At 73.3% G+C, this 46,906-nt stretch carries 31 protein-coding genes (1 of these 31 cut by a window edge); 14 read left to right on the top strand and 17 right to left on the bottom strand.

Features of this window, described 5'->3' with window-relative positions; all coding sequences use genetic code 11:
• Positions 1–91 precede the first annotated feature (91 nt).
• Complete coding sequence (locus tag ACIQVI_RS01115; protein WP_403589721.1) at positions 92–6,517, bottom strand: RHS repeat-associated core domain-containing protein; 6,426 nt, start codon at positions 6,515–6,517, stop codon at positions 92–94.
• A 176-nt stretch (positions 6,518–6,693) separates the two neighbouring features.
• Complete coding sequence (locus ACIQVI_RS01110; protein ID WP_403589719.1) at positions 6,694–11,001, bottom strand: LamG domain-containing protein; 4,308 nt, start codon at positions 10,999–11,001, stop codon at positions 6,694–6,696.
• Between the two features lie 506 nt (positions 11,002–11,507).
• Between ACIQVI_RS01110 and ACIQVI_RS01105 the strand changes: the two genes are divergently transcribed.
• The 3 genes from ACIQVI_RS01105 to ACIQVI_RS01095 all read left to right on the top strand — a co-directional run bounded on the left by ACIQVI_RS01105 (position 11,508) and on the right by ACIQVI_RS01095 (position 14,096).
• Positions 11,508–12,824, top strand: a complete 1,317-nt coding sequence (locus tag ACIQVI_RS01105) for an ROK family protein (RefSeq protein ID WP_403589717.1) — start codon at positions 11,508–11,510, stop codon at positions 12,822–12,824.
• Between the two features lie 103 nt (positions 12,825–12,927).
• Positions 12,928–13,716: a hypothetical protein gene (locus tag ACIQVI_RS01100; protein ID WP_403589715.1), complete on the top strand. Its 789-nt coding sequence runs from the start codon at positions 12,928–12,930 to the stop codon at positions 13,714–13,716.
• Positions 13,713–14,096 (top strand): GntR family transcriptional regulator, encoded by a 384-nt coding sequence (locus tag ACIQVI_RS01095; RefSeq protein WP_351972991.1) that lies wholly within the window; start codon positions 13,713–13,715, stop codon positions 14,094–14,096. Before ACIQVI_RS01100 ends, ACIQVI_RS01095 begins: the two co-directional genes overlap by 4 nt.
• A gap of 36 nt (positions 14,097–14,132) precedes the next feature.
• On the opposite strand, the gene ACIQVI_RS01090 is transcribed toward ACIQVI_RS01095, so the two are convergent.
• Positions 14,133–15,380, bottom strand: coding sequence for an MFS transporter (locus ACIQVI_RS01090; RefSeq protein WP_403589713.1), 1,248 nt, complete (start codon positions 15,378–15,380; stop codon positions 14,133–14,135).
• 83 nt (positions 15,381–15,463) lie between these two features.
• Here ACIQVI_RS01090 and ACIQVI_RS01085 point away from each other — a divergent pair, with 83 nt between their 5' ends.
• A complete protein-coding gene (locus ACIQVI_RS01085) occupies positions 15,464–15,844 on the top strand; it encodes a MerR family transcriptional regulator (protein ID WP_351972989.1) in 381 nt (126 codons plus the stop codon).
• Positions 15,845–15,919: 75 nt separating this feature from the next.
• Here ACIQVI_RS01085 and ACIQVI_RS01080 read toward each other — a convergent pair whose 3' ends face one another.
• Positions 15,920–16,654, bottom strand: coding sequence for a translation initiation factor IF-2 (locus ACIQVI_RS01080; RefSeq protein ID WP_403589711.1), 735 nt, complete (start codon positions 16,652–16,654; stop codon positions 15,920–15,922).
• Positions 16,655–16,889: 235 nt separating this feature from the next.
• Positions 16,890–17,279, bottom strand: coding sequence for a hypothetical protein (locus ACIQVI_RS01075; RefSeq protein ID WP_351972987.1), 390 nt, complete (start codon positions 17,277–17,279; stop codon positions 16,890–16,892).
• Positions 17,280–17,432: 153 nt separating this feature from the next.
• On the opposite strand from ACIQVI_RS01075, the gene ACIQVI_RS01070 reads away from it, so the two are divergent.
• The gene (locus ACIQVI_RS01070) at positions 17,433–17,606 is read left to right on the top strand and encodes a CsbD family protein (protein WP_403589709.1); all 174 of its coding nucleotides are present in this window, start codon (positions 17,433–17,435) and stop codon (positions 17,604–17,606) included.
• A 141-nt stretch (positions 17,607–17,747) separates the two neighbouring features.
• The gene (locus ACIQVI_RS01065; RefSeq protein WP_403589707.1) at positions 17,748–18,482 is read left to right on the top strand and encodes a restriction endonuclease; all 735 of its coding nucleotides are present in this window, start codon (positions 17,748–17,750) and stop codon (positions 18,480–18,482) included.
• 10 nt (positions 18,483–18,492) lie between these two features.
• Here the strand turns inward: ACIQVI_RS01065 and ACIQVI_RS01060 are convergent, their stop codons facing one another.
• The 5 genes from ACIQVI_RS01060 to ACIQVI_RS01040 form a co-directional block, all read right to left on the bottom strand.
• A complete protein-coding gene (locus ACIQVI_RS01060) occupies positions 18,493–19,629 on the bottom strand; it encodes an XdhC family protein (protein ID WP_403589705.1) in 1,137 nt (378 codons plus the stop codon).
• 40 nt (positions 19,630–19,669) lie between these two features.
• The gene (locus ACIQVI_RS01055) at positions 19,670–21,136 is read right to left on the bottom strand and encodes an NCS2 family permease (RefSeq protein WP_403589703.1); all 1,467 of its coding nucleotides are present in this window, start codon (positions 21,134–21,136) and stop codon (positions 19,670–19,672) included.
• Positions 21,137–21,341: 205 nt separating this feature from the next.
• Entirely contained in the window at positions 21,342–23,747 is a 2,406-nt protein-coding gene (pucD, locus tag ACIQVI_RS01050) for a xanthine dehydrogenase subunit D (protein WP_351973286.1), read from the bottom strand.
• A gap of 2 nt (positions 23,748–23,749) precedes the next feature.
• Positions 23,750–24,337, bottom strand: a complete 588-nt coding sequence (locus tag ACIQVI_RS01045) for a (2Fe-2S)-binding protein (RefSeq protein WP_403589701.1) — start codon at positions 24,335–24,337, stop codon at positions 23,750–23,752.
• A 1-nt stretch (position 24,338) separates the two neighbouring features.
• Positions 24,339–25,229: a xanthine dehydrogenase family protein subunit M gene (locus tag ACIQVI_RS01040; RefSeq protein WP_351973284.1), complete on the bottom strand. Its 891-nt coding sequence runs from the start codon at positions 25,227–25,229 to the stop codon at positions 24,339–24,341.
• A 310-nt stretch (positions 25,230–25,539) separates the two neighbouring features.
• Here ACIQVI_RS01040 and ACIQVI_RS01035 point away from each other — a divergent pair, with 310 nt between their 5' ends.
• Complete coding sequence (locus tag ACIQVI_RS01035; protein WP_403592175.1) at positions 25,540–27,237, top strand: PucR family transcriptional regulator; 1,698 nt, start codon at positions 25,540–25,542, stop codon at positions 27,235–27,237.
• 323 nt (positions 27,238–27,560) lie between these two features.
• Positions 27,561–28,349: a hypothetical protein gene (locus ACIQVI_RS01030; RefSeq protein WP_403589699.1), complete on the top strand. Its 789-nt coding sequence runs from the start codon at positions 27,561–27,563 to the stop codon at positions 28,347–28,349.
• A 33-nt stretch (positions 28,350–28,382) separates the two neighbouring features.
• Here ACIQVI_RS01030 and ACIQVI_RS01025 read toward each other — a convergent pair whose 3' ends face one another.
• Together ACIQVI_RS01025 and ACIQVI_RS01020 are read right to left on the bottom strand one after the other, a co-directional pair.
• Positions 28,383–30,050: a hypothetical protein gene (locus ACIQVI_RS01025; RefSeq protein ID WP_403589697.1), complete on the bottom strand. Its 1,668-nt coding sequence runs from the start codon at positions 30,048–30,050 to the stop codon at positions 28,383–28,385.
• Between the two features lie 65 nt (positions 30,051–30,115).
• Positions 30,116–31,150, bottom strand: a complete 1,035-nt coding sequence (locus tag ACIQVI_RS01020) for a GntR family transcriptional regulator (protein ID WP_403589695.1) — start codon at positions 31,148–31,150, stop codon at positions 30,116–30,118.
• 193 nt (positions 31,151–31,343) lie between these two features.
• Between ACIQVI_RS01020 and ACIQVI_RS01015 the strand changes: the two genes are divergently transcribed.
• On the top strand, positions 31,344–32,201 hold the full coding sequence (locus ACIQVI_RS01015; protein WP_351974003.1) for a (2Fe-2S)-binding protein: 858 nt from the start codon (positions 31,344–31,346) through the stop codon (positions 32,199–32,201).
• Positions 32,202–32,416: 215 nt separating this feature from the next.
• Positions 32,417–33,529 carry a DUF2637 domain-containing protein gene (locus tag ACIQVI_RS01010; RefSeq protein ID WP_403589692.1) on the top strand — a complete coding sequence of 371 codons (1,113 nt, stop codon included), beginning with the start codon at positions 32,417–32,419 and terminating at the stop codon, positions 33,527–33,529.
• 34 nt (positions 33,530–33,563) lie between these two features.
• On the opposite strand, the gene ACIQVI_RS01005 is transcribed toward ACIQVI_RS01010, so the two are convergent.
• From ACIQVI_RS01005 to ACIQVI_RS00990, 4 genes are all read right to left on the bottom strand, one after another.
• Entirely contained in the window at positions 33,564–33,968 is a 405-nt protein-coding gene (locus ACIQVI_RS01005; RefSeq protein WP_121833654.1) for an ATP-binding protein, read from the bottom strand.
• An 85-nt stretch (positions 33,969–34,053) separates the two neighbouring features.
• Entirely contained in the window at positions 34,054–35,796 is a 1,743-nt protein-coding gene (locus tag ACIQVI_RS01000; RefSeq protein WP_351972239.1) for a pyruvate dehydrogenase, read from the bottom strand.
• A 27-nt stretch (positions 35,797–35,823) separates the two neighbouring features.
• Positions 35,824–37,500, bottom strand: a complete 1,677-nt coding sequence (locus ACIQVI_RS00995) for a protein phosphatase 2C domain-containing protein (protein ID WP_403589690.1) — start codon at positions 37,498–37,500, stop codon at positions 35,824–35,826.
• A 123-nt stretch (positions 37,501–37,623) separates the two neighbouring features.
• On the bottom strand, positions 37,624–41,385 hold the full coding sequence (locus ACIQVI_RS00990; protein WP_403589688.1) for a S8 family peptidase: 3,762 nt from the start codon (positions 41,383–41,385) through the stop codon (positions 37,624–37,626).
• Between the two features lie 232 nt (positions 41,386–41,617).
• On the opposite strand from ACIQVI_RS00990, the gene ACIQVI_RS00985 reads away from it, so the two are divergent.
• Positions 41,618–42,601 carry a helix-turn-helix domain-containing protein gene (locus ACIQVI_RS00985; RefSeq protein ID WP_351972242.1) on the top strand — a complete coding sequence of 328 codons (984 nt, stop codon included), beginning with the start codon at positions 41,618–41,620 and terminating at the stop codon, positions 42,599–42,601.
• Positions 42,602–42,881: 280 nt separating this feature from the next.
• Positions 42,882–43,364 (top strand): DUF456 domain-containing protein, encoded by a 483-nt coding sequence (locus tag ACIQVI_RS00980; protein WP_351972243.1) that lies wholly within the window; start codon positions 42,882–42,884, stop codon positions 43,362–43,364.
• 167 nt (positions 43,365–43,531) lie between these two features.
• Here ACIQVI_RS00980 and ACIQVI_RS00975 read toward each other — a convergent pair whose 3' ends face one another.
• A complete protein-coding gene (locus ACIQVI_RS00975; protein WP_403589686.1) occupies positions 43,532–44,224 on the bottom strand; it encodes a hypothetical protein in 693 nt (230 codons plus the stop codon).
• 228 nt (positions 44,225–44,452) lie between these two features.
• Here ACIQVI_RS00975 and ACIQVI_RS00970 point away from each other — a divergent pair, with 228 nt between their 5' ends.
• Together ACIQVI_RS00970 and ACIQVI_RS00965 are read left to right on the top strand one after the other, a co-directional pair.
• Positions 44,453–46,120, top strand: a complete 1,668-nt coding sequence (locus ACIQVI_RS00970; RefSeq protein ID WP_403589684.1) for a phospholipase A2 — start codon at positions 44,453–44,455, stop codon at positions 46,118–46,120.
• A gap of 210 nt (positions 46,121–46,330) precedes the next feature.
• Positions 46,331–46,906, top strand: partial view of a S8 family peptidase gene (locus ACIQVI_RS00965; protein WP_403589682.1) — the start only. Its footprint extends 2,202 nt past the window's final position; the window shows 576 of its 2,778 coding nt (coding positions 1–576); its start codon is at positions 46,331–46,333; the stop codon falls past the right edge of the window.

Genomic DNA, 46,906 nt, shown 5'->3' with positions numbered 1-46,906 from the left:
CGGGGGGGTGCGCGTGGGGGTCGGGGGCGGGGGGGGGGGGGGGGGGGGGGCGCGGCGGGGGGGGGGCCCCCCCCCCCCCCCCGGCCCTGGGTCACGCTACCTCTACGACGACGTAGCACTCGCCGAAGAAGACGCAGTCGGCTCCTTGTCCGGGCGGGGTCATGTCGAGCGGGTCGGTGAGGGTTTCGGCCGCTCGTTTGCCCGCTTCCTTGAGTCCGTGGTTGTAGACGTCCACGGGGAACTGCGCCAGACCGGCGGCGCCGCCCACGACGCCGAAGCCCTTCGCGAAGCCCCGGCCCTTGACGGCCTCACCGCTGGGGGCCGCGCGCTGCGGGGCCTTGGGGTGCAGGTTGGGCGGGACGGCGAACTTCTGGCCGGTGACCTCGCTCATCGACTCCGCCGCGATGACGGTCTTGACGAGGTTGGTCATGGTCTTCTCGATGACGGGGTTGTCCTTGACCCGTTTGGTGACGGCGCCGGCCACGTCGTCCGAGTTCAGCGCGGTCCACAGTTCCTTGGCGTTGTCGACGGCCACCTTGCGGTCCGCGTCGGAGAGGATGCCCTTGCCGTCCTTGACCTTGGCCTTCCGGTCGTCCTCCAGCAGGTCGCGCAGACCGCCCAGCTTGGCGATGGCCTTCTCGATGTGCCACTTCTCGCCCTTGCCGCCGAACGGCTTGCCCTCGTTCAGCTCCTCGATGAGGGCGGTCGCCGTCTTGCCGTCGCCCTTGACGTCCTTGTCGGCGACGGCTTCGCGGATGTAGAGCTCCTCGACGATGTCCTTGAGGCGCTTGTTCTCGACCTTCGGCATGTGGGCGCGGGGCTTGTCCATGCCGGGGTTCGGGTTCTTCTTGGGCTTGGACGGGGTGGTCGGGGTCGGCTTCGGCTTGTAGCGGCCGTTCTGGCAGGTGGAGGGGTTCTTGTTGCACCAATCGCGTTCGTCCGGGTCGTAGGTCCCGGTGGGGTCGCTCCGGCGCAGCGGGTTGTTGTGACCGTAGGCGTACCCGTTGAGCTGCTGCGGATCCTTGGGGTCCATGATCGGGTCGCCGCTGACGAACCGGCCGAGCGCGGGATCGTACTCGCGGGCCCCGAGGTGGGTGAGGCCGGTGGCGTCCTGGGTGCCGCCGACGAATCCGCGGTCGGTGGGCCAGTTCGCGGGCGTGGTCCCCCTGGTGCCGCCGAAGGGCAGCGACCTGCGCTGGGTGAGAGCCTGGGTGTCGGCCGCGACGGACAGTTCACCGGTCCCGTGGTGGTCGGCGACGACGAAGGCGACCGAGCCGTTGTCCTGGCGGACGGCGGTGGCGCCGCCGAGGTCGTAGCTGCGGCGGGCGGTGGTCTTGCCGGTGGCCTTGGTCCAGGTGACCTCCTGGGATCCGAGGTAGAGGGTGGTGGTGCCGGCCTGTCGGCGCAGCAGCCGCATCCCGTCGGCGTCGTAGAGGTACTCGTCGGTGCCGCCGGAGCCCGTGACGGAGGCGAGGTTGCCCTCCGTGTCCCACGTCAGGGTCTGGGCGGGCCGCCCGGCGAGGGCGCGGGTGCCGGTGTTGCCGGCGGTGTCGTAGGTGTAGGTGTCGGTTCCCGTGACGGCGCCGGTGGAGACGACCGAGGTCAGCGTGTTGGGCTGGTTCTTGCCGTTCTCGTCGTAGCGGTGGGTGCGGACGGTGTCGGCGCCGGGGCCGCCGCCGGCGGGGTCGTGGATCGTCTCCTTGTCGCGGTTGCCGCCGACCGTGTAGCTGTACGAGTGCCAGTAGCGGGCGGGCCCGCCCAGTGCGGCGGTTCCGGGGTCCGCGGAGCAGTCGCCCTGGGGCGTCCACGCCTCCACCAGGCGCTGGAGGTAGTCGTGCCGGAAGCACTGCCGGTCGGTGCCGGCACGGGAGGTGTCGGTGACGGAGGTGACGTTCCCGGAGGGGTCGTAGGCGTACCGGGCGTCGCGGTCGGTACCGGGGACGCCCTCACGGTCCGTGCGGCTGGAGGCGAGGCGCTGGGTGCCCGGCTCGTAGCTGTTGCTGATCCAGGTCTTCTTGCCTCCGGTGGACAGTTCCAGTCGCAGCGGCTTGCCCGTGTGCGTGTACGTGGCGCCGGTGAGGTAGGAGGAGAGGCCCTCGACACCGATCAGGCGCTGAAGCGCGTCGTAGGTGGGGGTGACCACCTCCGCGGGCAGCGAGCCCGCCGCGGGCAGGCTCGACGACTTCAGGGTGCCGTCGAGGTTGTAGGTGGTGTTGATCTGGTGGGTGGTGCCGCCCAGGCCCGGTTCGGCGGCCGGGATGCTCAGGGTGGAGCGCAGCGGCCGGTACAGGTTGTCGTAGGCGTTGACGGTCCGCGTGTACTGGGCGCCGGTCGCGCCTCCCACGTAGCGCGTCGAGGAGGTCAGGTAGCCCTTGCGGACCGAGTCGAAGGTCCAGGAGGCCAGGAGCGTGCCCTTGCTGGAGCCCTCGCGGGTCTCGGTGTGCCGGCCGAGACCGTCGTAGACGAACGCGATCGTCTTCTTCCGGCCGAGGTCCGTGGTGGTGGTGACCTTGTCCCGGTCGTCGTAGGTGAGCTCGATGCCGCCCGAGTCGGGATCGGTGGAGGAGGTCTGGCGGCCGAGGAGGTCGTACCCGTAGGTACGGACGGCCTTGTCCGGGGTGGTGACCTTGGTGATGTGGCCGGCGCGGTCGTACTCGTAGGTGGTGCTGTCGTAGGCGCCGGAGGGCCCGGAGCCCTTGAACTCGCGGAGTTCCGTGGTGTTCCCGGAGGCGTCGAGCAGCGTCTGGGTCGGCGTGGATCCCGCCGGGGGGTCCACGGTGATCACGTCGGCGGCGTACGAGGTGGTGGTGCGGCTGAGCTCGGTGCCCTCGCCGTTGCCCTGCAGGTTGCGGCTGATCACGGTGCGGCCCAGGCCGTCGTACTGGTGCACGGTCTGGGTGTCGACGTCGCCACGGGCGGTGACCCCGAAGAGGGTCGCCTCCGGAGCCTTGGTGGCGTAGTACGGGGCGAAGACGCGCTCGACCAGGCCGCGTTCGTCGTAGAAGGTGTCGTCGATCAGCCGGCCGCCGTCGGGCCCGGCGGACTGGGACTGGCGCGGTCGCAGCCAGCCGTCGTAGAGGATGTAGGAGAGGATCTGGCTGCCGTCGTTGGCGAGCTTCTTGGCTCCGACGGCCGCGATCTTCCCCTCTTCCATCCGGTAGGTGTACTCGAGGCTCGGCGTGGGGCTCGACCCCTTGGGCCGGTTGGCCAGCCAGGCCTTGGAGAGCCGGCCGAGCGCGTCGTACTCCACTTCGCTGCGCTTGCCGTTGGCGTCGACGGTGGCCGTGGTCAGCGAGCGGACCGGATCGTACTCGGTGGTCACGGTCTGCGCGGTGGCGGCGTTGCCCGCGACGGCGGCCGGACTGGTGATCTTGACGGATCCGGGTGAGGTGGTGGTCGCGGGGGTGTGGACGGTCGTCGTCGTGCCGCCGCCCGGAGCGGTGCTGGAGGTGACGCGGCCGAAGGCGTCGTGGCCGCTGTCGGCGGCGCGGTAGCGGGGGGTCGACCCGTTCCAGCCGGTCAGCTCCTCCTGCCGGGTGAGCAGGCCCTTGGTCGGGGCCGCGCCGAAGGCGAGTTTGTCGTAGGTGTTGCGCTTGCGGGACAGGACGTTCGCCGGGGTCACGGCGGTTCCGCAGGCCACGTCGAGGACCTCGACCTGCTTGGGCAGCGCGAGGATCCAGGCCGTCGTGTTGTCCGCGTACTGGGTGGCGGTGCACGTCTCGTCGCCGGAGGCGGGCTCTCCGAGGTCGGTGACGGCGGTGGCCCGGCCCTGCGCGTCGAACTCGGTGGTGGACGAGGTCTGCCGGTAGGTGCCGTCCTGCTTGCGCTCCCATGCGCGGGTGGACCCGGTGCCGGTCAGGTTGGCCGTGACGGTCCCCCAGTCGCGGACCCGCTTGGCGGTCTCCTTGCGCCAGGGCGTGTTCACGGTACGGGACTCGATCGCGCCGTCGGGCCCGTTGTGGACGGCGGTCCGGTACTCGAAGCCCTGGTGGGCCTCGTGGTCGGTGAGCGTGCCGCCCGCGCCGTCGGAGACCTCGACCTTCTTGGTGCCGCCGGCCGGTCCCTTGCGGTCCCCGTCCATGCCCCGCAGGAACCAGTGCTCGGACTTGGCGCGCATACCGTCCCAGCCGCCGGCCTCGACGACGACGTGGCCGTAGCCGTTCCACTGGGACCAGGTCTTGTACTTCTCCTTGGTGAGGCCGTCGTCGTCGGCCCAGTGCCAGGCCGCCCCGTCGAGGTAGGAGTACCTGGTCACCATGTCGTCGGCGCCGCCGGTGCGGTCGGTCGCGGCGACCTGCGTGACGACGTACTTGTTGAACCATTCGCGGACGGGGTCCGCGGCGCCCGGGGGCTGCCAGTACTGGGGGAAGCAGCGGGTGGTGTTGGTCTCGGGCGTGGGCAGCGCGTCGAAGGAGCAGTCGGGGGCGGAGTAGGCCACGTCCAGTGCGCCGCCCGCCTCGTCCGAGACCTTGGAGAGGCGGTACTTGATGAACGGGGCGATGCCGTCGCCCAGCCGGTCGAGCCGGTTGGGGTCCTGCCGGTAGGTGAAGGTGACCGGGGGCAGGGTGATGGACGTGGTGGCGGACAGTCCCGTGTGGCGCAGGGAGGTCAGCAGCAGGGAGCGGTCGATGTCCGCGTCGCCCCAGGCGTGGGAGAGTGCCCAGGCGTCGGCGCCGGCGTAGCTCCCGGAGGGCTGGAGGATCTGCGTGGTGATCTTCGTGAGGCGCTTGCGGGTCCAGAAGGTGGGGGTGAAGCGCCCCTTGTCACAGGTGGTGCCGCCGGCGCAGTTCAGGTACCAGGGGGTGTCCTCCCACCGGGTGGGGTTCTTCTCGATCTCGGCGGGCGCGCAGGCCCCGGCGGCGGTGTCGAGGCACCGTTCCGCACTGGTGAGGTCGATCCGGCCGGTGGCCTTGGCGGTCAGCAGGGTGTCGGAGCGCTGTCCGTACTCGATGTGGTGGAGGGTGCCGCCCCGTTCGTAGGGGGTGTCGTCGGCGGCGACCCGGTTGCGGCCGTAGGAGTTGGTCTCCGGCTCGTACCAGTACGACATGGCGTTGTTGTTGGTGTCGACGACGTAGTCGAGGTTCCAGCGCCACGCCTGTCGGCACCAGGACGTCGCGAAGGTCGCCTTGTTGCACGGTTCGCCGGTGTTGTTGCCGAACACGGGGACGGTCCACGTCGACTTGGTCTCGGGCTTGCCGGTGGTCCAGCCGGGCAGGCGGTTGCGGCCGAAGAAGTACTGGAGTCCGTCGGTCGTGGTGACCTTCCAGTACTCGCCGTCGTCGTCCCGGTTGCCGGTGCCGGTGGCGTCCTTGAGCCGCTCGACGCGGGTGCCGTCGTCGTTGCGGATGCGCCAGGTGTCGGATCCGGTGGGGATCAGCTCGCCGGCGTGGCCGTTGAAGGAGATCGTGGCGTTGTCGTACCCCCAGCACAGGTCGCCGGGGGCGTCGTCCTTGTTCCACGTGCCGTCTTCGGAGCAGGGCTTGTAGCGCCGCTCGATGAAGCCGGTGTTCATGTCGAAGCCCGCGCCGATCCACGAGCCCTGGTTGTTGGTGGCCGAGGTCTGGCCGTCGATGCTGCCGGACGAGTAGGAGAGGGCGAGCTTCGGCACGAGCCCGCCCGGCACGGTCGGCGGGGCGAGCGGGTAGGACCAGGAGAAGTCCCCGGTCTGCGGGCTCGTCTGCCAGGCGGCCGAGGAGGACAGGGGGGTGGCCGCGTAGTCGCCGCCCGAACCGCCGCTGTCACCGGCGGCCGCGACGGCGGCCAGTACGGTCGGCGCCTGGGCGGGGCCCGGCCGGAGCGCGGTCGCGGACAGCACGTGGCGTTCGGTGTCGTTGGCGCCCTTCAGCGCGGTCGTCTCGCGGCAGGCGGGAAGGCGCGGCGTCGTGAGGGCGCAGGCCGGCAGGGAGACCAGCCGCAGGTGTTGTCCGTATCCGCCGCCGAAGGACTCGCGGAAGGAGGAGTAGTCGACGTCGACGTCGACCGCGCTCGTGGCTCCGGACGCGCGGGTCAGGGACAGCAGCAGTCCGTCGACGCCGGCGGACCTCGCCTGTTCGGTGCCGTGGACGCGGACGCCGACGCTCCCCGGTCCCGCGCCGGCCGGGCCGGTGTCGGGGGTGCGGCTCAGACTGACCGGCGTCCCGGGGGCGGGGACGGCGTGGGCGCGCGCGGCCGTGGAGAACGGCCGTCGGCTCGGGGCGCGCCGGTCGGGCGCGGTGGAGAGGAGACCGGCCGCGGGGGCCGCGTCGAGGTCGACGACGGCCGCCCGGGCGGCCGGGAAGTCGTCGTTCGCGGCGCGCCTGGCACCGGTGGGCAGGCCCGACGCCTGTCGTGCCTTCACTCCCAGGGCGCGGCCCGCGACGGGCTTCTCGGTGTCGATCGCGTCGGGGCGGCCGGTACCGGTGGGCAGGGCGGTCGCGGGTGGTGCCTGGAGGAGCGTTCCCGCCATGAGGGCGGCGGCCGCCAGCGCGGCGTACCGGTGGAGACGGGCCGCTCGGGGCGGCCTCGGGGGTCTGGACAAGCCGATGGTTCCTTAGGTGTTGGTCGAACGGTGAACGCGTCCGGCTCCGGAGTCGGGGACGGGTGTCGTCGGCCTCCGGAGCCGGAAGGGTGGGGGTCGGTCCCCGTGCGCGCGGGGCACGCACGGGGACCGGGGAGGGGCGGAGGTCGGCGGACCGGCCTCCGCGGGGGCCCTGATCAGGGACCGGGGACGGTGGCCAGCTCCTCGCCGTTGCCGAGCTTGGCGATCTGGGCGTCCGAGGCGACGCCGGAGAACACCCAGACGTCGTCGATGACGCCGGGCCAGTACTCGCCGAGGGCGCCGTTCTCCTTGTTGCGTCCGAACTGGAGGGTTTTGGTGGCCTGGAAGGGCCGTACGTTGTCCCGCCAGGACGTGGCCGCCTCGACCTGTTCGAGGCGCCCGTTGACGTAGAGCCGGATCTCGTCGGCGAAGGCGTCGTGGACGACCGCGAGGTGGTCCCATTCGAAATCGCTCTGGAAGGCGCTGTGTCCGACGGCCGGGCGGGCGGCGCCCGCCGCGTCCGCGGTCGGCACCTCCAGCTGGTAGTTGCCGTTCTCCGCGGGGTTCGCCGGGTCGGGTGCGTAGCGGACGGTGAAGGCGCTGTTGTGGGCACCTTCCGCCGACAGGACCGTCACCTTGCGCTGCGGACGCGAGGCGGTGTTGACCCAGGCGGTCGCGGTGAAGCTGTCCCGCGTGTCCACCGGCATCGAGGCGGTGGCGGCGTAGTCGTCGACCCCGTCGAGGACGAGGGCTCCGCCGCCGACCCATCCGGCACCGGGGGTGACGGCCGCCTGCGCGCCGAGGACGGCGGGGCGCTTGCCCGGGCTGTCGTCGGCGGCGGCCGAGGGGGTCCCTGCCGCCGAGTTGAACGTCCACCGGCCCTTGACCTGCGGGTGCCGCTTGAACAGGTCTCCGGCCTCTTCGGGCGCGAGGACCCGGTCGTAGAGGCGGACGTCGTCGATCAGGCCCTTGAAGTAGGAGCCGGGCTTGGCACCGTAGGAGCCCGCCCCCACCATGACCGGGCCGACGGCGTTGATCGGCGTGGCGGTGTAGGGGACCTGGGAGATCAACTTGCCGTTGACGAAGAGCCGCAGCTGTTTGGCCGTCGCGTCGTACACGCCGACCAGGTGGTGCCATTCGTCACCGGGGTAGACCTGTTCCGCGGCGGGCTTGCCGATGTTGGCCATCGCCCGGGTCGGATCGGAGTCGGCGGTGTCGGTGTCGTACCGGTTGAAGATCCACCGGCGGTAGTAGCCGGAGTAGTACAGCTCGAAGCCGCTCTTCTGCGTCGCGGCCTGCGTGGCGATGATCTGGGCCGTGTCGGTCTCGGTCTTGGGGAGCCGGGCCCACGCGGAGACCGAGAAGCTCTTGAGCGTGTTCAGTTGCGGGGCGGTGGTGCTCGCGTACGAGGCGGCGGGGGCGCTCAGGTCGAGGGCGCCGGCGACGGGGCCGGACGCCCCGAAGGTCGCCGCGCCCTTGAGGGCGAGCGGGTGAACGGGGTTCGCGCCCGCGATGAGCGGGGAGCCGGCCGGGTCGTCGAAGCGCCACGCGGCCTTGGCGGGACGGCCCGTGGTGACGGATCCGCCCTGTGCCAGCGCCCCGACGTCGGCGGTGCCGAGCACCCGGTCGAAGACGGCGGTCTCGTCGACCGCCCCGACCACGTGGTCCACGTACGCGCCGTTGTACTTCGCCCGGCCGATCTGGAGGCGGCCCGCCGCGTACCACGGTGCGGTGATCGGGGTGGTGCCCTGGAGGGTGCCGTTGACGTACAGGCGGTACTCCTTGGCGACGCTGTCGCGCACGGCCGCCAGGTGCGTCCAGACCCCGGTCTCCGGGGCGTTGGCCGACACGACCTTCTGGGTGGAGAACGAGGCTCCGGCGCCGTCCTTGGTCGGTGCGCGCAGGGCCCAGCGCTGCATGGCGAGTTCGTAGCCGAGATAGAACCCGGCGTGGGTGGTGCCGTCGACGCTGAGCACCGTCTGGGTGGCGGTCAGGGCGTCCAGACGGGCCCAGGTGGAGACGGTGAAGTCACCGTCGGAGGCGATGAGGTTGGGGTCGGCCTCGGCGGCCGCGTCGGTCCCTCCCAGTCCCAGTGCCGTGCCCGCGGTGCCCGGTGCGCCGAGGACGGCTCCGCCGACGGGGGTGGCCGGCAGGTTCCCGCCCTTGCCCGGGTCCGTGGTCGCACCGGCCGGCTGGTCCAGGCTCCAGGCGGCCCGTTCGGGTTGACCGGCCGAGACCTTGAAGGAGTGGGTGCCGATGGTGCTCGCGTTGTTGTTGGCGTCCCACGCCTTGACGTAGAGGTGGTTCACGCCGGGGCGGGTGGGCATGAGGTCGACGGTGACCGGCCCGCCCGGCGTCGAGGGCTTGCGCTCGTTGGCCGCGCTCGGTTCCGCGTTCAGCCCGAACTGGTACTTCACGACGTCCGTCGCGGCGGAGTCCATGGTGAACTTGCCGTAACGCCCCACTCCGTCCAGCCAGGGGTCGGCGGGGTCGGCGGAATCGGACGCCGGGTACTGCTGCGAGGTGATCACCGGCGCCTGGGGCGCCTTGGAGTCGTAGGTGAGGTAGCACCCGGTCTGGTCGTCGCCCTCGAAGCTCCACGGGCCCCACAGACGGTTGTCGGAGGCCCTCACGCCCCAGGCCATGATCCTGTTCTGCGGGATCGTCGAGGGCAACGTGATCGTGAACGGCTGCCCGGACGCCTTGGGCCCGATGCGCCCCGAGCTCCACTGCTGCTTCCAGCCGCTGCCGGCGTCCCAGTCGACCCGGAACTCGGCGTACACCTGGTCCTTGTCGGGGTCGGTGAGGACGGCGGTCACCTTGGGGACCACGTTGACCGGCTTGGACGCGGACGTGCAGGCGCCACCCGGGCTCGTGGTCAACTGGCTCTGCTTCGGGCGCGCGGGCGGATTGTTGTACTCCACGCGGAGGTACGCCGCCGAGGAGAAGCGCTTCCACATCTGCTCGGCGTTCTCGTTGGGGGCCTTCAGACCGAAGGTCAGGGAGGACTGCTTGTTCGCGGCGGCCCACACGACCGCGTCCTTGGCGTTGAACTCGATGTCCCCGTCGGGGCAGGAGGCCGTGGCTCCCTTGGCCGCCATGACCGTCGGCATCTGGTCCGCCCAGAAGCCGGATCCGTTGGTGGTGTTCCAGGTCGTGGTCTTCGTCAGCGGCTTGGTGCGCCAGAACTCGACCGGCTGCTTGGTGCAGTTGTAGGCGTGCGTCTCACGGACCACGAACTCGGCGCTGTCGATGCCCTTGCCCGCGAAGTTGGTCACCGGCACCTGGTAGAGCAGGCGTTTGGCGTCGTTCGGAGCGCAGGTCATGCCGGTGAAGTTCGGCGGGCAGAAGCCCAGGCCGGCGTCGTCCTTGCCGTCGAACTGGTAGAAGGACGAACTGGGATAGGCGCGGGACACCATCGCCCACCCCGTCGCACGGGGCGACTTCCAGGTCGGGTCGATGAACACCGGGTAGCGGGTGTCGGCATCGGCCAGGAGGGAGCGGTCCGGGGTCAATGTCACGGCGCCGGAGGTGACGGTCGCGCCGACCTCAGCGGTCCGGGAGGTTTCCGCGGGCCCGTCGAGCAGTTCGGGATCGGACGCGGCGGGGGGTACGGGGGCGTCGGAGCCGGCGGCCTCCGCCGCGGCCCGCGACTGCGCCTTGGAAGCCTTGGCCGCCTTGGACGCCTGGAAGGGCTGGGAGGGCTGGGGGGCGGCCTGGCCGGAGTCCCACATCTTCGGTCGAGGGGCTTCGAAGGCCACGCCGCCGTCCTGGGCGTCGACCGCCTCCAAGCCGCCGTCGACCGTGGCACGGACGGTCAGCCCCGTGCCCGAGACCGGCATGTGCAGGGCCGCCAGCCTGGGATCCGCCGCGGCCTTCGCGTTCTTGACGACGAGCACCTGGGAGAACCCGTCGGCGTCGGCCGACACCCGCAGATCGACGTCGGGCAGGACGTCGGGATAGGTCGCCGCCGGGCCCGAGAGGATCGGGGCGGGCAGGGAGCCGGGCCAGTTCAGGGCCAACTCGCGTCCCGCTCGGGTCATCCGCACCAGAGGGCCGGTGCCCCCGCCCGAGAAGACGACGTCCGTCGCGGTGGCGACGGGGGCGAGGCCGCCGTCCGGCCGGGCCCGCAGGGTGGTGTCGATGTCCACCCAGGAGCCGCCCTTGCGCGTACGCACGGGCTGGGTGTGGGTGATTTCGGTGAGCGTGCCGCTCGGATTGGCGTACACCTCGCGGGTGGGCCCCCGTTCGGCTGTCACCTCCACGCGCCGGCCGCTCCGCTTGGCCTCGTCCTGGGCCCGGGAGACGGCGTCCTCAGGAGCGGCGTCGGGCGGTGTGACGGGGGAGGCGGCCGGGACGGGCCCGGGAGGGGCGGCCGCCGCGCCGGCCGGGACCGCGGATCCCGTGATGAGTGCGGTGATCAGGGAGCCGATCACCAGGGGGGCGGCACCGCTGCCGGTCGCCCCCCTCGTTCTTGCAGCCACGCGTTCTACTTCCGTAAGAGGGCGCAGGGTTGATGGAGCGTCCCCTGCGACGGAGTGGAGGGTCGGCGTGGGCGATCGGCAGAGGTACTGCCAGTGACTACCCCGACCTACCGTCTCGTTGCGCCCCCGCACGCCCGCGGGCGACGGTGCCCGCGGCCTCTTGATCCAGATGAGACAGGGATCACTATCAGGTGTAGACCATTGAGGGTCAATGTGATCATAGTCATGCAAATTCCATTCCCAATGAAACGCCGCATAAGGGGAGTTCGACATTCCGACTTCCCGGACATCGAGGGCGGTACGCCCGCGCCGACCGGGCCCCTCCCCTCGGCACGCGCCCGGTGCGTCCCCGGCACGCGCCCGGCACGTCGCGCGTTCGGGAAGTGAAGACATCGGGGCCCGACTCCCTTATTTCAGATCATGACTTAAAGCTAAAGATAAAGACGTCCCAGGGACCCCGCAGCGCGGTATGTTGCGGTCAGGACTACTTCACACCAGGGGGCCCAGTGACCATGCGGAACGGACGCACCGTCCGTGATCTGCGGCGCGAGAACCGCACCGCCGTCCTCCAGCGCCTGTACTTCGACGGGCCGATGAGCCGCTTCTCGCTGGGCCCCGCGACCGGACTGAGCTCCGGCTCGATCAGCAACGTGGTCGCGGAGCTGGTCACGGAGGGCCTGGTCGAGGAGGCGGGCAGCGTCGACTCGGCCGGCGGGCGCCCCCGTACCCTGCTCCGGATCTCCTCCGGCAGCGGCTTCATGATCGGCGTCGACGTCGGCGAGACCCGGATCAGGATCGAGCTCTTCGACCTCGCCCTCACCGAACTCGCGCGCGCCGAGCGCCCGTTGGCCGTGGACAGTCCACATCCGCACGACCGGTACGAGGTCGGGGTCGTCGTCGGGCACCTCCGGGACGGCATCGCGGAGGTGCTGCGGAGCGCGGACGTGCCCGCCGAGCAGCTCCTCGGCGTCGGCATCGGCGTGCCCGGCATCGTGGCCCGCACCGCCGAGGACGGCGCGGTCGTGCACGGCCAGACCATCGACTGGGACGCCGTCCCCTTGGAGCGCCTGCTGCGCGAGAGCGTGGAACTGCCGGCCTCGGTGCCGTACTGGATCGACAACGGCGCCAAGACCCTCGGCCAGGCCGAGATGTGGTTCGGCGCCGGGCGCGGCGCCCGCAGCGCCGTCGTGGTGCTCTTCGGCTCCGGCGTCGGCGCCTGCGTCGTCACCGACCCGACGGGGCCGGGGCGGGCGATCGAGTGGGGGCATTTGAAGGTACGGGTGCGGGGGCGGCGCTGCCGCTGCGGCGCCCTGGGCTGCCTGGAGGCGTACGCGGGCGCGGAAGCCCTGCTCGAACGCTGGCGCGAGGCGGGCGGGCGGCCTCCGGAGGGCGCGGACGAGGAGACGGCCCTGACGGCGATGCTCGCCGCCGCGTATCCGGCCGACAGCGCGACCCCGCCCGACGCGACCGCCCTCGCCGTCCTGGAGGAGACCGCCGAGTTCCTCGGCGCCGGATTCGCCGACCTCATCAACCTCTTCCAGCCCGAACGCATCCTCGTCGGCGGCTGGGCCGGACTCCAGCTCGGCACCCGCTTCCTGGAGACGGTCGAGGGGTACGCCCGGGAGTACGCCCTCGCGTACCCGGCGGCCCGGGTTGCCATCGGCCTGGGGACGCTGGGCCCGGACGCGGTCACGGTCGGCGCGGCCATCCTGCCGCTCGCGGACTTCTTCGCGCGGGGCGGCCGGCGGGCCGAACCCGAGACGGAGGCCGTCGAGGAGCAGCCGGCATGGGCGACGACCGTACGGGAGCGGACGGCCCAGTAGCCCGTGCGCTCACCACCCACATTGTGTCAGTCATTTGACACAAGCCGCGGGTTCCTCCATCTTGTGCTTACCGCTTGATACAAAAGCTCTGACGGGGGTCACCATGCTCGATTCCGCCCTGCCCGCCCCACACCGGCCGGCCCGCACCGAACTGCTCGTCCGCTGGGGCGGTGCCGCGATCGGCGCGGTGGCGGCCTGGACGGTCTCCCAGGGCGCCGGGCTCGGGCTCGGCGTCCTCCACGCCCTGCCGGTCTTCGCCGTCTGCGCCACGGCGGGCGTCCTGGCCGCCGACGCGCTGACGCCGGGGCCCGGGGGCGCCGTGCGCCGCGCGGGCCTCGCCCCGCGCCGCGTCCGCGACGTCCTGCCCACCCGCTTCGCCGTGCTGCTCGGCGCCGAGGCCGCCGTGCTCGTCGCACTGCTCGCCGTCGCCGCGCTCACCGCTTCCCCGGACGACATGGGCAGGGCGGGCCGCACGCTCGGCGTCGCCTGCGGGAGCCTCACCCAGTCCCGGGGGCCCTGGCCCGGCCTGTTCTACGGCGCCCCGGTGCTCGTCGCCCTCGCGTTCGGCACCGCCGCCTGCGGCTACGCACTGCGCCGGATCACCGGGCGCCCGGTCCCCGGGGGCGACGCGGCGGCGGTGGCCGCCGACGCGGGGCGACGCCGGGAGCGGGCCCGTGCCGTGACGGCCGCGTGGGGGCTCCTGGTCGCGGCGCCGCTGGCCGGCACCGCCCTCTTCGCCTCCGGCGCGCTGCGCTCGCTGTCCTGCGTGGGGCCCGTGGTCCACACCGCCGGTCTGCTCCTGCTGCCGGTCGCCGTGGTCGCGGCCGGCACGGCGCTGTGGTCGCTCTTCACCGTCCTCGCCCCGCCGGCCGCCTTCCGGAGCCGGTCGTGACCGGCCCGGCCGTCCGCGTGGACACGACCGGCCCGGTCCCGCCGTACGAGCAGATCCGCTCCCAGCTCGCGGCGCTCATCGGCGGCGGCGTCCTGCCGGAGGGCGAGCGGCTCCCCACTGTCCGCCAGCTCGCCGCCGACCTGGGGCTCGCCCCCGGCACCGTCAACCGGGCCTACAAGGAGCTGGAGGCGGCGGGGCTCGTCCGCACCCGCCGGGGCGCGGGCACCAGGGTCGCCGCCCGCCCCGGCACCGCCCCCGTCGACACCGCCGCCCTGACCCGGCTCGCCCGCGCGTACGTCACCGGGGCCCGCGCGACGGGCGCCGACGAGGAGGCCGTCCTGGCCGCCGTACGGGCGGCCCTGGACGCGCCCCGTTCCTGATCCTCCGTCAGGAGACGTTCCGCATCTGAAAGGCCCTCAGGAAGCCTCCCTGCGGGCGGGGAAGCCGTGTGCGCGGGCCGCGACGACCACGGCCGTCACCGGGACCAGGAGGACCAGCACGCTCCAGGGCAGGGCCCCGGTGCCGAACGCGTCGAGGAGGAGGCCGCCGACCACCCCGCCGCCCGCCATGGCCACGTTCCAGAGGGTGACCAGCATCGCCTGTGCCGCGTCGGCCTGTTCGCCGCCCGCGTCGCCCGCCGCCGTCTGGAGCAGGGTCGGCGCGCCGCCCCAGCCCAGGCCCCAGAGCACGACCGCGCCGTACACGAGCGCGGGCGACCCGGCGAACAGCGCCAGGAGGCCGCCGGCCACCGCGACGAGCAGCGTGCCGGTGATCATCAGGGTGCGCAGCCGGCGGTTGATCAGGGCGCCGACGGCCCAGATGCTCAGCAGCGAGGCGCCGCCGAAGACCAGGAGGACCACGTCGGCCCGGCCGCCCATCCCGAGCCGGTCGAGGAAGGCCGCGATGTAGGTGTAGAGGAGGGTGTGGGCGAGGACGAAGACGAGGGTGACGGTGAGGACGGGGGTGACGCCGGGCACCTTGAGCGCTCCGAGCATCGACGGCGCGGACCCCTTCTCCGGGCGGTGGCCCGGGTAGTCGGGGACGGCGGCCAGGATCCAGACGAGGAGGACGAGCGTCAGGCCGGTCATGACGAGGAAGGCCGTCCGCCAGTCGACGGCCCTGCCGACGAACGTCCCGGCGGGCACGCCGAGGGAGAGCGCGACGGGGATGCCCGCCATGGCCACCGCGATGGCCTTGCCCTGGAGGTGTGCGGGGGCCATCCGCCGGGCATAGCCGGCGAGCAGCGCCCACGCGAGGCCCGCCGCGACCCCGGCGGCGAACCGGGCGCCCATCGTCAGCGGATAGGACGTGGACAGCGCCGTCACGGTGTTGGCGACGGCGAACCCGCCCATCGCGGCCAGCAGGAGCCGGCGGCGGCGCCACCCGGCGGTCGCGGCGGAGAGCGGGATGGCGGTGAGCACGGTGCCGAGGGCGTAGACCGTCACCGTCTGCCCGGTGGCGGATTCGCTGACGCCCAGGTCGCCGCCCATCGCGGGCAGCAGCCCGGCGGGCAGCGTCTCCGTGAGGCTCGTGATGAACACGGCGGTCGCCAGGGCGAGCAGCGCCGGAAGGGGCAACTTCCCGGGAGGGGAAGGCCGTTCGGCCCGCCGCGGGGAGGGGGCGGGGCCGTGGGAGGGTCCTCTGGTCAGGTCTGTGCTCGACATGGCACCATGCTCGAACCCTTCCATTGATGTGAAGGTCAAGCGAGATCCGGAAAAGCGTCGCGGGAACGCGGGAGGCGGGAGTCGTGCGGATCGGGGAGCTGTCGGAACGCACCGGGGTCTCCCGCCGGATGCTGCGGTACTACGAGGAGCAGGAGCTGATCGCCTCCCGGCGGTGCGCCAACGGCTACCGGGACTACCCGGAGCCCTGCGTGGACCGGGTCCAGCAGGTGCGCGGGCTGCTCGACGCGGGCCTCCCGACGCAGACGATCCGCAGGATCCTGCCCTGCCTCGGGCCGCCGGGACGGATCGACATCCCGAACCCGACGCCGGAGACGATCGCGCTCCTGGAGCTGGAGTGCGCGCGCATGGCGCAGCGGATCGACCAGCTGACCCGCAACCGGGACGCCATGACCGCGTACCTCGCGGAGGTCCGGAAGGCGGTTCCGGCCGAGCCCGCCGCCTGACGTCCCGTCCGCCCCTTCCCCGTACCCGGTGCCGCGCGGCCCCGCCCCGGCGGCCGGGGGCGGCGCGCTCCCCGGTCAGTGCGGCGAGGGCACCGGGTCCAGGGCGTTGCCGACGGTGCAGCCGGCCTCCCCCGGCATCCGCTGCATCCGGGACGGGACCCACGTCGAGGTGGTGCCGGGTGCCACGTGGGCGAGCAGGCAGTCCTGCGGGTCGAAGCCGTTGCCCGGCACGAGGAGCAGGACGCCGACCCGGTCGCCGTCCGCCCTCACCTCGGTGCGGATCTTCGGGTCCATGTCCAGGGCGGCGACCACCCGGCGCACCCCGGCCTCGTCCGCCCGGCCCCCCTTCGGCACCCGGGGAAGCTTCTTCAGGAGTTCGTCGTACGGCAGCCGGGGCGGTTCGGGCGGCGGGCGGAAGGTCAGCGCCGGGCCGTCCGGGCAGTCGACCTTGCGGGGCTCCGCGCCCCACTCCGCCTTGGGCGACACCCGCACCCTGAAGCAGCGTAGGACGACGTACCGTTCGGTGTAGAGCAGCCCCTCGTGCCTGAAGCCGGTCGTGCGGACGATCACGTGGACGCCGTCCCCGTCGTGCGTCGAGGTGCCCGTCACCCGCATCACCTCCACCCCGTCGAAGAGGGAGGCGGAGTACCCGACCTCCTCCGCCGTGCGCGGGCGTTGGCTCTCCAGCCGTTCGCTCGCCTTCCTGGCCACCTCGCGGGCGGAGGCCGTCCCCTCGTCGTCGGAGAAGTGCACGACCCCGTAGACGACGACGATCAGGAACAGGGTGAGGAGCAACAGCGGTCGGCGCATGGGGACAACCCTCGCCACACCGCGCGCGGCGGGCAACCCCTCGCGTACTCAGGCCGGCGTGGGCGATCGTACTCAGACGGCCGCCGGACCTGCGGCGCACGGAGTCCGTGAACGCCCTTCCAGCAGAAGGCCGTTGACGTGGAGACCATCGAGGACCACGCCGCCGCCGCGAGCTCGACCAGTGGCGTGACGCGGCCCTCTCGACCGGCGTCCGAGGAACCGCCCGCCGTCCGGGTCAGGCGGGGGCGAAGAGGTCCCCGGGCGCGTCGTCGAGGACGAACCCGTTGTCGAAGCGGACGCGGACGGTCCTGCGGAGCCCGCGCTCCAGGTAGGCGGTCCAGGCGGGCTCCAGTTCGGCGACCCGCTCTTCGAGCTGCCGTCTGCTGGCCGGGGGCATCTGGTGGCCGAAGTCGTCCAGGAGGGACTTGAGCCGTTCGTACTCGCGCACCTCCGGGCCCTGGGGACGGTCCTCGTCCACCCGCTCGACGGTGCCCTCGACGCCCGCCGCCAGGGCCAGGAACCCGGCCCCGGCGCCCGTCTCCGCCCCGGGTCCACCGGCCGGGACGACCTCTCCGGCCAGCCGGAGGTCCACCGCAAGCCGTACTCGCCGGCCCTCTTTCAGCATCGTCGGTCCTTCGCCCTCGGGATGGTCGGCCGCGCGCGTGGCCGCCCCGATTATCGCGGCCCGGAACCCACGACCCCGTTTCGGGGGCCGTTTCGCGGTTATGCGGCCTTTCACCAAGGCAATGGTTTTCCAGGTTCTCGGAAAGGAGCCGGCATGTCGGGCAACGAGAAGATGAAGGCCAAGGGCGAGCAGGTCAAGGGCGCCATCAAGGAGAACACGGGCCGGGCGCTCGGCAACGAGCGGATGGCCGGCGAGGGCCGCGCCGAGCGCGCCAAGGGCGACGCCCGGGAGGCCAAGGAGAAGACGAAGGACGCCTTCAAGCGCTGACCCTCCGGGCCGGCACACGCCGCGGCCCCCGGCCCCTTCCGGGTCGGGGCCGCGGCGTGTCCGGACCCGGACGCGCCGTACAGGAGGGGCCGCTCGCGCACGGTCGCGGGTAGGGAGTTGGTACGTGAGGGAGGGGTCCGGATGGGATTCGTCGGGGAGGACAGGGGTGCCGCCCGGCGCGGCCCCGTGGCGGTCGGGCGCGATCTGGTGCTCGCGATCGGGCTCGCGGGGACGTGCGTCGGCGGTCTGGCCCTCTTCCTCAAGACCGCCGAGGCGGCCGGGGACCGCGGTTCGGGGGTGCCCGCCGCCCTCCTGGTGGCGTTCGCCGCGCTCGGGGCGATCGCCGTGGCCCTCGCCCTGTTCCGGAGGAGCGCGGCGCCCGTACGGCGGGGCCGGGCGTCCTTCGGGCGGCGCGGGGCCCTCCGTACCGCCGCCGTCCCGGTCGCGGACGTGCCCGACGTCGGGACGGAGGCGCTGGACCACACGGCGGTCGACCCGGACGGCTTCGAGCACACGGTCGCCGCGCTCTGCGCGCGGGACGGCTGCACCCCGGTGGAGGTGGTCGGCGGCGCGGGCGACCTGGGCGCCGACGTGATCGCGACGACCGTGGACGGGCGCCGGGTGGTGATCCAGTGCAAGCAGTACGCGGAGGACCACCGGGTGGGCTCCCAGGACCTCCAGCGGTTCGGCGGCACCTGCTTCACCGTGCACGGGGCCGACGTGGCGGTGCTGGTGACCACCAGCTCCCTCACCGCGCCGGCCGCCGAGTACGCCGCCACGTGCGGGATCGTCTGCGTGGACGGCGAGGCCCTGGCGGCCTGGACGGACCAGCTCGCGCCTCCCCCGTGGGAGGCGCTTCCGGTGGATCCGGCCTGACGGGCGTCGCCTAGGCGACGGACCCTATCCGGCCCAGTGGCCCCCGGGGTCCGTCGTGGTGGATCGGGGTGTGGGCGCCGGTGAGGGAGACCCCGGTGCCGCCCCTGCGGTGGGCGACGATCTCGGCGCCGATCGACAGGGCGGTCTCCTCCGGCGTGCGGGCGCCGAGGTCGAGGCCGATCGGGGAGCGCAGCCGGGCGAGTTCGAGTTCGGTGACGCCGACCCCGCGCAGCCGCTCGTTGCGGTCCTCGTGGGTGCGGCGGGAGCCCATCGCGCCGACGTAGGCGACGGGGAGCCGGAGGGCGACCTGGAGCAGGGGCACGTCGAACTTGGCGTCGTGGGTGAGGACGCAGAGCACGGTCCGGCCGTCCACCTCGGTGGACTCCAGGTAGCGGTGGGGCCATTCGACGACGACCTCGTCGGCCTCGGGGAAGCGGGCCGGGGTCGCGAAGACGGGCCGGGCGTCGCAGACGGTGACGTGGTAGCCGAGGAACTTGCCGACCCGGACGAGCGCGGCGGCGAAGTCGATGGCCCCGAAGACGATCATGCGGGGCGCGGGCACGGAGGACTCGACCAGGAGGCTCAGGGGCTGTCCGCAGCGGCTGCCGTCCTCGCCGATCTCCACGGTGCCGGTGCGGCCCGCGTCGAGCATCGCGCGGGCCTCGCCGGCGGCGGTGCGGTCCAGTTCGGGGTGGCCGCCGAGCTTCCCCTCGTACGAGCCGTCGGGGCGGACCAGGAGGGCCCGGCCGAGCAGGTCGTCGGGCCCGGAGACGATCCGGGCGAGGGCCGCCGCCTCGCCCCCGACGGCGGCGGCGAGCGCGGCGGGGAGGACCCCGCCGCGGACCGGGGTGACGAGGATGTCGATGATCCCGCCGCAGGTCAGGCCGACGGCGAAGGCGTCCTCGTCGCTGTAGCCGAAGCGCTCGACGACGGTCCGGCCGTCGTCGAGGGCCTGGACGCACAGGTCGTAGACCGCGCCCTCCACGCACCCCCCGGAGACCGATCCGATCGCCGTGCCCTCGCTGTCGACGGCGAGCGCGGCGCCCGGCTGCCGGGGCGCGCTGCCGCCGACCGCCACCACGGTGGCGACGGCGAAGGCGCGTCCCTGCTCGACCCACCGGTGCAGCTCTTCGGCGATGTCCAGCATCTCGGTTCTCCTTGGAAGGTGCGGGAGGGCGGTGGGGGCGTCAGCCGACGCCGAGCCAGCTCTCGATCGGATGGATGGCGAAGTACACGACGAAGATCGCGGTCAGGCCCCACATGAAGGCCCCGACCTCCCGCGCCTTCCCCTGGGCGGTCTTGATCACCGCGTAGGAGATGACACCGGCGGCGACACCCGTGGTGATGGTGTACGTGAACGGCATCAGGACCACGGTGAGGAAGACCGGGATCGCGACGGAGCGGTCGCTCCAGTCCACGTGCTTGGCGTTCTGCATCATCATCGAGCCGATGACGACCAGGGCCGCGGCGGCGACCTCCTGCGGCACGATCGCGGTGAGCGGGGTGAAGAAGAGGCAGAGGGCGAAGAAGCCGCCGGTGACCACGGAGGCCAGGCCGGTGCGGGCGCCCTCGCCGACGCCGGTGGCGGACTCGACGAAGACCGTCTGGCCCGAGGCTCCGGCGCCGCCGCCGATGACGCCGCCGGCGCCGTCGATGAAGAGGGCCTTGGAGAGGCCGGGCATCCGGCCCTTGTCGTCGGCGAGCTTGGCCTCGGTGCCGACGCCCAGGATGGTCGCCATGGCGTCGAAGAAGCCGGCGAGCACCAGGGTGAAGACGATCATGGTGATCGTGATGTAGCCGACGTCGCCCCAGCCGCTGAAGGACACCTGTCCGAAGAGCGAGAAGTCGGGGGCGGAGACCGCGCTGCCGTGGAGCTCCGGCGGGCCGGAGAACCAGGCCTTGGCGGGTATGTCGGCGATCGCGTTGAGGACGACCGCGACGACCGTGCCGACGACGATGCCGATGAGGATGGCGCCGGGGATGTTGCGGGCCTGGAGGGCGAAGATCAGCAGCAGGGTGACGGCGAAGATCAGGACGGGCCAGCCCTGGAGCTCGCCGGCCGGGCCGAGGGAGACGGGGCCGCCGCCCGGGGCGGGGTTCTCGTGGACGAAGCCGGCCTTCACGAAGCCGATGATCGCGATGAAGAGGCCGATGCCGATGGTGATGGCGTGCTTCAGGGCCAGCGGGATCGCGTTCATGATCATCTCGCGGAGGCCGGTGACCACCAGGAGGCAGATCACCGCGCCGTACGCCACGGACATGCCCATGGCCTGCGGCCAGGTCATGACGGGGACGACCTGCGAGGCCATGACCCCGGAGACGCTCAGACCGGCGGCGAGGGCGAGCGGGACCTTGCCCCAGAAGCCCATGAGGAGGGTCGTCGCGGCCGCGGCGAGGGCGGTGGCCGTGATGAGCGCCGGCTGGCCGAGCAGATTGCCGTCGACGTCCTTGCCGCTGAGGATCAGGGGGTTGAGCAGGAGGATGTACGCCATCGCCATGAAGGTGGTGACGCCGCCGCGGACCTCCGTCGCGACGGTGGATCCTCTCTCCGAGATGTGAAAGTACCGGTCGAGCCAAGACCTGCCGGCGGGGGTGCGCGAGCCGGAGCCCGCGTCCTCGGCGCTGGTCCTGGGCTCCACTGACGACTGGGTCATGGGGCCTACTCCCAAGGTTCAAAGGGGCACCCGCGTCGGACTTCGAAGGGTTCTGGTCCGGCTGAAGCCGCGGGATTTGGGATGCTGCGTGGCTGCACGACCCGGGGGACGGCCCGAGACGAACGGGGGTGGTGCGTGGGGGCTCCGGGCGGTACGGGCGGGGAAGGGTGACGTTCCCGGTACGGGCCGTACCGCCCGGAGGGTCCTACAGGGTGCCGGTGAGCGCCTCGGGGCGGACCGGCGTCTTGTTGAGCTCCAGGCCCGTCGCGTTCCGGATCGCCGCGAGGACGGCCGGGGTGGACGACAGGGTCGGGGCCTCGCCGAGTCCCCGCAGGCCGTACGGCGCGTTGGGGTCGGCGAGTTCGAGCACGTCGACCGGGATGGTCGGCGTGTCGAGGATCGTCGGGATCAGGTAGTCCGTGAAGGAGGGGTTGCGCACCTTCGCGGTCTTCGGGTCCACGATGATCTCTTCCATCACCGCGACGCCCAGGCCCTGGGTGGTGCCACCCTGGATCTGGCCGACGACGGAGAGCATGTTGAGCGCCTTGCCGACGTCCTGGGCGGTGGCGAGCTCGATGACCTTGACGAGGCCGAGCTCGGTGTCCACCTCGACGACCGCGCGGTGCGCGGCGAAGGTGTACTGGACGTGGCCGTCGCCCTGGCCGGTGACCAGGTCGAAGGGGACGGTCGGGCGGTGCCGGAACTCCAGCTCCAGGTCGATCGGGTCCTCGCCCTCCAGGACGTCGGCGAGGGTCGCGAGGACCTCGCCGCCGTCGGTGACGACCTTGCCGCCCTCCAGGAGGAGTTCGGCGGTCGCCCAGGCGGGGTGGTAGGAGCCGTTCTTGCGGCGGCCGATCTCCAGGACCTTCTCGCGGACGGCCTCGCAGGTGTTCTTCACCGCGCCGCCGGTCATGTACGTCTGCCGGGAGGCGGACGTGGAGCCGGCGGAGCCGACCTGGGTGTCGGCCGGGTGGATGGTGACCTGGGTGACGCCGAGTTCCGTACGGGCGATCTGGGCGTGCACGGTGACACCGCCCTGGCCGACCTCCGCCATGGCCGTGTGGACCATGGCGACGGGCTCGCCGTTGATGACCTGGAGGACCACGCGGGCGGTCGAGTAGTCGTCGAAACCCTCGGAGAAGCCGACGTTCTTGATGCCGACGGCGTAGCCGACGCCGCGGACGACGCCCTCGCCGTGCGTGGTGTTGGAGAGGCCGCCGGGCAGCGCGCGGACATCGGCCTGCTCGCCGGCGGCGAGCCACTGCTGCTCGGGCGGCATCGGGCGGGCCTTGACCCGGCGGAGCAGCTCGGCGACCGGGGCGGGCGAGTCCACGACCTGGCCCGTGGGCATGAGCGTGCCCTGTTCCATGGCGTTGATCTGCCGGAACTCGACCGGGTCCATGCCCAGCTTCTTCGCGAGCTTGTCCATCTGCGCCTCGTACGCGAAGCACGCCTGGACCGCGCCGAAGCCGCGCATGGCGCCGCAGGGCGGGTTGTTGGTGTAGAGGGCGACCGCCTCGATCTCGACGTCGTCGACCACGTACGGTCCGGCGCCGAGCGAGGAGGCGTTGCCGACGACGGCCGGGGAGGCCGAGGCGTAGGCGCCGCCGTCGAGGACGATCCGGGCCTTGAGGTGGGTGAGCTTGCCGTCCTTGGTGGCGCCGTGCTCGTAGTGGAGCTTCGCCGGGTGGCGGTGGACGTGCCCGAAGAAGGACTCGAAGCGGTTGTAGACGATCTTGACCGGCTTGCCGGTGCGGAGCGCCAGGAGGCAGGCGTGGATCTGCATCGACAGGTCCTCGCGGCCGCCGAAGGCGCCGCCGACGCCGGAGAGCGTCATGCGGACCTTCTCCTCGGGCAGGCCGAGGACGGGCGCGATCTGGCGCAGGTCGGAGTGGAGCCACTGGGTGGCGACGTACAGGTCGACGCCGCCGTCCTCGGCGGGCACGGCGAGGCCGGACTCGGGGCCGAGGAAGGCCTGGTCCTGCATTCCGAAGACGTACTCGCCCTCGACGATCACGTCGGCCCGCTTGCGGGCCTCCGCCACGTCGCCGCGGACGATCGGCTGGCGGTGCACGATGTTGGGGTGCGGGACGTGGCCGGCGTGGTGGTCGTCGCGGCCCTCGTGGAGGAGGGGGGCGTCGGGGGCGAGCGCGGAGGCCTCGTCGGTGACGACGGGCAGTTCCTTGTACTCGATCCTGACCTTGGCGGCGGCGCGGCGGGCGGTCTCCGGGTGGTCGGCGGCGATCAGGGCGACCGGCTCGCCGTGGTGCCGTACCCGGCCGTGGGCGAGGACGGGGGTGTCCTGGATCTCCAGGCCGTAGTTCTTCACCTCGGTCGGCAGGTCGTCGTAGGTGAGGACGGCGTACACGCCGGACATCGCCAGGGCCTCGGAGACGTCGATGGAGACGATCTCGGCGTGGGCGACGGTGGAGCGGAGGGTCTGGCCCCACAGCATGTCCTCGTGCCACATGTCCGAGGAGTAGGCGAACTCTCCGGTGACCTTGAGGGTGCCGTCGGGGCGGAGCGTGGACTCGCCGATGCCGCCCTTGGTGTGGTTCTGGGTGACGTTGGTGGGCGTACCGGCGGGTGCGGTACGGGTGTTCTGCGCCATGGTCAGACCGCCTCTCCCTGACGGGCGGCCGCGAGGCGGACCGCGTCGAGGATCTTCTCGTAGCCCGTGCAGCGGCACAGGTTGCCGGAGAGGGCCTCGCGGATGTCCTGGTCGGACGGGTCGCTCTGCCGCTCCAGGAGTTCGTCGGCGGCGATCAGCAGGCCGGGGGTGCAGAAGCCGCACTGGACGGCGCCGGCGTCGATGAACGCCTGCTGAATGGGGCTCAGTTCGACGCCCTCGCCGGTCTGGGAGTCCTGACCGGGCTTCGCCTCCCACTTCTTGGCGGCGTCGAGGGAGGTGCCGCAGGCGCCGGTGCCGCAGGAGCCGTGCTCCGCGCGCTCCTTGGCGAACTCGGCGAGGCCCTCGACGGTGACGACCTCGCGGCCCTCGACCTGGCCGGCGGCGACGAGGCAGGAACAGACGGGGACGCCGTCGAGGCGGACCGTGCAGGAACCGCACTCGCCCTGCTCGCAGGCGTTCTTGGAGCCGGGAAGGCCCATCCGCTCGCGCAGGACGTAGAGGAGGGACTCGCCCTCCCAGACGTCGTCGGCCTCCTGCGGACGTCCGTTGACCGTGAAATTGACGCGCATGTTATGCAGCTCCCTCAAGCGTGCGGCCGGTGCCGCGGTACTGCTCCCAGGTCCAGCCGAGCTGGCGGCGGGCCATGATGCCGACGGCGTGGCGGCGGTACTTGGCGGTGCCCCGGACGTCGTCGATCGGGTTCGCGGCGCCCGAGCAGAGGTCGGCGAACTGCTTCGCGATCGACGGGGTGATGATCTTTCCGCTGTCCCAGAAGCCGCCCTCCTCCAGGGCCGCGTTCAGGAAGGCCTCGGCCTCCTTGGCGCGGATCGGGGTCGGCGCGGCGGAGCCGATGCCGGTGCGCACGGTCCGGGTCTCCGGGTGGAGCGCCAGGCCGAAGGCGCAGACGGCGATGACCATCGCGTTGCGGGTGCCGACCTTGGAGTACTGCTGGGGGCCGTCCGCCTTCTTGATGTGGACGGTCTTGATCAGTTCGTCGGGCTCCAGCGCGTTGCGCTTCACGCCCGTGTAGAACGCGTCGATCGGGATGAACCGGTTGCCGCGCACGGACTCGACCTCGACCTCGGCGCCTGCGGCGAGCAGGGCGGGGTGGGCGTCACCGGCCGGGGAGGCGGTGCCCAGGTTGCCGCCGACGCCGCCGCGGTTGCGGATCTGCGGGGAGGCCACCGTGTGCGAGGCGAGCGCCAGACCGGGCAGCTCGGCCCGCAGGTTCTCCATGATCCGGGTGTACGGGACGGAGGCGCCGAGCCGGACGTTCTCCTCGCCGACCTCCCACTCGCTCAGCAGCTCGATACGGTTCAGGTCCAGGAGGTACTCGGGACGCCGGTGGTCGAAGTTGATCTCGACCATGACGTCGGTACCGCCCGCGATGGGCACGGCCGTGGGGTGCTCGGCCTTGGCGGCGAGCGCCTCCTCCCAGCTGGCGGGGCGAAGGAAGTCCATGGTGGCTCTCTTCTAGTGATTCTGGTGATCGGATGATCAGGGCGGTGCGGATGGGCCCGGGAAGACGGCCGGCCCTCGACTTGTTCATGTGCTGTTCACGCGGTGTGTGGCCTAGTACACAAGGCCACGTTCTCCTGGGTGCAGTCACCGAAAACATGAAGGAGTTGGCTGGTGCCCACCGTCGTCTTGTAGATTCGAACGAAAGGCGGTGAACGGAAACCTCACCGTTTCCCCCTGGAAACGGTGGCACCACCGCACCGTCGACAACGCGACATCCACGAGCACTGACGAGAAGGACGGCGGCGACATCATGCGGCTGCGCGCACTGCTGGAGAACGACGCGCTGGGGCTGCGCCTGCTCGGCGGCGAGGACGAGCTGGACCGCACCGTCCGGGGCGTGATGACGACGGACCTCAAGGATCCCAGCCGGTACCTGTCCGGCGGGGAGCTGGTCCTCACCGGCCTCGCCTGGATGCGGGAGCCGGCCGACGCCGAGCCCTTCGCCCGGATCCTGGCCTCGGCCGGGGTGGCGGCGCTCGCGGCGGGCGAGGCGGAGCTCGGGGACATCCCGGACGATCTCGTAGCGGCGTGTTCGCGCCATCGGCTGCCGCTCTTCGCGGTCAACGAGTCCGTTGCGTTCGCGACGATCACCGAGCACGTTGTTCGACAGGTGTCCGGCGAGCGGGCCGGGGACCTGGCGGCCGTCGTCGACCGGCACCGGCGCCTGATGACCTCCGGTCCCGCGGGCGGCGGCCCCGAGGTCGTCCTCGATCTGCTCGGCTCCGACCTGGACCTGCGGGCCTGGGTCCTCTCCCCCACCGGCCGCCGGATCGCGGGCGCCGGGGAGCCCCTGGACGGCGCGCTCGCCGCCACCCTGGCCGGTGAGCACCTGGCCGCCGTCCGGACCGGCCGGCGCGGCCCGCACCGGGTGACCGGCGGCGGCACGACGTACTCGCTCTTCCCGATCCGCAACACCGGCCGGGGCGCCGCGCCCGCCGTCCGGGACGTGCGCGAGACGGTCCTCTCGGACTGGCTGCTCGCCGTCGAGGCGGACGCCGGGGACTGGCCGGCCGCCCGGCTCGACCTGCTCCAGGGCGTGACCCAGCTGATCGCGGTCGAGCGGGACCGGCGCGACGCGGCCCGTACGGTGCGGCGCCGGCTCGCCCAGGAGGTCCTGGAGCTGGTGCAGACGGGCGCCGCGCCCGCCGAGATCGCGGCCCGGCTGCGGGTGGCCGCCCCGGTGCTGCTGCCCGGGCTCGGCACGGCCCCGCACTGGCAGGTCGTCGTCGCCCGGGTGGAGTGGGAGCAGGAGGCCGGCCAGGGCTCCGCCGTGGACGGCGGCCCGGTCGCGCAGGCGCTCCTGGAGGAGATCCTGGTGGACCCGGCGACCGCCGGTGCCGAGTCGGCCGACCGGATCGCCGTCGCGCACAGCGGGGACGAGGCCATCGCCCTGGTGCCGCTGGCCGCCGGGCCGCTGCCGGACAGCGAGGACGAGGGCCGGACGGCCGTCGCCGGACTGCACGCGGACGCGCTCCTCGCCGCCGTACGGGCTCCGCTCTCCGCCGGCCTCGCCGACGACGGGCGCCTGACCCTGGGCGTCAGCGCGGCCGTGCACTCGGCGGAGGGCCTGCGCGGGGCCCTGGAGGAGGCCCGGCACGCCCGCCGGGTCGCCGCGGCCCGGCCGGGCCGGGTCTGCGCGGCCGGGCACCACGAGCTGGCCTCGCACGTGCTGCTGCTGCCGTTCGTGCCCGACGACGTCCGCCGGGCGTTCACGGCCCGGCTGCTGGACCCGCTGCGGGACTACGACCGGCGCCACCGGGCGGAGCTGATCCCGACCCTGGAGGCGTTCCTGGACTGCGACGGCTCCTGGACGCGCTGCGCGTCCCGGCTCCACCTGCACGTGAACACGCTGCGGTACCGGGTGGGCCGGATCGAACAGCTCACCGGCCGCGACCTGTCCCGCCTGGAGGACAAGCTGGACTTCTTCCTGGCGCTGCGGATGAGCTGAGCGCCTTCGACGGAGGCCCGGAAGGCATCCGGAAAAGCATCCGGAAATTCACTCCTTCGGAGGAGTCCGAAGGAGTGACGTACGGGCTGGTGGGGGCCCGTCGGCCGGGACCGCCGACGGGTCGCGCCGGGGCCCGATCCCGGGCCCGGCGGCGATCTGACGGGCCGTCGGGCGCCCTCCGAAGGGTGGTCACCACACCGATCGTCCCTTTGTGAAATCTTTCACCCGACCCCTTGGCCGGGTGCGGCCCTTCGTGCTGAGATGCGGGTCTTACTCAACAGCTCGATGGCGCGCTCGGGGAGGGCAATGTGGCGGATACCGCCATGTCTGGTTCCGAATCAAGGGATGGCGAAGATCCGTCCCTCGCCCACGGCAAGGAGACTCCCGTGGAGACCGCCATATGGCGTCTCCGCTCCCGGGGCTGCTGGACGGACGCGGCCGCGCTGCTCGCGCCGCGCGCCGCCGAACCGGCCGCGGCGCTCGAACGGGCCGCGCTGCTCATCGAGCGCTGCCTCTACACCGAGAAGGGCTGGGCCGACGCCGAGGAGGCCCTGCGGACGGCCGAGGCGGTCGCCCGCACCGACGAGGAGCGCGGGGCCGCCGCCTGCGAGCGCGGCTACCTCGCCTACGCGTCGACCCTGCTCGGGGTCCGCGACCGGGCCGACGAGGCCCGGATGGCCCTGGGCCGGGCGGCGGCCCTGATCGCCCCCTCCGCCGAGGGCCGGCCGCTGCTGGACTTCCGGCGCGGCCTGATCGCCCAGAACCTCGGCGACTCCCCGCAGGCGGCCCGCGCCGCGTACCGCAGGGCGCACGCGGGGGCGGCGGCCCAGGGGGACTCGCTGCTGCTCTCCTCCACGTGGCGCCATCTGGCCGGACTGGCCCTGCGGGAGGGCGAGTTGGCGGAGGCGAGGCACGGCTTCGCCGAATCGCTGCGGATCCGGGAGGAGTTGGGCTATCTGGTGGGTACGGCTCCGGCGCTCACCGCCCTGGCCACCACGGAGACGGAGCCGGAGGCCGGGCGGCTGCGGGCGGAGGCGCGGCGCCTCTTCCGGCTGCTCGGCGGGGTGCCGACCTGGCTGTCGGCCCAGCTGACCCCGCACCCGGCGACATGAAGTCCACGCGCTGAAAGGCTTGCTGACCAGGCGTCACTTTTTCGCCGCGAGGCACAGCAGGCTCTCGTCGGTGCCGACGAGGAGGGACCCGGAGCCGGTGACGGCGACGGCGCGGACCGGGGGGCCCGGCCGGAAGGAGAGCTTCGGGCCGCCCTCCGGCCGGTGGAGCTCGACGAGCCCGTCGGCCCAGGCCGCGGCGACCAGGGGACCGTGCGGGGTCTCCGCGGCGTGCAGGGAGACCACCGGCGAGCGGCGCTCGGCGAGCGGCTCGGGGATCGGGTCGCGGCCCGGGGTCCAGAGCCGTACGGTCCCGTCGGCGCCGCCGGAGCAGACGAAGGGGGTCGCGGACTCCACCGCCGCGACCGCCGTGACCCGGCCGCTGTGGGAGGCCGCCTGGTGCAGCCCGGTGAGGCCGAAGGCGTGCACGGAACCGAGCCGGTCCCCCACCACCACCGAACCGGCGATGGCCGCGAGGGCCGTGCCGGGGTGGCGGGCGAGGGTCGCGGAGACCGCCTCGGTGAGGCGCTCCAGGTACGGGGGCCGGGGCGCCGTGCCCCGTACGGTGTGCAGCCGGCCCCGGTCGTCCAGGATCAGCACCGTGCCGTCCGGCGCGGGCGCGAGCGCGGCGATCCGGCCGGGAACGGTGTGCGCCAGGCGCCCGGCGGAGCTCGCGTCGGTCTCGTGCAGCAGGCGTACGGTGCCGGTGCGGTCGCCCACGAGCAGGGTGCCCTCCAGCGGGCCGCCCGCCGCGCCGAGGACGGTGACCGGGCCGGGCCAGGGCGGGGTCAGGTCGCCCCGGTGGCGGGCCCAGCGGAGCCGCCAGGGCGCGGCCGCCGCGAGGTCGGCTAGGGCGGGGCGCAGCCGGGGATCGGCCCCGTCGCCGAGCGCGGCGAGCAGCACCAGGGCCCGTTCCGCCGGGGGCTGTGTGCGGCAGAGGGACTGCCCGGCCCGCATCCAGGCGGTGCGCAGGCCGCCGTGGTCGTCGGCGGTGGTCTCGCCGGGGCGCCCGGAGGGCTCGGGCCCGTCGAGGGTGCCGGGCACTCCGGCCGGGGCGGAGCCGGTGACGTACGCCGTGGTGACGAGCAGCGGGTCGGCGGCGCAGACGGCCGCCGGGTCGGAGAGGTCCGGCAGCGGCCGGGCGGGCTCCGCGGGCGCGTCGAGGGGGGCGGGGTCGCCGTCGAGGTCCACGAGGGCCACCCGGCGGTCGGCGCGCAGGGCGGCGAGGCCGGGGGTGTCGTCGCGGGCCTCGACCACCAGCCGGACCCGGCCCACGCCGGCGAGTTCCGTGATCAGCCGGGCCAGCGCGTCGGGTTCGGCGGCGGCGTGCAGGTCGGTGAGGAGGAGGACGGCCCGGCCGGTGGGCCGCGCCTCGCTGGTGGCGAGGGCGTCGACGAGGTCACCGGGCGTTCCGGCCACCACGCCGAGGCGGTCGGCGACGGTCCAGGCCGCGCCCAGGGCGCTCTGCCCGGCCAGCGGGACGAGCACCCGGGCGGGACGGCGGCGGGTGCGGCCGGAGCGCGGGCCGTGCGCGGCGAGCCAGCCGAGCAGCGCCGTCTTGCCGCTGCCGGGGGCGCCGGTGACGAGGCAGAGCCGGGGCGCGTCGGGATCGGTGAGCCAGCCGAGCAGGGCCGCCGCCCCGGGTTCCGTACCGGTGGCGGGCCGGCGTCCGTCCCAGGCCGGGGACGGGGTCGCGGACGGCATGGGAGCACCTCACGGACGGCACGGTACGGGCGTCTGACGCCCCCGACCTTAGTCGCCCCGGGCGCTCAGCACTCCGATCCGGTGAAGTGCTCCCGCACGAGGGACCGGACGACCGTCAGGTCCTGGGCGATCAGGGCGTCGAGCAGGGCGGTGTGCTCGGCGGCGTCGGCGACGAGGACGCCGTGGCGGAGGGCGGGGGCGCTGATCAGGGGCCACTGGGAGCGGCGGTGGAGGTCGTCGGCGACGGCGAGGAGCTGCTGGTTCCCGGCGAGGGAGAGGACGGCCCGGTGGAAGGCGCGGTCGGCCTCGGCGTAGTGGGCGCGGTCACCCCGGGCCGCCGCCGTCGCGGTGGCCTCGGCCAGCGGGCGCAGCTCGGCCCAGCGGGCGGCCGGGACGGTGCGGGCGAGCCGCAGCATGACGGGGACCTCGATGAGCGCGCGGATCTCGGCCAGCTCGGCCAGCTCGCGGGGGGTGCGCTCGGTGACGCGGAAGCCTCGGTTCGGCACGACCTCGACGGCGCCCTCGACCGCCAGGCGCTGCATGGCCTCGCGGACGGGGGTGGCGGAGACGCCGAAGCGCTCGGCGAGGGCGGGCGCGGAGTACACCTCGCCGGGGACCAGCTCGCCGCCGACGAGGGCGGTGCGGAGCGCTTCGAGGACCTGCCCGCGCACGGAGTGCCGGCGCACGGCCCGGGGCACCGTGAGCCCGGCCGGCTCGCCGTGGGTGTGCTCGCCCCGCGCGTACGGGACCCCGGGGGACGAGGCAGCGCCCTGGGCCTGTCCCTGGACCTGACTCCGCCCCTGCGCCGGGTGCCGGTCCGGAACCGCGCCCTGGACCTGACTCCGCCCCTGGGTCGGATGCCGGTCCGGAACCGCGTCCTGGGCCTGTCCACGGGCCGGGCTCCGGCCCGGGTCCGCGCCCTGCTCCCGCCCGGGATGCCCGCCGGGCCCGGCGCCCCGGGCCGAGTCCGTGCCCCGGGCCTGGCCCGGTACGCGTGCGGGACGGGCGTCCGGGGGGTCGGACGGGTCGCCGTGCGCGGCGTCGGCGGGGGGCGGGGACGGGGGTTCCGTCGTCCGCTCGCGCGCTGCGCCCTGCTCCACCCGGGTCCTCCTGCGGCCTCGTGCCGGGCCCGGCTCGCGTCGCGCGGGTCCTCTGTGCACCATAGGCGAACGGACCCGTCTCGGAGGTGTGAGAGACGCCTAGCAGGTCGGAGCCGTGTGCTGGTGGTGAGACACCCGATCGAATCGGGTAAGGTAAGCCTTACCTGCCAACGATCGCGATTCGGTGGTCCGCATGACCGTCCCCGCCCTGTTGCCCGCCCCGCCCGCCTCGTCCGTCGCGGCCTCCTACGCCCGCCTCGCCGAGGTCTTCTCGTACCTGCGCATAGAGGAACACGCCCCCGGCGAGCTCCTGCCGCGAGGCGAGGGCTGGGTCGACGCGGCGGCGCTCGCGGCCGGCGGCACCGAGCTCGACGCCTTCCTGGCCTGGGACGACGAGCAGGTGCTGCGCGACTACGGCACCCGGGCCCGCCCCGACGTCGTCGCCAGCTTCGGACTGCACCGCTACGCCTGGCCCGCCTGCCTCCTGGTCACCGTCCCCTGGTTCCTGGAGCGCCGGGTCCCCCGCCTGCCCGTCCGGAACGTGGCCTTCCAGCGCACGCTCGGCCGCATGGCGGTCCGGATCGAGGAGTTCGCCTGTCTGCCGGGCGACCCCGCCGCGGCCCTGCCCGGCGCCCGGGTCGTCGCCGACGAGGAGGCGCTGCGGGCCGAGGTGCGCTCCTCGCTCGCCGAGCACTTCGAGGCGGTCCTCGACGGCTTCGGCGCCCGGATGCGGCGCGGCCGCCGGGCCCTGTGGGGCATGGCGACCGACGAGATCGTCGAGGGCCTCTGGTACGTCGGCACCCTGCTCGGCGAGGAGCGGCGGGCGATGGCGGAGCTGGAGCTCCTCATGCCGGGCACGGCCAAGCCGTACGCGGGCTCGGCGGGCTTCCGGGAGCTGCCCGGCGCCGAGGGTCCGGGCGGCGCCCCGCTCACCACCCGGGACCGGGCCACCTGCTGCTTCTTCTACACGCTGCGGCCCGAGGACACCTGCGTCACCTGCCCGCGCACCTGCGACGCCGACCGGGTCCGCCGGCTGACCGCGGCCGCCTGAAACCCCCGACGGGACGCCCGCCGATTACGCCACCCGGAAGAGTGGCGGCAATCGAACGCAACTCCCCTCCCTTGCAAGGACGTTCGACCAGATCGCCCCTATTCGTAGGGCCCGACACCCCGATGGCGTGGTCTTGCCCCGAAACGCCGTGAGGGCCGCACGAGGTCGGTCAGTATGGGCGACCGAACGCCCTACCGCGATGCAAGGGACACCGCATGAGACTGACCGACATATCGCTGGACTGGCTGCTTCCCGGCGGCGTGATGGTCGCCGGGGTCCTGACGGCGGTGGCGGTGCTCGCGCGCGGGAAGCGCGCCGGTGACCAGGCCCCGGCCGAGGACTCCTGGGAACGCAGCGAGGAGCGCCGCCGGCGCAAGGAGGCGATCTACGGATTCGCCTCGTACGGCCTGCTGTTCTGCTGCGCGGCCGTGGCCGCCGCGCTCTCCTTCCACGGGCTGGTGGGCTTCGGCCGCCAGAACCTCAGCCTCTCCGGCGGCTGGGAGTACCTCGTGCCCTTCGGCCTCGACGGCGCGGCCATGTTCTGCTCGGTCCTCGCCGTCCGCGAGGCCAGCCACGGCGACGCGGCCCTCGGGTCGCGCCTGCTCGTCTGGCTGTTCGCGGGCGCGGCGGCCTGGTTCAACTGGGTGCACGCGCCCAGGGGCCTCGGCCACGACGGGGCGCCGCAGTTCTTCGCGGGCATGTCCCTCTCGGCGGCGGTGCTCTTCGACCGGGCGCTGAAGCAGACCCGCCGGGCCGCGCTCCGCGAGCAGGGCCTCGTGCCCCGCCCGCTGCCGCAGATCCGGATCGTCCGCTGGCTGAGGGCGCCCCGGGAGACCTTCGCGGCCTGGTCCCTGATGCTCCTGGAGGGCGTGCGGACCCTGGACGAGGCGGTCGACGAGGTGCGGGAGGACCGCAAGGAGAAGGAGCAGAACAGGATCCGCAGGCGGGACCAGGTGAAGCTGGACCGGGCCCGGCTCAAGGCGATCAACCGTCAGCACCGCTCCTTCGGGCTCGGTCGCGGCGGTGGCCGCCAGGTCGAGATGGCGGCGCTGAACGCCACGGCCGTCCCGGGCACGGCGCCCGCCCAGGTCGCCGGGTCGGGCTCCACGACGGGGGCCGTCCAGGCGCCCGTCGTGGAGCCCGCCATAGCGGATCCCGGACAACTGCCGCTTCGGCCCCGGCCATCCCTGCAAGCCGTGAGGGGCGATGAGCCCCGGACGGGAGACTCCCGGGCGGTGGACCTCACCGCCGAGGACGACACCCAGACGCTGCCCCGTCTCGACTCCCTGGAGCGCAAGCTCAAGGACCTGGAGCAGCAGTTCGGCTGAGCGAGGAAGTACGGAGAACGGCGGGGTCGCCCCCTCAGGCGGCCCCGCCGTTCAGTTCGAACCACACCACCTTGCCCACCCCCTGGTCCTCGACTCCCCAGGAGTCGGCCAGGGCCTGGACGAGGACGAGCCCCCGGCCGTTCGTGCGGTCGTCGGCGGGCAGCGCGTGCGGCGCGTCCAGGCCGGGGACGAAGTCGCGGACCTCGACCCTCAGCTGCTCGGGGACGACCGTCGCGGTCACGACGGCCCCGTGGTCGGTGTGGACCAGGGCGTTGGTCACCAGCTCGCTGGTGAGGAGTTCGGCCACGGCGGAGGCGCCAGGACCGCCCCACTTCCGCAGCAGTTCGCGTAAGGCGTGCCGTACTTCCGGTACGGCCGTGAGATCCGCGCAGCCCACCTTTCTGAGCAGTTGAGTCGGCTGTCGTGACTCCCCGGTCATGTCCCCCACCCGTGGTCGCGTCGAACAGGCTCACGGGGATGAATGCCCCACAGGACCGTCGGCACACATGGGTCGTGTCGGAGGGTCAGGGCCTGGGCACGTTCCGCAGGTTCGATCGGGCCATCTGGAGCATCCTGCCCACGCCCCCGTCCAGGACCATCTTGCTGGCGGAGAGCGCGAAGCCGGTCACCATGTCCGCCTTGATCTTCGGCGGGATGGAGAGCGCGTTGGGGTCGGTGACGACGTCCACCAGGGCCGGGCCCTTGTGCTTGAAGGCGTCCTTGAGGGCGCCCGCCAGTTGCTTGGGCTTCTCGACCCGGACGCCGTAGGCCCCGGCGGCGCGGGCGACGGCCGCGAAGTCCGGGTTCTTGTTCGTCGTCCCGTACGAGGGCAGGCCCGCGACCATCATCTCCAGCTCGACCATGCCGAGCGAGGAGTTGTCGAAGAGCACGACCTTCACGGGCAGGTCGTACTGGACCAGGGTGAGGAAGTCGCCCATGAGCATGGAGAACCCGCCGTCGCCGGAGAGCGAGACGACCTGCCGGTTCCGGTCGGTGAACTGGGCGCCGATCGCCTGCGGGAGCGCGTTCGCCATCGAGCCGTGGCTGAACGAGCCGATGATCCTGCGCCGCCCGTTGGGCGTGAGGTAGCGGGCCGCCCAGACGTTGCACATGCCCGTGTCGACGGTGAAGACGGCGTCGTCGTCGGCGAGTTCGTCGAGGACGGAGGCGACGTACTCGGGGTGGATCGGGGTGTGCTTCTCGACCTTGCGGGTGTAGGCCTTGACGACCCCTTCGAGGGCGTCGGCGTGCTTCTTGAGCATCTTGTCGAGGAAGCGGCGGTCCTTCTTGGCCCGGACCCGGGGGATCACGCAGCGCAGGGTCTCCCGGACGTCCCCCCAGACGGCGAGGTCGAGCCGGGAGCGGCGCCCCAGGTGCTCGGCCCTCACGTCCACCTGGACGATCTTCACGTCGTCGGGCAGGAAGGCGTTGTACGGGAAGTCGGTGCCGAGCAGGATGAGCAGGTCGCACTCGTGGGTGGCCTCGTAGGCGGCGCCGTACCCGAGCAGACCGCTCATGCCGACGTCGTACGGGTTGTCGTACTGGATCCACTCCTTGCCCCGCAGGGCGTGTCCGACCGGTGCCTTGATCCGCTCGGCGAACCGCATCACCTCGGCGTGGGCCCCGGCGGTGCCGCTGCCGCAGAAGAGCGTCACCCGTTCGGCGTCGTCGATCATCCGGACCAGGGCGTCGATCTCGGCGTCGCCGGGGCGGACGGTGGGCCGGGTGGTGACGAGCGCGGACTCCACCGCCTTCTCCGGGGCCGGCTCGGCGGCGATGTCGCCGGGCAGCGAGACGACGCTGACGCCGCCCCGGCCGACGGCGTGCTGGATCGCCGTGTGGAGCAGCCGGGGCATCTGCTTCGGGCTGGAGATCAGCTCGCTGTAGTGGCTGCACTCGCGGAACAGCTGGTCGGGGTGGGTCTCCTGGAAGTAGGAGAGGCCGATCTCGCTGGACGGGATCTGGGAGGCGAGGGCGAGGACCGGGGCCATGGAGCGGTGGGCGTCGTACAGACCGTTGATGAGGTGCAGGTTGCCCGGTCCGCAGGAGCCCGCGCAGGCGGCGAGGCCACCGGTGATCTGGGCCTCGGCGCCCGCGGCGAAGGCGGCGGTCTCCTCGTGCCGGACGTGGATCCAGTCGATCCCCCTGGTGCGGCGGATCGCGTCCACGACCGGGTTCAGGCTGTCGCCGACCACTCCGTAGAGGCGTTGCACGCCCGCGCGCACGAGGATGTCGACGAACTGTTCGGCGACGTTCTGTTTGGCCATGGCTCCATCAACACACGGCCCGGCGGATCACGCCTCCCAGACGGCCACCCCCGTACGGTCATCGGCGTAACCGGTCACCCTCAGCTGGGTGTCGGCGAGGAAGGCGGCGAGGCCGGGCGGCTCCGCGTCGGCCCAGCGGTCGGCGAGCTCGCGGGCGAGGCCGGGCTCGTCGCGCATCGGGTCCGCGAGCCCCGGCGAGGCCAGCAGCAGGGTGTCACCGGGACGGGCGACGGAGGCGCGGAAGCGGAACGGCTCGGCGGGCGGCGGCACGGGCTCCTCGACGAGCGGTCCGGGCGCGGTCGTGATGCCGAGGTCCATGGTGAGCCGGTCGCCCTCCTCGGTCGCCTCCGGGGCGGACGGGGCGGCCGGCGGGGAGCCGAAGCCGACGACGGGGGCGCCGGTGACGGCGGCCCGCTCGGGCAGCAGCGGCTCGATGTCCTGCCAGGCGCCGTCGCGGAGCCGGAAGAGACCGCCGCCGCCGATGCCGAAGAAGACCCGGGTGCGGCAGTCGGGGTCGGCGGGGAGCAGGAGGCAGCGGAGGGAGGCGGTGTACGCGTCGGGGGCGAGGCCCCGCTCGGCGGCGCGGGCGCGCAGCTTGCCGTACGTGCGGTCGGTGAGCCGGTGCAGTCCGGACTTGAGGTCGCCCCGGCGGCCGGACCTGATGTCCTCGGAGAGCCGGGTGTGGCTGCGGCAGACGGCCTCCGCGATCCAGCGGCAGGCGTCGGCGGCGGCGAGGTGGGCGTCCTCGGCGGCGCGGGACCCGGCGGCGACGGCGACGAGGACGAGCGCGGCCTCGTCGTGGCCGAAGCGGGCGGTGAGGAGGGCGTCGCGGCGGGGCTCGCCCCGGAAGCGGGCCGAGTCGCCGCGCACGGAGGCGGCGCGCAGCGTGCAGGTGCCGTAGCGGGCGCCGTCGAGGACGGTGTCCGCGACCACGTCGGCGAGTTCGCCGGGGCGGGCGAGGGGCAGGGCGGTGGGCTCGGGCTCGTAGGTGGGCGGCCTGCTGCCGACGAATCCGGTACGGGGCCGGGGGACGGGCAGGGCGACCTGGACGGTCGGGGCGTGGTCGGGGCGGGCGTCGGTGTCGGTGTCGGTGTCGGTATCGCTGTCGGCCGGTTCCTTCTCGGGATCCGGAGGCACCGGCACCTGGACGGTGAGCTCCTCGGCCGGCGGGGCGGACGGGGGCGGCGGCCCGGGGAAGGTCCGCGGCCCGGCCTCGGCCGTCTCCCAGGGGGCGGGCGTGCCCGGGGCGGCGGACGGCGGGGGCGGTACGGGAGGTGCCGGCGGGGCGCTCGGGGCGGCGGCCGTGAGCGGTGCGGACGGCTCGGGGGCCGTCGTCGGCGCGGGCGGCGGGGGCGGAGGTGGAGGCGGCGTGGAGGGCCGGGGTGGTTCCGGGGCCGCGCCGGGGGCCCTGCTCGTGCCGGTCTCCGGGGCCGTCTTCGGGGCCGGAATCGGGGCCGGGGCCGGTGGCGCGGACCGGGGGTCCGGGGTCCCGGTCCGGGCCGGAGGCGTCGTCGCGTCCGTCTCCGCGTCCGTCACCGGAGGCGTCGGAGGCGTCGGAGGGCGCGGGTCGCCCGGTGGGCCCGTCGTGGCGCGGGCCGCCGTGTCGAAGTGGTCGTCGAGCGTGTCACCCGAGGCCGTCGGGGCCGTGTCCGGCGCCGACTCGTCGTAGAGCTTGTCCCACCAGCTGTCCCCCTGCTGCGTCATGCCCTTATTGTCCACCGCGCGGGGGGTCCGAAAACGGGACATCGGGAAAAGCGTTGCGGCGAATGGGTGGTCCGCCGGGCGACCCCACCCCCCACGGGAAGGACGCCCGGCGGACCGTCGTGGTCAGCGCACGTCGTAAGCGCGGACCACGGTCTGGGTGACGGAGTTGCCCCCGGCGTCCGTCAGTTCGGTCTTCAGGGTGACCTGCTCGCCGGTCGCGCCCGCGTGGTTCACGGTCGCGGTCCAGCGGCCGCCCTGCTGGGAGACCCGCGCTTCGGTCCAGGTCGTACCGCCGTCGTAGGAGTACGAGAGCCTGGCCGAGGTGAGCGCCGCGGGGGTGTAGCCCGCGTGTCCCGTCGCGGTGAGGCCGATGTGCTGGCCGTCGGTCGCGGCGAGGGTCTTGAGGCCGTCCTCCGGAAGGTCGTACCGGGGGAAGAGAATCGGGATGCCCTGAGAATAGACGCTCTCGTCAAGCTTGGAGGTGAATTCCCACACCGAGTTGACGGACGTGGAGCGGTCCCACACCTTGCTGCCGATCTTCATGGTGTTCTGTTCGAGCGTGTACGTCCCGGCTTCGGCCGGTACCTCGAAGGCGCCGTGCGGCCAGCCGGTCTCGCCGAGGAGTTCGCCGTTCCGGCGGAGGCTGAGGTTGCCGATGTCGCCGAAGGAGCCGGGCTCGGCGTGGTGGGTGTTGTCGCCCCACATGGCGGCGGCGAAACCTATGAGGTTGCCCTGCCGCTCGGAGACGAGGACCGGCTTCCCGGTGGCGTCGCGCGGGGCGGTGGGGGCGAGGACGCCGTCGTACCAGCGCTCGGTGCGCTTCTCCCCCGCCCGGTAGGCGTGGCGGGCGCCGACCATGAGCTCGCCGAAGGGGAAGTTGCTGCCGATCAGCTGCTCCCAGGCGGTGTCTCCGGCGGAGTAGTACTCGGTGCGGGTGCCGGGCACGGGGACCGTCTCCAGGGAGCCGAAGAAGACGCGGGTGCCGTTGGGGCGGTGGGCGGCGGGACTGTCGAAGAAGTCGGTGGTGACGCCGGTGGAGCCGTACGCGGAGTCCGTGCGGCCCAGGGAGCGGTCGCGGACCCGGTACTCCTTGGCGGAGCGGATCGCGCCGGTCTCGGGGAACGCGAGGTTGTAGACGTACGGGCTCTTCGCGGTGGCCTTCCAGGCGAGGGTGACCGGGCCGGCGGCCAGCTTCTTCAGGAGCGCGGCGGCCTCGGCGGGCGGGACGGAGAGGACGGGGAGGCCGTTGCCCATGAAGCCTCCGCCGGGGTACCAGCGGCCGGGGGCCGTGTGGTGGGCGACGACGGCGACGGCTCCGGCGGCCTTGGCGTCGCGGGCGAGGACGCTCGCCTGGGTGGAGTCGTCGGGGAGCCGGACGAGGGCGACGCGGCCCTTGACGTCGGCGGCCCTCAGCTCGTCGGGGGTGCCGGTTCCGGCGTCGACGAGGCGGGCGGAGCCGGTGCCGTCGAGGTTGTCGGAGGCGAGGGAGCCGGTGAGCGGGTGCAGGGTCAGGCCGTCGGTGGTGCGCAGCGAGGTGATCTGCGGGGCGGCGGCCCGCCAGTAGCTGCCGAACTCGAAGTCGCCGTCGTCGGCGCGGCCTTCGACCGAGGCGTAGTAGGAGCGGAGGGTGCGCGGTCCGGCGGCGGTGCCTGCGTGCGTCCAGGTGTCGTCCCAGGAGCGGGCGAACGCGAGGGTGGCGCCGCGGAGTTCGGTGGCCTTGTCGGTCCCGATCGACAGCCGGTGCGCCTTGCGGGCGTCGAGGACGACGGTGGTGTCCTTCCTCAGCTCCAGCTGCGGGCGGCCGAGGTAGCTGAGCGAGTCGTTCAGCGCGGCGCCCTCGCCCGGGTCGGGCGTGGTGACGTAGGAGGAGAGGAAGTAGCCGCCGGGGCGCAGGCGGAAGACCTGGTCGGTGGCGCCCTCGTTGAAGCGGCGTTCGCCGGTGGCGTCGTCGGTGCCGATGACGTCGAGGGAGGAGGCGCCGGAGGCGGGCGCGCCCAGGCGGTCGATCAGCTTGACGCGGAGGGTGACGGTCTCGGGCTCGACGTAGAGGGAGAAGGGGGTGGAGACGCGGACGCCTGCCTTGCCGGTTGCGATCACGCGGCCGGTGACGTCGCCGTACTGGGCGCGGTCCAGGCGGGCGGCGGGGTCGAGTTCGAGCGGGACCTTCACGGTGGCGCCGGCGGGGACGGTGACGGTCCGCTTGCCGAGGCTGGCGACCGAACTCCGTACGCGGGAGCCGTCGTTGCCGGTGACCTTCTCGACGGAGAGGTTCAGGGTGACGGGGGCGCCGGAGGTGTTGGTGTACGGGACGGAGACCGTGGTGCGGTCGGTCCTGTCCTGCGGCCAGGCGAAGGTGCCGCCCTGGACGGCGGGCGCGCCGAGGACCTTCTGGTCGATCGCGGCCTTGACGTCGAGACGGCCGCCGCCGACCTCGCGGACGTCGCCGGGCAGGTCGCTCTCGGCGGAGGCGACGAGCGCGGCCTTGATCTGCCGGGCGGTCCAGTCGGGGTGGCGCTGCTTGACGATCGCGGCGGCGCCCGCGACGTGCGGGGTGGCCATCGACGTACCGGACATGGACTGGTAGGCGTAGACGCCCCGGCCGCCCGCGGCGGCGGCGGAGATGGCGACGCCGGGTGCGGCGATCTCGGGCTTGAGGGTGTGGTTCACGAGTGTCGGGCCGCGGCTGGAGAAGTACGCGGTGGAGTCATCGCGGTCGGTGGCGCCGACGGTGAGGACGCCGGGCGCGCAGCCGGGCGAGGAGACCGTGTTGAGGGAGGGGCCGGTGTTTCCGGCGGCGACGACGAAGAGGGTGCCCTCGTTCTTGGCGAGTTCCTCGGCGGCGGTGCTCATGGGGTCGGTGCAGTCGGTGGGGGTGGGGTTGCCGAGGCTCATGGAGACGACGTCGGCGCCCTGGGCGACGGCCCACTCCATGCCCGCGATGATCCAGGAGATCGCGCCGGATCCGGAGTCGTCGAGCACCTTGCCGTTGAGGAGTTCCGCGCCGGGCGCGACGCCCTTCTTCTTTCCGCCGCTCGCGGCGCCGGAGCCGCCGACGGTGGAGAGGGTGTGGGTGCCGTGGCCCTGGCGGTCGGCGGCGGTGTCGGAGTCGGTGAAGTTCTCCGAGGCGACGACGCGGCCCTTGAGGTCGGGGTGGTCGGTGTCGGCGCCGGTGTCGAGGACGGCGACTTTGGTGCCCTTGCCGTCGTAGCCGGCGGCCCAGGCCTCGGGGGCGTGGACCTGCTTCGTGGAGCGCTCCAGGGTGGCCTCGACCTTGCGGTCGAGCCAGAGCTTCCGGATGCCGGAGGCGGCGCGGGCCTTCGGGGCGTCCACCTCGGCCCAGAAGGTGGCGGTGGTCTTCTTCTCGGCTCGGAGGGCAACGCCGTCGACGGCCTCGAGGACCTGGCCGCGCCGGGCGCCGCGCGGGGCGAGGGGGGCGGAGCGGGTGACGTCGGAGCCGTAGACGGCGATGAGGGGGAGGGCGGTGGTGGCGGCGTCGTCGTAGCCCTGACGGATCAGGCCGGTGACGTTGAAGAGTTCCTCGTCGACGCGTCCGGCGGCGAGCGCGGCGGTGGCCGTCTCCGGGTAGACGTACAGGTCCTGGCCGGTGCGGCGGGTCTGCACGAAGGGGACGGTCCCGTCCTCGCGGGGCAGGGCCGCGGCCGCCGGGGCGCCCGCGGCGTCGCGGGTGACCAGGACGCGGTCGCCGGTGACCAGGGTCACCGTGGCGGTCCGTGCTCCGGTGCGGGCCGAGACCTCGCTGCCGACCAGGGGTCGCTTGCCGGCCGTGCCGTCCCGTGGCTCGTTCGCCATGGACGGCGCGACCGCGGTGGCGGCCAGGACGGCGGCTGTCGCCGCTCCCAGGGCCGTACGCGAAATCGGACGCATCGCTCTCCCCATCTGATTCCGGGCACGGCGGTGCAAGTCGCCCTTTCCCGGAGGCTGTTGGTGCTGCGGTGGCGCCACATTGGCAGAGGTGAGGGCGGTGCAGGGATGATGTGCCCGGCGGGAATACGCCGTGGCCGTTTCCCGCCAGGTCACCAACGGAACGAAAGCCTCCGCCGGGCGTCCCGGGAAGACGCGGACGCCCGGCGGAGGTGGGCGAGGGGTGGGGCATTCCATGCTGGGAGCGATAGGACTCGACGAGCGCCAGGAATCGGCGTACCGCGCCCTGGTCTCGCTGGGCGCGGCCGAGGTCACGGACCTCGCCCACCGGCTCGCGCTGCCCGAGCGGGAGACCGAGCGGGCGCTGCGGCGCCTGGAGTCGCAGGGGCTCGCCGCCCAGTCCTCGGCCCGCACCGGGCGATGGGTCGCGGCCCCGCCCGGGGTGGCGCTGGGCGCGCTGCTCACCCAGCAGCGCCACGAGCTGGAGCAGGCCGAGCTGGCGGCGGCGCTGCTCGCCGAGGAGTACCGGGCGGAGGCGGCGGAGGCGGCCGTGCACGACCTGGTGGAGGTGGTGACCGGGGCGAGCGCGGTGACCCACCGCTTCCTCCAGCTCCAGCTGGGGGCGACGGAGGAGGTCTGCGCCCTGGTGACGGGCAAGCCGATCGCGGTCTCCGGCCTGGAGAACGACGCGGAGGAGCAGGCGGCCGGGCGGGGGGTGCGCTACCGGGTGGTGATCGAGCGCGAGGTGCTCTCCCTGCCCACGGGGCTCCTGGAGCTGTCGGCGGCGCTCGGCCGCGAGGAGCGCATCCGGGTCGCGGACCGGGTCCCCACGAAGCTGGTCGTCGCCGACCGGTCCCTGGCGATGGTGCCGCTGACCGGGCGGGGCGCGGAGCCGGCGGCGATCGTGGTGCACGCGAGCGGGCTCCTCGAATCGCTGATGGGGCTCTTCGAGTCGGTGTGGCGGGAGGCGCTGCCGCTGCGGCTCGGGGCGGGCGCGCAGATCACCGAGGACGAGGCGCCGGGCCCGGACGCGGTGGACCTGGAGATCCTCTCCCTGCTGCTGGCCGGCATGACGGACGCGAGCGTGGCGAAGCAGCTGGACCTGGGGCTGCGGACGGTGCAGCGGCGGGTGAAGGGCCTGATGGAGCTGTCGGGCGTCTCGACCCGCCTCCAGCTGGGCTGGCACGCGTACGAGAAGGGGTGGGTGGCGCGGGGGTGAGGGCGGGGGCGGGGCCTCGGAGCGCGCCCGGGGGCGCCGGGGCGGCTTGGGCCTCGTATGCCCCGCATTCCGCAGGGCGGGCCGTACTCCTATAGGGCCCGTGCTTCTCGGGGCCGTACTCCTCAGGGCCCGCACTCCTCGGGGTCGTACCCCTCAGGGCCGCACTCCTCGGGGCCGCACCCCTCAGGACCCGCGCCCCTCGGGCCCCCGCCAAAAGCCCCGTCCCCCGTCCGCCCCTCGCGACCTGCGGGAATCCGTGGCGTCGTGCACGCTGGGCAGCGTGGGTGTGTGGCAGCTCCTGATGGTCGCGACGGTGATGCTGCTCGGCCTGTTCGGGGTCCTGGCGCCCGGCGTGCCGGGAACGTGGCTGGTGTGGGCGGCGATGCTCTGGTGGTCGCTGCACGAGCGGACGGACCTCGCCTGGATCCTGCTGGCCTCCTCGACCGGCCTGCTGCTCCTCACCCAGGTGATCGTCTGGCAGCTGCCCGCGCGCCGCTTCCGGGGGGTCGGCATCACCCGCCGGATGGTGGCGTACGCCGGGGTGGGCGCCCTCCTGGGCTTCGTCCTGGTCCCGGTGGTCGGCGCGATCCCCGGCTTCGTCGGCGGGATCTACCTGGCGGAGCGGCTCCGGCTGGGCGGCCACGGGCAGGCCGGGGCGGCGACCCGGACGGTGATGCGGGCGGCCGGCACGAGCGTGCTGGTCGAGCTGTTCGCCTGCCTGCTGATCGTGGGGGCGTGGGCGGGAGCGGTCGTCTGGGGCTGAGCCCCCGAGGGGTTTTCCGGCACGCCTCTTCACTCACCGGCAAGGCACCGAAAAGCGCCGGAGCGGCGCACGGAGTTCGCAACGCACACCATCAAAAGGGAATGTACGGACGGGAAAGAAACCGCCGTTCTCCCTAAAAGTACGCGGCCGCCATATCGGCCCAATGACTAATTTCCGGCATTCGTGGATGAGAACGGACCGGTTTCCGGTGCCACGCAGGTCTCGACGACGGTGTGCTCACCGGCCGCCGATCCCCTGACGCAAAGTCGCCCTCCCGGCTCCCTCAGGTCGAGGGAGAAACGCGTGGTCGCGCCCGTCCGCTCCAGGCCGTGGATGCGTTCGTCGACGTAGCCGAGGCCGTTCAGGATCTTCCGGACCCCGCCGGGAGCGGGATCCTTCAGCTTCAGGAGCGCCTGGGTGACGCGCTCCTCGTGCAGACCGCTCGCGCACCAGTCCCGCGCGCTCAGCTCCGCTTCCGGTCCGCCCGTGGGGAAGCCCGGCTCGACCGGGCCGGCCGGCGGCGTCTCCCCGGGGCGGATCGACGGTTCCTCCGCGCCGCCGCCGGGGTCGCCGGAGCGGTCGGCGGGCGCGTGGCCGGACGGGCACGGCCGGGCGACCTCGGCCAGCATCGCGGCGAAGGCCGCCCCGCCGGCCGGCTCGACGGCACCGGTGGCGGCACCGGCGGCGGCCCTGGTGGCGGCGCCGGCGCGGGCGGATCCGCCGCTCCCACCGCCACCCTCCGCCCCACCCGCACCACAGGCGGTGAGCGCCAGGACCGCGAGGACCGCTGCCGCGAGGGCGGGTCGCGGGCGGCCCGGAGGACGTACGCACGTGTCGTTCGAGGCGTGGATTCGCGTCACCCGCACAGTCTCGGGCCACGCCGCACACGGCGCATGAGTACCCCTACTCATTACTGTTTCGGCCACCTGGCCGAAAGTAACTGCAAATAACTTTCGCGAATAAAGCGAATTTCTTTTGCCTTTCGAAAACCCTTGTGAAGGCGGCCGCTCGCCTCCTAGTGTCCGCAGCGATCAGTAAGCGATCCGTAAGCGATCAACAGGCGAACGACTTATGCATGGGGGGAATTCATGCGCAGAACCGCTCTGCCCGTCATTGCCGCGCTCTCCATGGCGCTCCTGCTTCCGCAGAGTGCCGTGGGAACGACACCTGCCGGGCCGCAGGCCGCCGGAGCGGGAACGGCCGGAACGGGGATCGTCGACCCGCCGGCGGCCACCGGCGAGTTCGAGGAGGTGGGCCCGGGCATGTACTCGACCGGCAGCCAGACCTTCGAGATCGCCGAGAACGACGTCTCCGCCGGTTCCGTGGGCCGCAGGCACACCGTCGCCGCCCGGGCGGGCGACGTCGCCAAGCCCGAGTCCGCCCCCACGAACCGCCCCGACATGGGCGTCTTCGGCCCCGGCTGGGAAGCCGAGTTCCTGGGCGGCGAGCTCAACCAGAAGCTGGAGCAGCAGGGCGACGCCATCGTCGTCACCGACCTCGGCGTGGGCGAGTCGACGCGCTACCTGCTCAAGAGCAGCCTCGACGCCCCCGACGGCGGCTGGGTGAAGAAGTACGAGACCTCCACGGGCGACAGGATCACCGACACCGCCCGGTGGGACGCCGCCACCGGCACCCTGGTCTCCACCGTCGTCGAGACCCTGAACGTGGACCTCACGGTCGCGGACGAGGGGCAGCCGGCCGGCGCCTCCGAGGCGGGCGACGAGCCCGTGTCGGCCGCCGACCTCAAGCCCACCCGCACCTGGAAGCAGGTCGCCCCCGGCACCAACGCCTGGCGGGTCACCGGCTCGGGCAACGCGGCCTACGGCGTCTCCACCGTCACCTACGACTCCAAGGGCCGGGTCTCCACCATCACGGAGCCGGCCGTCGGAGAGGCCCTGAAGGAGACCGTCGCGATCAGCTACGCGGCCTCCACCACCGCCTCCGGGACGAAGCTCGGCGACTACTCGGGCCGCGCCAAGGAGGTGAAGGTCACCACCGGCACCACCACGCAGACCCTCGCCCGCTACGCGTACGACTCCTCCGGCCTGCTGCGCTCGGTGACCAACCCGGTCGAGAGCAGCGCCGCGGTCTCCTCCTACGTGTACGACTCCACCGGCCGCGTCTCCGACATCGTCTCGCCGGACAACGGCGACTGGGACCTCGCCTACCCGACGACGTCGGCCTCCCCTGACGTGCTGCCGGCCGGCCCCGCCCGTCCGTCCTCGGACGCGCCGATCGAGGGCGCGAGCGGGATCACCGACGCGAACGCCACCGCTCCCCCGGCCACGGACATCGGCCCCGGTGAGATCTCCGACCCGGAGGCCTACCCGCGCAAGTGCAGCTGGGCCCGCCACTGGCTGTACTACTGGAAGACCGGCTGCGCCGCCTGGGCCGCGCACTACGGCTGGCACAAGCCGTACTTCAAGTGGACCAAGACCGGCTACCGCGTCGTGGGCATCAACAACGACGGCTGCAGCACCCCCGGCCCGAACGTCAGCAAGCCGGGCGGCTGGAACTTCCGGCCCGCGTGCGACATGCACGACTACGGCTACGGCCTGATCGGCAACACCTACAAGGGCTACGCGTACTACCTCGACCGCCGGAAGAAGGTCGCGGTGGACGACGTCTTCTACACCACGCTGCGCGACAAGGTCTGCGCGGGCTACTTCTGGAAGAAGCCGTGCCGCGCCACCGCCTGGACCTACCGCCAGGGCGTCCGCAAGGGCAACCCGAAGAACGGCGCCAACAAGACCTGATCTCCGGCCCGTTCTCCCGACGGAGCACTCCCCGGGACACCGGGGGCCGGGCGACGAGACCCTCGCCGCCCGGCCCCCTCTCCCACCGCACACCGCGCCCGGCGCTCCGTCACCCCTCCCGCACCCGTGTGCTGCCACCGTCTCCCCGGGCCGAGCCGCGCCCCCGTTCTCCACGGGCCGAGCGACGTCCTCTTTCTCTCCGAGGCAACTGTGAAGAAGAAGTTCTGGGCCACGGTCGTCACCGCGCTGACGGCCGTGTCGCTCGGCGCGGTACCGGCCCAGGCCGCCGCGCCGCTGAGTGCCCCCGCGGCGGCCGAAGCGGCCGACGGGGTGATCGACCCTCCCCTGTACGACTCCACCGACGGCGGCGGCACCGTCCGCGTCAACGTCGTCACCGAGGACCGGGCGGACCTCCCCGACGCGGCGAGCGCGGGCGAGACGAAGCAGTCCTTCGCGATCCTGCCGGTGGTCACCCTCAAGGTCGACCGGGCCGGCCTTGACCGGCTGGCCGCCAAGCCGGGCGTGGTCAGCGTCACCGAGGACGTCCCGGTGCCGCCGACCCTGGACAACAGCGTCCCCCTCATCGGCGGCGACAAGGCCTTCGCCGCGGGCAAGACCGGCGCGGGCAGCGCGGTGGCCGTCCTGGACACCGGCGTCGCCGTCCGCCACCCGTTCCTGAAGGGCCGCGTCAAGACCGAGGCCTGCTTCTCCCCGAGCGACGCGGACCTCGGCGCCTCCAGCCTCTGCCCCAACGGGGCCGGGGTGCAGGAGGGCGCGGGCACCGCC

Source organism: Streptomyces sp. NPDC098101, assembly GCF_044760185.1.
GTDB lineage: Bacteria > Actinomycetota > Actinomycetes > Streptomycetales > Streptomycetaceae > Streptomyces.
The sequence above is the reverse complement of the archived record's forward strand: the minus strand, read 5'-3'. Positions and strand labels throughout refer to the sequence as shown.

Bases quoted from the DNA above. Each gene is read 5' to 3' on its own strand.
- ACIQVI_RS01025 (WP_403589697.1), bottom strand. From the start codon at position 30,050: ATGCCGTCCGCGACCCCGTCCCCGGCCTGGGACGGACGCCGGCCCGCC.
- ACIQVI_RS01000 (WP_351972239.1), bottom strand. From the start codon at position 35,796: ATGGCCAAACAGAACGTCGCCGAACAGTTCGTCGACATCCTCGTGCGC.
- ACIQVI_RS01075 (WP_351972987.1), bottom strand. From the start codon at position 17,279: ATGCTGAAAGAGGGCCGGCGAGTACGGCTTGCGGTGGACCTCCGGCTG.
- ACIQVI_RS01030 (WP_403589699.1), top strand. From the start codon at position 27,561: ATGTCTGGTTCCGAATCAAGGGATGGCGAAGATCCGTCCCTCGCCCAC.
- ACIQVI_RS01045 (WP_403589701.1), bottom strand. From the start codon at position 24,337: ATGCGCGTCAATTTCACGGTCAACGGACGTCCGCAGGAGGCCGACGAC.
- ACIQVI_RS01090 (WP_403589713.1), bottom strand. From the start codon at position 15,380: ATGTCGAGCACAGACCTGACCAGAGGACCCTCCCACGGCCCCGCCCCC.
- ACIQVI_RS01070 (WP_403589709.1), top strand. From the start codon at position 17,433: ATGTCGGGCAACGAGAAGATGAAGGCCAAGGGCGAGCAGGTCAAGGGC.
- ACIQVI_RS01010 (WP_403589692.1), top strand. From the start codon at position 32,417: ATGAGACTGACCGACATATCGCTGGACTGGCTGCTTCCCGGCGGCGTG.
- ACIQVI_RS01005 (WP_121833654.1), bottom strand. From the start codon at position 33,968: ATGACCGGGGAGTCACGACAGCCGACTCAACTGCTCAGAAAGGTGGGC.
- ACIQVI_RS01035 (WP_403592175.1), top strand. From the start codon at position 25,540: ATGCGGCTGCGCGCACTGCTGGAGAACGACGCGCTGGGGCTGCGCCTG.
- pucD (WP_351973286.1), bottom strand. From the start codon at position 23,747: ATGGCGCAGAACACCCGTACCGCACCCGCCGGTACGCCCACCAACGTC.
- ACIQVI_RS01055 (WP_403589703.1), bottom strand. From the start codon at position 21,136: ATGACCCAGTCGTCAGTGGAGCCCAGGACCAGCGCCGAGGACGCGGGC.
- ACIQVI_RS01015 (WP_351974003.1), top strand. From the start codon at position 31,344: ATGACCGTCCCCGCCCTGTTGCCCGCCCCGCCCGCCTCGTCCGTCGCG.
- ACIQVI_RS00970 (WP_403589684.1), top strand. From the start codon at position 44,453: ATGCGCAGAACCGCTCTGCCCGTCATTGCCGCGCTCTCCATGGCGCTC.
- ACIQVI_RS01040 (WP_351973284.1), bottom strand. From the start codon at position 25,229: ATGGACTTCCTTCGCCCCGCCAGCTGGGAGGAGGCGCTCGCCGCCAAG.
- ACIQVI_RS00985 (WP_351972242.1), top strand. From the start codon at position 41,618: ATGCTGGGAGCGATAGGACTCGACGAGCGCCAGGAATCGGCGTACCGC.
- ACIQVI_RS01060 (WP_403589705.1), bottom strand. From the start codon at position 19,629: ATGCTGGACATCGCCGAAGAGCTGCACCGGTGGGTCGAGCAGGGACGC.
- ACIQVI_RS00990 (WP_403589688.1), bottom strand. From the start codon at position 41,385: ATGCGTCCGATTTCGCGTACGGCCCTGGGAGCGGCGACAGCCGCCGTC.
- ACIQVI_RS01100 (WP_403589715.1), top strand. From the start codon at position 12,928: ATGCTCGATTCCGCCCTGCCCGCCCCACACCGGCCGGCCCGCACCGAA.
- ACIQVI_RS00995 (WP_403589690.1), bottom strand. From the start codon at position 37,500: ATGACGCAGCAGGGGGACAGCTGGTGGGACAAGCTCTACGACGAGTCG.
- ACIQVI_RS01065 (WP_403589707.1), top strand. From the start codon at position 17,748: ATGGGATTCGTCGGGGAGGACAGGGGTGCCGCCCGGCGCGGCCCCGTG.
- ACIQVI_RS01080 (WP_403589711.1), bottom strand. From the start codon at position 16,654: ATGCGCCGACCGCTGTTGCTCCTCACCCTGTTCCTGATCGTCGTCGTC.